This window comes from Acidimicrobiales bacterium, from assembly GCA_040219085.1.
Classification (GTDB): Bacteria; Actinomycetota; Acidimicrobiia; order Acidimicrobiales; family JAVJTC01; genus JAVJTC01.
Genome location: JAVJTC010000009.1, coordinates 171932 through 229602 on the forward strand (window position 1 = coordinate 171932; position 57671 = coordinate 229602).

The following is a 57671-nucleotide window of genomic DNA, read 5'->3' on the forward strand; positions in this document are numbered from 1 at the left end:
GCACGGCCGGGGTTCTCGCAGCGTGTCGGGAGCTGGGCCTGGCCCTCGGACGCGACTACTCGCTCGTGTCATGCGACGAGATCGACTTCATGAGCTTCGTCGATCCGCCCATCAGTGTCGTGCGGCGTGACGCGGCCCTCATCGGCCGGATGGCCGGCGAACTCCTTCTGGAGATGGTCGTCGGTGGAGAAGGAGCACGCCAGGTCGTGCTCCCGACCGACTACGTCCCCCGAGGTTCGTCGGCCAACCCTCCCTCGTCGACCTAGGGCATCAAACCGCGCTTCTCCTGCGCCGTTCTGTTGGCGTTGGTATCGTTACCTGCAACGTTGCCGGAGCATGGGGGTGCTCAGATGGACACGACGGTCACCACACTCGCAACAGGGATCGGACATCCGGAGGGTCCCGACGTGCTGCCCGACGGTCGGATCGTCATGGTCGAGACCTATACCGGGAAGATCCTGGTCTGGGGCGAGGACACCGGTGTCGAGGACTACGTGATCTGCGACGGAGGCCCGAACGCGTGCATGCTCGGGTCCGACGGCGCTGTCTACATCACCCAGAACGGCGGGACCGTCGGCGAGTGGAAGGCGGACGTGATGTCTGTTCCCTCGATTCAACGCGGCTGGCCCGACGGGCGGTGCGAGATCGTCGTCAGCGAGGTCGCCGGTATCCCGCTGCAGGCCCCGAACGATCTCACCTGGGGGCCCGACGGCCGTCTGTACTTCACCGATCCCCCTGACTACACGCCCGAAGACCGCGGGATCGGTCGTGTCTTCGCGGTCGCGCCCGACGGGGAGGGTGAGCTTCTCGAGGAAATCCCGGAGGCGTATCCGAACGGCATCACAGCGGAGCCGGACGGTTCGATCATCTGGGTCGAGTCCTATGAGAGTGGTGTCTACCGGAAGCGACCGGGCGAGCCATCCGAACTGCTGTGCCGTCTGCCCGAAGGGCACGTTCCCGACGGCCTGAAGATCGACGTGAACGGCAACCTCTGGGTGACGACCTTCATGGGAGCCGTCATCGATGTGCTTGCACCCGATGGCACGCTGCTGAAGCAGGTCGCGTGCGGGGGAGTCCCGCTCAACTGCGTTTTCAAGGGAACCGACCTCTACATCACGGACTTCGGTGACATAGACCACATCCCGCCCGGAGCCTTCATGGGCGGCCGCCTCACGCGCATCGACGCCGGCGTCGAAGGCAGGCCACTGTTCCGGGGCGCACTCGCGTGATCGATGTCACCAGCAGGGTTGCGCGGTCGACCACCGGCGCCTCGCGCGGCGAGGGACGGTTTCTGACCGCCGCACGTCTTCCTTGACTACCAGGTCGTGAATGGTAACGTTGCCGGAATCAATCCCGAACACCTGAAGAGGTTGAACTGCCGGTGACCGACTTCGGCGAAAGCGGGGGCTCCACTCGCCGGCCGGTGCCGCTCGCTCGCGTCGAGTCGATGCGCCGTCTGGCAAGTCGGCTCCCTGAGGAGATCGGCGTAGCAGTGGCGCTGGTTGCCCTCACCGCGTTCATCGGCTGGCGGCGGCCGCTCTTCATCAGGTCCGACAACCTCATCAACCTCGCCACCAGTAGCGCGTTCTGGGGCATGCTCGCGTTGGGGATGGTCTTCCTACTTGCGATACGGGAGATCGACCTTTCGGTTGGCTGGGCATTCAACTTCTCCGCTGTCGTCTGCGCTCAACTGATCGTCTCGGGCCTGAATCCCTTCGTTGCCGCGCTTGCGTCGATCCTCTTCGGCGCTGTGCTCGGAGCCGCAAACGGGATGCTGTCGGTTCTGATGGGCGTACCTGTCCTCATCGTGACCCTCGGAACATTCTCGGTGTTCCAGGGCTTGTCGCTCGTCGTCAACGACTCAGCTGCGGTGGTCCCCTCCCCTGAGACGAGGGAGGGTGCGTACTTCGACCTCGTCCGCTACAAGCTCTTCGGGGAGATCCCGTTCGTGCTCATGGCGCTCGTCACCACCGCGGTGGCACTACAGGTGCTCCTCCATCACACTCGGTTCGGCTACCGCGTACTGGCGGTGGGCAGCAACCCCGAGGCCGCCATGCTCGCTGGACTACCGATACGTCGGATAACGGTTCTGGTCACTGCGATGGTGGGTGCTCTTGCAGGGTTCTCCGCTGCGCTGTTCGTCGGCTTCCGCGGCGCAGTCGACCCGAACACGGGAAGTGAGTTTCTCCTCATTGTCGTGGCGGCGACGATCATCGGTGGCACACCACTGTCCGGAGGCTCCGGAACCGTCGTCGGCGCACTGCTCGGCGTCCTGATCATCGCTGTTATCAACAGCGGAATCATCTTTTTGGGCGTCGAAGCGACGTGGAGTGCGTTCGTCACAGGAACGGTAATCCTGGTGGCGGTCGGCATCGACCGGGTCCTTCGAGTACGCCGAGCCCGCTCGGCCGTCCAGTACCGAGACGGATTCTGAGGTCAGGCGCTTCAGGAGGAGAGCCGGGACCAGCGCTCGCCAAGAGAAAGTAGAAGGTGCATGACCAACAGAAACAGTTCCAAGAGGTGGCGGGGCATAGTCGCGCTGTTCCTCGTCTTCGCAATGTTCGCTGCGGCGTGCGGAGATGACGACGACGACAGTGGGGCCGCAGACGGTGCAGACGAACCGTCTGACGGTGCGGGTGACGGGGACGGCGCTGATGAACCGTCTGACGGCGCTGACGACGGAAACGGCGCGGGTGACGGAGACGGCACGGACGAACCGTCTGACGATCTCACCATTGCGTTCGTCACCCACGTGATCGGCAATCCGTTCATCCAGCAGATCATCGACGGCGCTGAAGCCGCCGCGAGCGACCTGGGGGTCAACCTCGAGGTGACCGGGCCTGCGGGCGGCGATGCCGATGCTCAACTGGTCGCGGCGCAGAACCTTGTCGCGGCCGGCGCCGACGGTCTCGCCATGTCGGTCCCGGGGTCGTCGATCGCGTTCGGCGTCAACGAGATCATCGACGGTGGGACCCCCGTGGTCACCTTCAACCTTCTGGACACCTCGGTCGAGGCGCCCTACGTCGGGGAGCGGTCAGTGGAATCGGGCCGCATTCTCGGCGGTCTGGTGCTCGAGGAGCTGGGCGGTGCCGAGGCAACTGGCACCGCGATCATCGGAAACTGTTTCCCGGGCTTTCCAGTCCTCGAGAATCGAGCAGCTGGTGTCGAGGAGGCGCTCCGGGCAGCACCTGGACTCGAGGTGCTCGGACCCTTCGACGTGAAGGTCGAAGTCACGGAGAACTACGCGGCGTGGGAGGCGCTACTGGCAGCGAATCCCGACGCGAAGGCGCTCGTGGGGCTGTGTGCTCCCGATGTCGCGAGTCTCGGCCAGCTCAAGGCCGCCAACCCGGATTCCGAGTTCATCGGCGCGGGCTACGACCTGACTGCAGAGAACCTCGCAGAGATCGAAGCAGGTCGAGCGTTCGCGTCCGTTGGGCAGACGCCCTTCATGCAGGGATACCTGCCTGTATTCATGCTCGTCGACAACCTGCGCAATGGGACTCCCCTCGAGCAGGGGTTCGTCGATGCCGGGACGCAGGTCCTCACGATCGACGGTTCGATCGAGCCTTACGGTCTGCCGTCCCTGTCGTTCAGCGAGGTCCAAGAGCTGGCAGGCTCACCTGAACAGACGCGGGAGTTCTACCAGACTCTCGTTGACAACGTGATCCCGACTTGGAGCGATCTGATCGAACCGATCGAGAACGAAGCCCAGTAGAAGTAGAACTGTCGTGAACTCCCCGGCTGCGGTCCTGGTCGCTACGGACCTGAAGAAGCGCTATGGCGGCGTGCAGGCCTTGCGCGGCTTGTCGCTCGAGGTCGTAGCCGGGGAGATTCACGCCATATTGGGTGAGAACGGTGCAGGCAAGTCGACTCTCATGAAGATCCTCGCCGGCGCCGAACGGCTGACCTCCGGTTCCATCGCGCTCGATGGCGTGGAGGTCGAGATCAGGGACACCAGGATGGCGGAGTCGGCCGGTATTGGAATCGTCCACCAGGAGCTGAGTCTCTTTCCGGACCGGTCCGTCCTGGCGAATCTCATGGTGGGTCAGGAGAAGACACGTTTCGGTCTGATCTCGCCAGCGGCGATGCGCGAGAGCGTCAGGGACGTAGCGGAGGTCTTCGGGCTCACTGATCATCTGCGTGACCGGCTCGCGACTCTTCCACTCGGCAAACAGCAACTGGTCGAGCTCGCTCGTGTTCTCCTGCGGAATCCGAGAGTCTTGATTCTGGATGAGCCGAACTCAGCATTGAGTGAAGAAGAGACAGCCGTCCTGTTCGGGATCCTGCGGGACCTGCGGGAGCGGGGCACAGCGATCCTCTACGTGTCGCATCGCCTCGAAGAGGTGTTCGATCTGTGCGATCGGGTCTCTGTGGTCCGCTCCGGAAAGAACGTACTGACGGCCTCGATTGCGGACCTGAGCCTCGGAGAGGTCGTTCTCGCGATGACCGGCTCGGCCCAGGGCCAGAACTTTCCACCTCTACCGCCAGCTCCTCCGGACGGCGCGCCGCCCGCGCTGACCCTGGCTGGTCTGCGCGTGCGAGAGACGGTGCGCGGAGTCGACCTCGAAGTCCGCCGTTCCGAGATCATCGGCCTCGTCGGACTGGACGGTGCCGGTGTGTCGACCCTGCTCGCCACCCTGTTCGGGGTGGTCCGGACGAAGAGCGGGGCGATCGTGATGCACGACGGTGGAAAGGCGCCTCGATCGCCCGGCGATGCTGTGCGGCGCGGGGTGAGTCTGGTCCCCGCAGACCGCAAGACGCACGGGCTCATGCTCCAGCGATCGATGACCGAGAACATCTTGCATGTGACTCGCGGCGCCACCTCCTCTACCCCGACCTTCATCAGCCGTCGTCGATCGAACATGGCGGCTGATGCTCGAGCCTCGTCTCTCATGGTCAAGTACGAGTCCGTTGTTCAGCCCGTGTCCGGGCTCTCGGGGGGGAATCAACAGAAGGTCGTCCTCGCGAAGTGGCTGGAGGCTGAACCCGAGGTCTTCCTCTTGGATGATCCGACTCGTGGCGTCGACGTCGGTGGAAAGTATGAGATCCATCAGATCATTGCCAGCCTCGCCGAACAGGGAGGCACTGTTCTCTTCCGCTCGAGCGACCTTGCAGAAGTTCTCGGCATGTCGCACCGCGTCGCCGTTTTCCGCCGCGGAGTGGTTGTCGCCACGGTTGCGTCAAAGGACACCTCCAAGCCGGAACTCCTCGCCATCATGAACGGGGGCGGCCAGGAAGGACTGAACGCGGAGCGACCCGCAGATCAGCAGGGATCTCGATGATGTCGTCGACCGGGAAGGCAACTGCGTGGTGACCGACGTGCGGCGAGTCGAATGCGGGCGCGTCGTGGAAGCCGACTCAGCAGCCACCGAGGCCCCGTCACAGCGTTGCTCAGCGGTTGTGACCGCCTGGGCCAGAGAGCCGAACTCAACAATGCAAGGGAGCTGGAAGTGATCGATCTGACAGGCAAGCGAGCGATGGTGAGCGGGGCAGCGTCGGGGATCGGACGAGCCGCTGCCGTTCGTCTGGCGACGTGCGGAGCCGATGTCGTCGGGATCGACGTCGACGCGACGGGTTTGGAGGACCTCGCCGGTGAACTCAGCGCGATGCCCGTGCGCGTTCACACGTCTGTGGTGGACGTTACCGACGAGGAGTCGGTCAGGCTCGCGGTGGACCATGTCCGGTCGGAGTGGGGGGGGCTCGACATCGCTGTCATCAACGCAGCGGTCTTCCTCAACGGACAGGATGCGCCGGCTCATCAACTCGAATCCGAGGTCTGGAACAAGACAATCGCCGTGAATCTGAGCGGCGCCTTCCACCTCGCCAAGCACGCCCTCGCGGTGATGGTGGAGAACGGTTCCGGATCGGTCATCCTCACAGGGTCCCCGACAGGGATGCTCGGGGTCTCGCCGACCTTCGACGCGTACAGCGCCAGCAAGGGCGGCGTCCACGGCCTGATGCGCGTGCTCGCTGCGGACTACGCGCCACTCGGAATACGAGTGAACTGCGTCGTTCCCGGGTTCACCGATACGGCATCGACGGCGTTCATAATGAACGATGACGAAGCTCGCGACGCGCTCGTGGCGACCATACCCCTCGGTCGACCGGGCACTGCCTGGGAGGTGTCCGCAGCTGTGGCGTTCCTTGCATCTGACGAGGCGTCGTATGTGACGGGCTCCTTCTGTCATGTCGACGGAGGAATCACCGCCGTGTGACTCCGCGTCGAGAGATGCCCGCGGAGATTGCACAGCGCCTCGGCGTTCCGGCGACGGCTCGGCGAGTTGGCGACCGCTGGACGGAGTGGCCGCCTCGTTGAAGGGCACTCGACGCACGTTGCGCAATACATGGGTTCCGAGTGCCGGAGCCTTCGAAAGGAGACCCGATGTCCCAAGGTGTTCTTGAAGGAAAGACAGCCCTCATCACCGGAGGCGGTGGTGGCATCGGCCGGGGAATCGCCGAGGGCTTCGCCCGGGCCGGTGCGGAACTCGTCCTCGTCGGTCGCTCCGAGGCTGCGGCCAGCGCAGCGGCTGAGATCAGCGCGAGCGGGGCGTCGGCCAGCGCCATCAGCTGCGACGTGGCCGATCGCGCCGACCTCGACGAGATGTTCACGGAGACGCTGCACCGCCTCGGCCACCTCGACATCCTCGTCAACTGCCACGGCACAGCCGTCGCCAGCCCCACGATCGACCACGACCTCGAGGCGTGGGACCGCACTCTCGAGGTCAATCTCACCTCGGTCTTCACGCTGTGTCGCCTGGCCGGGACCCACATGGTCGAGCGGGGCTCGGGAAAGATCATCAACATCGCGTCGATGTACTTCTTCTTCGGGGGAGTGAACGTTCCCGCCTACACCGCCAGCAAGGGTGGCGTGGCCCAACTCACCAAGGCCCTCTCCAACGAGTGGGCGGGGCGCGGAGTGAACGTCAACGCGATCGCGCCGGGGTACATCCGCACCGAACTGAACCGCCACATCTGGGAGGACGAGGTTCGCAGCGCCGAGATCCTGGGCCGGATCCCGTCAGGTCGATGGGGCGAGCCCGCTGACATGGCTGATCCCGCGGTGTTTCTCGCATCAGATGCCGCCCGCTACGTCCACGGCATCGTCTTGCCCGTGGACGGCGGATTCATGGCCCGCTGAGAGTTCGGCGGCGGGCGGCACGGCCGCCACGTCGAGGAGTCGGTCACCGCACCGAAACCGTCGCGGGAACAGACGCCGGACTGCGGTTGTCACCGCGGGGCTTCCAGCTGATCTCGCCCGGGTCGACGGTCAGCGAGCCGACGCTCGCCACGAGCACCTCGAGCATCACGGTGAGCTCGAGTCGGGCCAGATGAGCACCCAGGCAGAGGTGAGGTCCCGCGCCGAACGTCAGGTGCGGGTTCGGGGAACGGTCGAGGCGACATTCGTCGGGCTGTTCGAAGACCTCGGGGTCCCGATTGGCGGACCCGTACCCCATCGCCACCGCCGCGCCCGCCGGGATCGGGCAGCCCGCCATCTCGACATCACGGGTCGCGTCACGGGCGAGCAGCTGCACCGGAGCAGCGAGCCGCAGGAACTCCTCCACAGCGACGTCGAAACTCTCGGGTTCCAGGCCGCGCAGTTCGTCGAGGAGACCCGGCCGGGAACCGACGAGGGCGAGGGTCTGCGCCATGGCACTCGCGGTGGTCTCGTGGCCGGCGATCAGAAGGATCCGACAGAACGAGCGGACATCGTCGTGACTGAGTGGCACGCCGTCGATCTCGGAATCCAACAGCATCGTGATGAAGTCCTCCCGGGGTGATGCCGCCCGCTCCGCCACGAGGTCGTCGATGTACGCGTAGTACTCCCCGGTGGCCCTCGCGACGACATCACGATCGCCTGTCACGTCGAACATCGCCGTCACCCATGCGACCCAACGGTCACGGTCCTCGTCGGGCAGGTCCATGAACGCTGCGAGGCTGGCCACCGACATCGGCTGCGCGAAGTCGGTCACGAGGTCGACGCTCCCTTTTGCACACATCTCCTCACAGAGTGCGGTGGCGTGGCGCCGGAGAACCGGCCTGAGGTCCTCGATCCGACGACGCCGGAAGACGGGACTGACGAGTGCCCGGTAGGCCGTATGGGCCGGCGGGTCGAGTTCGATCGGCAGATCCGGCTCCGTGCGATCGTGCGTCGAGGGGATCGCCGTGGCGTTCGGGCGGGCCGACGAGAACGTGTGCCAGTCGATCAGCGCTGCGCGAACGTCACCGTGACGGGTCAGGAGCCAGAAGCCCCCGTAGGCCTCGGACCGCACGACCGGGCCCTCACGGCGTGCCCGCTCATAGAACGGGTACGGATCGGCGACGAACGCCGGGTCGTGATGATCGAAGCCCACTACACCTAGCGGTCCGCGCGATGGTGCTCGATGAAGTCCTGATCGAGTTCCCAGCCGAAACCGGGACCGTCAGGAAGGATGAACTGGCCGTCCTCGAGAGCCGGGCGATTGGCGAGCATCTCCCAGAAGATCGGGTCACGCTCACGGTCGAAGGCCTCGACGTAGGTCCCGTGGGGGATCGACGCGAGCAGGTGGGAGGCGACCTGCGCCTCCTCGTGATGGCCCATCTCCACCCCGAAGGAGTACGCCAACGCCGCAACCCGACGCCACTCGGTCGGCCCGCCGCCCCACGAGGCGTCGTAGTTGGAGACGTCGATCGCCGCGGCCTCCATCAGGCGGCGCATCCCGGCGTGGGTGAACTCCATCTGACCGGCGGCCGTCGGCACCCCGGCCTTGGCCCTGACGTCGCGGAGTCCCTCGTGGTCGTTGGGCCACAGGCACGGCTCCTCGAACCACCGGAGTTGGACGAAGTCCTCGGCGCGGCGGACGAACTCGACGGCCTCGGCGACGGTCCATGCCTGGTTTGCGTCCACCACGAACTCGAACCCCTCGGGCGCCGAGTCGACGGCGCGTCGCAGGCGGACGATGTCCTCGGCCGGGGTGAGCTTGCCGATCTTGAACTTCATGCCGACCATTCCCTCGTCGACGAAGAAGGCGACCTCCTTCTCTATCGACGCCGGGTCGGTCGTGTAGTAGCCCCCGATTCCGATCATCGGGAGCCGGTCCCGGTAGCCGCCCCACAGGCGGTAGAGGGGGACGCCGACGGCCTTGCCGACGAGGTCCCACAGCGCCGAGTCGATACACGCGATGGCCTGCACCGCGTGCCACCGGTTCCGCAGCTGGTCCTTGAGGATCACGCTCATCGCGTCCCAGCACTTCTCGGTCGCCATCGCGTCCATGCCCGTGACGATCGGCGTCAACTCCTCCCGGATGATCTGGAGGATCTCGGCCTGGGGGAGATCCTCGTCGGCGTTGTAGATCTCACTGACGAGCCCCCCTCGGGTACGGATCCGGGTCAGGATCGTGCACCGGTTGGGCATCTGGTAGTGGCTTCCCTGGTAGAGGCGGGCCAACTCGACGCGGATCGGGATGACCTCCACCGACTCGACGGTCAGATCGTTCACTCATTCATTCCTTTCGGCAACGATTCCAGCACAGGGCGTTGATGTTTCTCGGGGTTCTCGGAGACGGTCACGGCGACGAGACCGTCCCGCCGGCGACGGCGAGGAACTCCGCGACGGGCGCGTCCACGTGTTCGAGGCCGTCGAAGACCGCGCGGGCACGGGCCTCGTCGGGCCACGCAACCAACTCGACCGAGCGTCTCAGGAGTTCGTCGTCGGTGAGTGGGTCATCGGGATGACCCCGGGGTACCTCGCAGGTCACAATCCGCGTGGTGCCATCGATCATGTCGACCGTGACCCGGGCCCCGATCGAGCCGACCGGCGGAGAGGTCGCCACGATCTGCACCCGCTCCGCGAGGTCACGGACGTCACCGTCGAGAGGCCACGGGAACTCCTCGATCGCGAGGGCGCCGGTCGCGGTCACCGCGGCGACCGTCGCGAAGTGCCACTTGGCATGTCGGACGCCGGTAGGAACGCCCCGATGGTCGGCGCCGAGGAAGGCCTCGGGTACCTCGACCCGCATCGATCGCACTTCGCGGGGGTCCGCGGGAGGCAGTGACAGGAGCGCGTCGACCATCGTGTGGGTGAAGCCGGAAACGGGGTGGCTGCGCACGGTCGTTTCGGCGATGGCGGGCGAGGCGGGCTCTGCGAGACTCCCGGTGTCGAGTTCGATCCCCGTCGCAGTCGCGAATCCGACGTCTCCGTCCAAGGGGCGCCCGACCGGAGTCGAACCACTGAAGCGGGCGGCGACGACACCGGCGACGGCGGCATGGGCCCGATGGGCGACGGCCGTGTCGGACAGCTCGGCGAGCGCCTGACGGGTCCCACCGATGATGGACGACGCGGCACGCATGACTCCTTCGAGGTCCGCCGAAGGCCCGTCCGACAGTGCGGCGGCCACAGCGGCCGCCGCGACCGTTCCACACGTGGTGGTGGCGTGGAAAGACCGCCGATGTCCGGGACCGAGGAGGCGCGACATCCGCACCGCAACCTGGTAGCCCACACAACCTGCATCGAGGACCTCGCCGACGGTCGCTCCCGCAGCTTCACCGACACCGAACGCGACCGGCCAGACGATCCCGCCCGCGTGCACCACCGCAGACCAGTGCAGATCGTCGCGATCCAGCAGATGGCAGGTGGCCGCGTTGTATCCGATGGCGTCGAGCAGGGCGCCTTGACGGCCGGTACCGATGAGTCCGATGGCCCCGGGCTCCACGGCGGCCCAACGATCCGGCGCCCGGGCGGCGCCCGCGACCATGCACGTGAGGGCGTCGAACGCGGCCCGCCGCGCGGGGGCGCGGAGAGACTCACCCGCGAGATCGCGAGCGACAGCGTCGGCGATCTCGACCGTCGCGTCGACCACGACCGTCACAACGACTCAGGCCCAGACATTCGCCAGGATCTCCCCGCGCTCGGGCATCGGTGAGTCGAGTACCTCCACGGCGATCTGGTCGATCGCTTCGGAGTACCCGGCCTCGAGTTCCTCGAGAGCTGAGTCGGCGAGGACACCGTCGGAAACGAGGGCGTCGGCGAGCAGGCGGATCGGGTCACGCTGCTTCCACCTCTCCAACTCACCCTCGGGCCGGTAGAGACCCTGATCGGAGCGGGAATGGCCGGCGTAGCGGTAGGTCTTCATCTCGAGGAGCGTCGGGCCGCCTCCCGACCGTGCCCGCTCGAGGGCACGGTCCATGGAATCGATGACGGCACCGACGTCCTGGCCGTCGACCACCTCGCCCGGGATGGCGTAGGACGCCGCCCGTTCCGCGAGGTCGTCGATCGGGGTGGTCAGGCGCTGGGGCGAGTACTCGCCGTAGAGGTTGTTCTCGATCACGAACACGCAGGGGACCTTCCACACCCCTGCAAGGTTCAGACCCTCGTGGAAGGCGCCGATGTTGGCGGCCCCGTCCCCGAACACGGCGATCCCCACGTCATCGGTGCCCTGGATCTGTGCTGCCAGTCCGACCCCCACCGCGACGGGGATGCCGCCGCCGATGATGGCGAACGTCGGCAGGAGGCCGACGTCGGGCGAACTGAGGTGCATGGAACCGCCCACGCCTCCCGTCGTGCCGACGACCCGTCCGGCGATCTCGCCGAGCACCGAACGCGGTGTGGCGCCGAGCGCGAGCGCGTGCCCGTGGCCGCGATAGGTGCAGGCGACCCCGTCACCGGGACGTGCCGCCACGGCGATGCCGATGGCGACGGCCTCCTGGCCCTGACACGTGTGGGTCGAGCCCGAGACGTGGCCGTCCCGGAACATCTGCAGTGTCCGTTCCTCGACGGCGCGGATCTCGAGCATCCGCCGCAGCCACTGGAGCCGGTCACGACCTCGCAGCAGTTCCCTCCGCTCGGCCGGGGTCGCCTCGGCCGTTCCGGTGATCTCGCTCATGCCGTGACCTCCCACCATGCCGGCACCGGTTCACCGGTGGCGACCAACGAATCGATCTGCGCCCGGACCGCCGCGGCGTCGGGCAGGTACTCCTTCTCGAGGTGGCTCCCGTACGGGACGGGTGCGTCCGGGGCGGTGACCCGCACCGGTGGTGCGACGAGATCACCGTGGCAGTGGGTGGCGACGTCGGCGACGATGTCGGCCCCCCAGCCGCCGGTCCGCGGCGTCTCCTCGACGACCACGAGACGACCGGTCTTTCGCACCGATGCCCGCACGGCCGTGGCGTCCCACGGATACAGCGTCAACAGGTCGATGACCTCAGCGGACCAGTCCGCGCCCTCGACGGCCTCACGGACGGTCGTCACCGTCGTACCCAACCCGACGACCGTGACGTCCTCGCCGGGCTGAACCATCTCGACGGAGCCGAGCGTCACACCCGTGTCGGCCGGATCGAACTGTTCACGCGTGCCGTAGAGAACCCGCGGTTCGAGGACGACGACCGGGTCGTCGTCGCGGATGGCGGCGCGCACCAGGCCGTAGGCCGTGCGCGGTCCCGATGCAACGGCGACCTTCAACCCCGGCGTGGCAGCCATCCAGGTCTCACACGTCTGGGAGTGCTGGCAGCCGAATCCGGCACCGGCCCCTATCGAGGCCCGGACCGTGAGCGGAACGTGGAGTGTCCCTCCGGACATGTAGCGCATCTTGGCGGCCGTCGTCACGAGTTGGTCGAGCGCCACGCCGAGGAACTCGACGAACATGATCTCGACGATCGGGCGGACGCCCCGCATCGCGGCACCGACGCCGGCTCCCATGAATCCCATCTCCGAGATGGGCGTGTCGCGGACGCGGGTCGCTCCGAAACGCTCCAGCATTCCCTCGGAGGTCTTGAAGACGCCTTCGGCGGCGGCGACGTCCTCTCCCATCAGGATGACCGACTCGTCGGCTTCCATCTCGGCGCTCATCGCGGCGGCGATGGCCTGGTTCATTCGTAGACGTTGCACGTCTGAAGTCCTTTCTCGGCTGCGGATGAAGGGGTCGACGCGGGCCTAGTACATGAGCCAGCCGCCGGTCGCGTTGACGGTGGCGCCGGTGACGTAACGCGCCAGACCCGATGCCAGGTAGAGGACCGCGCCGACCATTTCGTCAGGCTCACCCATCCGCCCCATCGGGATGGGCGCGATCTGTGCCGCGAGCTGGTCCTCGGTGAGGCCACCGCGCATCATCGCAGTGTCGATCGCTCCGGGGGCGATGCTGTTGACGGTGATCCGATCCGGGGCGAGCGTGCGCGCGAGGCCGCGGCTCATCGAGACGATCCCGCCCTTCGACGCGCAGTAGACGACCGACCCGCCGAAGCCGCCGGTCCACCAGCCCTGCGAGGTGAAGTTGACGATGCTGCCGCCGTTGCCCTGGCTCCGCATCTGGCGGGCGACGGCCCGATTCAGGAAGAAGGCGGCCTTGAGGTTGGTGTCCAACTGGACGTCCCAGTCCTCTTCGGTGACGTCATCGATCGAGTCCCGGCGACGCAGGACCGCGGCGAGATGGACGAGGGTGTCGAGACGGCCGAAGCGGTCCACGGCGCTCTGGACGAGCCCGTCGTGGCTACCGAGATCGGCGAGGTCGACCCCGGCTGCGAGATGGTGCGACGGGTCCCGCAGACCCGCGACCACCTCGTCGCAGCGACTCTGGTCCAGGTCGGCGACGACCACGTGCGCGCCGAGCGCGGCGAAACCCTCGACGACGGCGCTTCCGATTCCACCCGTCGCGCCCGTGACGAGGACACCGGTGCCATCGATGCTCGACCTCAGGTCCCAACGCGACGGGGCGCGGACCGTGCCCCCTTCGGTCATCCGAGGACCTTCTCGCTGCGGTAGCGGTCCACGACCTCCTCGCGGATCGAGATTCCCAGCCCGGGTGCGTCCACGGGCGGGTACACCCATCCGTCGCGATGGGCGAAGGGGACCTCGACCAACTCGTGCTGCATCGGGTTCTCGAGTGGCTTGAACTCGAAGAGCTTGCACGCGCTGCTGGAGAAGGAAATGGCCAGACTCGCCGCGCTGCAGATCGCCGAGGACCAGGCGTGCGCGTTCGCCTGCCGCCGGTAGACCTCGACCCGCTCGGTGACCTTCTTGAATCCGGTGATGCCCTCGGCCTTGCCGGGGTCCACGCCGACCACGTCGCAGGTACCCGTGGCGAGGACGGCCTCGAATCCGTCGAGCGTCCACTCACGCTCCCCGTAGGCGATCAGCGTCTTCGTCTTCGCCCGGAGGGTGGCGTATCCCTCGGGATCCCAGGCACCGAGCGGTTCCTCGATCCAGTCGATGTCGTACTCGTCGAAGGCCTGGACGCGCTTGACCGCGGTCGCCACGTCCCACTTGACTCGCACACCCAGGTCGATCATCAGCATCTTGTCGGGGCCGATGGTCTCGCGCATCGTCTTGACGTACTCGACATCGCGGTCATGGTCGAAGCCGAGGTTGGCGTCGCCACGCTTACCGAAGCCCACCTTCATCCCCTGAAGGCCGGTCGACAGCCACTCGGTCGCCTCCTCGGCCATGGCCGGGATGGACGCATGGTGGGCGTGCGACGAGGCGATGGCCGGAAGGCGTTCGTGGACGGGGCCGCCGAGCAGTTCACACACGCTCACACCGAGGGCCTGACCCTTGAGATCCCACAACGCCATGTCGATGGCGGCGATCGCATAGGAGGCGATTCCGCCGCGGTACCCGTACCACCACGACCGCTCCTTGAGTGACCGCCAGATCTCGTCGTTGCGGACGGGATCCTTGCCGACGACGTCCTCTGCCATGCCTTCGATGATCGCCTTGGTGGCGAAGTTGGCCTCGGTGAACTGGGTGATGGACTCGCCCCACCCGACGGCCCCGTCATCGGTCGTGATCTTCGCCAGACAGAGGTGTCGTAGAGCGTTGAAGTCGTTCGGCTCCGGATAGGAGACCGGGATGGCCTCGACCTTGGCGATTCTCACTGTCGGATCCTCCGTTGTCGATATGGCTGGTCGTTGTGTCGATGTGGCTACTCGTACTGGTGTTCGCGACCGGCGAGTTCCACCGCCAGGTCCTTCACGTCGGCGAAGTCGCTGACCGCTATGGCCGGCGAGACATGGCCCTTGGATACGACGTGGACGACGTCGGCCGCCTCGAAGACCTCTACGTCCTCCGTGCAGAACATGGCGACGGCGTTGCCCTGCGCGGCGTACTCGTGGAGCTGCGCGTAGATCTCACCCTTGCTGGCGATGTCGACCCCGCGTGTCGGTTCCTCGAGGACGAGGAGGCGAGGCTTGGTCATCATCGCCGAGCCGATGGCGACCTTCTGCTGGTTGCCACCGCTGAGGTCGCCGATGGGTTGACGCACGCTCGCCGCCTTGACCAGCAGTTCTGTCCGGCCGGTCTCCGCGAGGCGGCGCGCCGCCCTGCGGTTCAGGAAGCCGAGTGGGCCGGCTAGCTGGTCGCCGAGACGCACCACCAGGTTCTCACCGACGCTGAGATTGCCGAACAGGGAATCCTGGCGGTTGGCTGCGACGAAGGCGGCGTTGGCGAGGCCGCCCCGCTCATCGGTGTCACCGACGGCCACGTCTCCGCGGGCGGGCGCGATCCCGGCGAGGGACTGCACGAGGGCGCGACCACCCGAACCCTCGACACCCACGAAGGCCGTGACCTGACCGGCCGGCAGAACGACCTCGACACCGTCGACCGGGGAACCCTTCACGGACCAGTCCCGCAGGTGCAGGACGATGTCTTCGCTCGAGACCCGTGACGCCGCATCGGAGCGTCGCTGGTCCGTCGAGGACGTGTCCACCCCCACGACGAGTTCCTCGGCGATGCGCTCCTTCGTCTTGTCAGGCCCCGCCAGGCGGGCCGAGACCTTTCCGTCGACGATCACGATCACCCGGTCGGCGTTGTCAGCGAGCTCCGAGAGACGGTGCGAGACGAGCATGACGACGTGGCCGTTGTCAGCCAGCAGCCGTACCCGCCGGAACAACTCGTCGGACTCCTCCTCGGTCAGCGCCGAGTTGGGTTCGTCGAAGAGGACGACCCTGGCGTCGTGGATGAGCGCGCGGGCGATCTCGGTCTTCTGTTGCACCGCGAGCGGCGTCAGCCCCAGCTGGTCGCGTGCGTGTTCGGCTATCTGCAGATCCGCTAGTAGATCGAGCTCCACCCGGCCGGGTCGGCGCATGAGGACCTGGGAGTCCTCACGGCCGACGAGCAGGTTCTGGGCGACGGTCAGGTTGGGGAACAGCTCGGGTTCCTGGTGGACGACGGCGATCGTGCGCGCACCCAGAGCGGGAGTCCAGGGCGCACCGTCGATGAACACCTCACCCTCGTCGGGAACGACCTCGCCGGCGAGGATCTTGATGAGCGTGCTCTTGCCGGCACCGTTGGGTCCCGCGATGCCGAGGACCTCCCCGGGCGACGCGGCCAGGTCGAGCCCGCCCAGAGCGACCGTCTCGCCATAGGTCTTGCGCAGACCCGAGACGCGGATTCCGGTCCGGGTCGACACGTCGGCTTCGGTGGCCACCGCTCAGGCGAGCCGTCGGGTGAACTGGTCGAGGGCGACCGCGGCGATGGTCACCGAGCCCAGGACCATCTGCTGGAGGAATGCGCCGGCCGCGATGAGCGCGAGTCCGTTGGAGATGACCGCGAGCAACAATGCGCCACTCAGCGTTCCGATCACCGTGCCGCGACCGCCGTTGAGGCTGGCCCCACCGATGATGACGGCCGCGAAGGCCGGGAAGAGCAGCGAACCGCCCGCATCGGGCTGGATGGAGCCGATGAAAGCGAAGTCCAGCATGGAGGCCAACGCCGCGGTCAGCCCGACGATGACGAACGCCAGGATCTTGTACCGCTTCACCGGCAGCTTCGCGTAGCGGGCCGCCTCTTCGTTGCCGCCGATGGCCTTGAGGCGGAAGCCGAAGACCGAGAACGAGATGATGAAGCCGAACAGGAGTGCCGCCCCGACCATCCACAGGACCTGCATGGGGATGTCCCAGGGGAGGTCCTGGTTGGACAGACCTCGGAAGAAGCTGTTCTCCCCGGAGGGAATGTCCTTGCCCGATGGCGGATTGGCCGGTGAGTACCGCTGCGAGTCGCTCACGTACAAGGTGAAACCGAAAACGAGGATGCTCGAGCCGAGTGTGGCGATGAACGACGGGATCCCCGCGTAGGCGACGAGTATCCCGTTGAACAGGCCCACCACGATGGCGATGAGAAAGCCGAAGCCGATGGCGGCATAGACCGGCCAACCCCACTCGATCCACGACACCGCCATCACCATCGCCGACAGGCCGTACAGGTTGGCGAACGAGAGGTCTATCTCTCCGACGACGAGGACGACCGTCAGGCCGACGCCGACGATGGCCAGCGTCGACATGAACCGCAGCATTCCCAGCAGGTTGGCCAGGATGAAAAACCGGCCGTCGGATTCCCAGGCGAACACGCCCATGAGGATCGCGACGGCGATCAGCAGACCGGCGACCCGTGCCACCCCGAGCGCGGCCTCCGCGAGGCGCTGCCGGAAGGTCCGGTCCCGGGCGATCTCCGCCCGGGACCCGACCTCGGAGGGGGACTCCGTTCCGTCCCCGTTCACAGGGGCGGACATGGCTTGGTCGTCACCGGCGGGGCGACTCTGCGCCCCACCGGTCGTTCGACCACCGGTGACATCAGACTCCATCGTCCGCCCGTCGCTCAGGAAACGCCGAGCTGCTCGAGCGAGGCCCGGGCCTCGTCGACGTTGGCCGCGGTGACCGGGCCGAGCTGCTGGGTGTTGGGCGGAACCTGGCCGGTGGCGAGGAAGACCGCGCAGGCGGGGGCACCGAAGCCGGCCTGCTCCGTCCAGCGCTGATCGAACGCTGCGACCTGGTCGCCGGCTTCGATGGCGTCGAGCTGACCGACCGACACGTTCCAACCCATCGTGAAGATCTCACCGGAGTTGTCCGAGTCCTGGATGGCCCGGGCTGCGTGCTCGGCGCCGATGTCGACGTTCAAGATGAAGTCGAGGTCCGGCTGCCCGTTGATCAGTGCCTGGTAGGCATCGAAGGTCTGGGCCGGATCGAACGTGACGTTCAGCGCGTTGTCCGCGGTGTTGAGGAAGGTCGCGTCGGGCATCGCCTCGGTGATGCCGTCCTCGAAGCCCTGCATCCGACCCTGGGCCCAGAAGGCACTCGGGTCGCCACCGGAGACGGTGAAGGTGTCCAACTCGTTGCCGGTCTCGTCCATCCAGTCCAGCAGGACCTGGGCGGCCTGGCGGCCTTCTTCGAGCGGAATCTGGGTGAAGTTGGTCAACTCGTTGCCGTTGGAGGTGACACCCACCGTGAACACCGGGATGCCCTCGGACATCGCCCGGTTGGTGATGTCGGTGAAGGCGTTGGAGTCGGGCGGTTCGATGGTCAGACAGTCGATCTGGTTGGTGTTGAGCAGCGCCTCGATCTGGGAGATCTGCTGCGGGATGTCGAGGTCGACCGCCGGAGCGATCGCCTGCGGGTTCATCGGCAGGATCGACTGCGCGGCTGGGATCGTCGCCTCGTAGCCGATGCGGTACTGCTCCGAGAACAGTGCGATCACGGTCGACTGGTACGAGAACACGTAGTTGATCTCGTCGCCGTTGGCGATCTTCTCGGCGATCCGGTCGTTCAACTCGAAGGTCGAACCGTCGGCCAGCGTCAGCGTGCCCGGTGCACCGTCGACCGGCTCGGCCTGGTCCACGGCATCTGCGACCTGTGAGTACCCGGCATCCCGCAACATGGCAGACGCCGCGGCGAGGTCCGGAGCGGCCCCACCGTCATCGGAGGAGCCGTCATCGGAGGAGCCGTCATCGGACGAACCACCGTCGTCGGACGATGTCGAGCCGTCGTCGCCGGCCGACGTGTCGTCGTCGTCGCCGCACGCGGCTGCGACCATCGCCAGAGCAAGCAGGATCGCCAAAAGGCGCATCACGCGAAGTTTCATGAGTCTCCCCCGTCATCAATAATTCCGACGCCCAGACCATACGGGCCCCGCTCTGCAGTTGTCAACGGTTCCGGCAATGATTCCGGAACCGTTACCAACCGATCTCTCCGCAAGCTCCGCTCGGGACTCAGCCCGCGTCCTGTGCGACCTCGGGTCGCGGCTGGAACAGCTCGATCGTGATCCCGTCGGGCTCGCGCAGATAGCAGGCTTTCGCACCCCGGTTCGGTCCTGCGCTGACCTCGACGGGTCCAGGGCTGACCGCCGTCGCCCCCGCTTCCATCGCCCGGTCCCACACGGCGTCGATGTCGCCCACGCGCAGACACAGGTGGACGTTGCCGGGATTGGCTGTCGACATGTCGTTCGGCTCCTTGTCGGCCACGCGGTAGTCGAGGATCTCGAGCCATGTCCCCCCGGGAAGCTCGATCATCGCGGCGTCGAGGTGCACGCCGGGGTAGCCGGTGACATCGCCGAGGTAGGGGCCGTCGAGCACCTTCTCCCAGGCGGGCTCGACCCCGGCGAAGCGGCGCCAGAACTCGACCGTGCGGCTGACGTCGCGTACCGACATCCCGATGTGTTGCACCACGCCGATGTCGGCGACAACCTGATCGTTCACCATGTGACGAGACCTCCCGTGTAGTTGATCGCCTGTCCGGTCATGTAGCCGGCCTCTTCTGAGAGCAGGAACCGGATGAGTCCGGCGAGCTCAGCCGGCGAAGCCGCGCGCTTGAGCGGGACCGAACCGTCCCGGGCCGCGCTCAGCTCCTCGACGGTGAGGCCCCGCAACTCCGAGACACGTTCGAGCACGGCGTCTTGCATCGGGGTGTCGATGATCCCGGGACACACTGCGTTGACCCTCACCGGGATCGACGCCAGGTCGTAGGCGAACGATCTCGTCAAGGACAGCACTGCCGTCTTGGATGCCGCGTAGAGCCCGGCCTCGGTGGTCGTGGCGAGCTTGGCCGACGAGGAGGAGAGGTTCACGATCGACCCGCCGGGCGGCATCGTCGGCCCGATCCCCTGACAGAGGAAGAAGACGGCCTCGACGTTGACCGTGAAGATGTCCCGGAAGTCGTCGACGTCGATGTCGGCGAGCCGCTTGAGCCGGATTATCCCGGCGCTGTTGACCAGGTACCGCGCGCCCTCGGCGGCCCGGATGACCTCGTCGCGGGACTCCGGGTCCGCGAGGTCACAGACGAGTGCCGTCGCTCCCCTCTCGACGAGATCGGACATGCCGGCCTCGTCACGGTCGACGACGAGAACGTCGAGACCCTCGTCGATCAGCCGCGCAGCGATGCCCGCGCCGATGCCACTGGCCGCGCCGGTGACGACAGCTGTTCCCGGTGTCATGTCTCCCCCTCGATGGTCGGATTCCCCATGGTCACTGCGCGCACTCTCATTGCCCGAACTCGGCGCGGATGGCCGCTCCGTGTTGGTCGAGAGCCGGCACCGGCATCATCGTCTCCCAGTCCGCATTCACAGCGGGTGCCGGTAGTTCGAACGAGCCGAGTTCGTGGGGCACCGTGACCCGCCGCAGCTGGGGATGGGCCGACAACCCGGCCACGTCGTTCACGACGCCGAATGCGATCCGCGACGCCGCGAGCCGACTGCGGATCTCAGCGCTGTCCAGCCGGGCGAATCCCTCTGCGACGACAGCGTCCGTCTCGCCACGGTTGGCGACACGGTCCTCGTTGGTCGCGAACCGCTCATCGTCACCGAGTTCCGGTCGCTCGAGGAGGTCGGTGCACAGGACCCGCCACTCGCGGTCCGACTGCACCGAGATCAAGATGGTGTCGCCGTCGGCGGTGTCGAAGCCCCCGTACGGGGCGATCGAGGGATGTGCCAGACCCACCCGCTCGGGGGCGCGACCCAGGTAGTCGTGGTGCAGCAGGGGAACCGTCATCCATTCGGCCATGGTGGCGAACAGGGAGGTCTCGAGGTGGGCTCCCGTCCCGTCGCGGGCCTGGCGCAGGAGGGCCTGGCTCACGGCCAGCGCGGCAGCCTGACCGGTGGCGATGTCGGCCAGCGATACTCCCACCCGCCCGTAGGGGCCGGGCGCACCCGACACGGCGACCACGCCGCTCTCGGCCTGCACGAGCAGGTCGTACGCCTTCATCGCGGCGTAGGGCCCCTCGGTGCCGTAGCCGGATATCTCACAGACCACCAGACGCGGATCACGCTCACGGAGTCGGTCGGCACCGAAGCCGAGTCGCCCTGCGGCGCCGACGGCGAGGTTCTGGATGAACACGTCGGCGCGGGCGACGATTCCGTCGAGGAGGTCCCGGTCGGCGTCGTCCTTCAGGTCGAGCGCGATGGACTCCTTGCCCCGGTTGAGCCACGCGAAGTAGCTCGACAGTCCGTTCGCAGCCACGTCGTACCCGCGGGCGAAGTCACCCTCGGGTCGTTCGACCTTGATCACGCGGGCCCCGGCGTCGGCCAACAGGCGGGAGGCGAACGGCGCCGCGACGGCCTGTTCGAGAGCGACGGCGAGGAGTCCGTCGAGCGGGGCGAGCATGTCCGGAAACGTTACCGACAGGTTCCGCGAGGGGCAAGGTCGCATGTGCGGAACACGCCCATGGGCGTCTCAGCCCCCGGTCACCTCGTTGTCCCAGCTCGCCTCGATGGCGAGGATCAGGTTCCCGATGGCGTCGTTCACGGGTGTGGGGATGTCGTGGCGGCGGCCCCGGGCTGACACCTCGCCACACAGCGAGTCGATCTCGGTGCGGCGCCGCTCCTTGACGTCGACGGCCATCGACGCCCAGTGGTCACCGACCGCCCGATAGGTGCTCATGGCGTGGTCCGACACCTCTCCGAAGTCGAGGTCCACGCCCTCGGCGGCCGCCACAGCGAGGATCTCCGACAGCATCGCCCGCCAGGTGCTCATCGCCCGGGGGCTGGCGACCATGTCCCCGACAGAGATCTGTGACAGGGCCGTGAGAGCGCCCGCCGTTCCCGCCATGGCGAGCTTGGTCCACAGGACCTTGTCGCCGTCGCGCAGCACCTCGGCCCTCATGCCTGCGTCGGTGAAGACCGCGGCAACCGCCTCGGCCTCCGGGGAGACCTTCGTCGCCCCGTGCGGCGGCCCGAACTGGGTGAGTGAGGTCTGGGCGGTCACGGTCCCCGAGACCGAGACCACACCGGGCTCCAGATACGTAGCCCCGACAGTCGTCGTGCCGGGCATCACACGGTCCGCTCCGACCACCTCGGCCATTCGGGACTCGTTGCCCAGGCCGTTCTGCGCGGACACGACCCACGTCTCGGGGCCGACGGCATGGGCCACCGCGCGCACGGCGTCGGTCGTCGCCCACGTCTTCGTCATGACCAGCACGAGGTCGCAGACACCCAACTCGGTCGGATCCGCGGTCGCCTTCGAGAAGACCGCGGTCTCGGTGGACCCGTCGCCGTGACGGATGGTCAGACCGCCTGCGCTGACAGCATCCATGTGGTCGGCGCGAACGTCGTACAACGCAACGTCGTGGCCGGCGCGGGCGAGCAGCCCGCCCATCGCCGATCCCATCGCACCGGCCCCGGCGACGACGACCCTCACGTCGGTGATCCGGTCCCGGGTGCCTGGCGTCGATCGGTGTCCATGGCAGCTCCTCAGCGACCGAGAAATCGAGTCGGTCGCACGAACACAGCCGTACGCCGTTCCTCGAGCATCACACGGTCGTAGGCCTCCCAGTCGTCGTGGGTTCCCCCGGCCCCCCGGAACACCTCCCGCAGCACGTGCGACAACGAGGCTGCTTCGACATCGGCGAGGGGATCGTCGGGCCCGAACAGCTCGGTGGTTCCCTCGACGCCGATCCACTCCCACCCGGCAGTCCACGTCACCGCCACGAAGCCGTGCTCCCGTAGGCGCCGGCACTTGTAGGAGCCCCCGCGCACGACGAAGCCGACGACCGGTTCGCCCGAACCGGGATGGTCCACCACCCCTGCGTTGACGAGCGACGCCTGCGGGGTCCCGTCCGCTCGGACGAGCGAGACCACGGCGAGGCCGTGGTTGCGCCCGACGAAGGATGTGACGTCGGTCAGGTCCGCCATCGGGTTCTCCGTTGCGTCGGGGTCAGCGTTCCACGACGTACCCGTGGGCCTCGCGGTCCCACGTGTCGTCGGTCACCCCATCTTCGCGGAGACGGAACTTCTGCACCCGCTCGGAGGCGTTCTTCGGCAGGCCGTCCATCCAGCGGATGAACCGCGGCACGGCGAAGTGGGCCATACGGGGCGAGCACCAGTCCAGCAGGTCGACTTCTGAAACGGTGTGGCCCTCTTTCACGACGACGCACACCATCACCTCCTCCTCGGAGAGCTCCGACGAGACGCCGATGACGGCGGACTCGGCGACCGCCTCGTGGGTGTTCACGATCGACTCGACCTCGTAGGACGAGATGTTCTCCCCCCGCCGCCGGACGCAGTCCTTCATCCGGTCGATGAAGGTGAGGTAGCCGTCCTCGTCGAAGCGGCCGCGGTCGCCGGTGTGGAACCACAGGTTCCGCCACGACTCCACGGTCTTGTCGGGCATCTCGTAGTAGCCCGAGAAGGCCACGAACGGCTTCTTGGGACGTACCACGATCTCGCCGGCCTCACCGGCAGGCAGGGGCCGGTCCTTCTCGTCGACGACCCGGACGTGGTACGTCGGCGACTCCCGGCCGGCCCGTCCGACCTTGCGCTCCCACACGGGGTTCTGGATGGTGTTGGCAACCTCGGTGGACCCATAGATCTCGGTGAAGCGCAGGTCGAAACGCTCCTCGAACGGTTCCCACAGCTCCGCGGGGGTCGGAGCCCCGAACCCGTACCGCACCGGGTTGTCGGCGTCGTCGGCGCGCTCGGGCTGCTTCCACAGGATGGTCAACAGCGCGCCCATGTAGTTGAAGGCCGTCACGCCGCGTTCGCGGCACATGTCCCAGAACGTCGACGCCGAGAACCGCTGATCCATCACCGCCGACGCGTCAGCGGCCATCGCCGCGAGAACCGTCGTGTAGCGGGCGTTGATGTGGAACAGCGGGAACGCCGAATAGAGGTGGTCGGCGCTGTCGTAGCCCATCAGCCACGCGGTGTGGCGAGCGAGGCTCAGGTTCGCCTCGTGGGACAGCATCGCGCCCTTCGAGGGGCCGGTGGTCCCCGACGTGTACATGATCACGGCGGTGTCGCTCAGCGCGAGGTCCGGCTCGGGGTACGTGCCCTCGCCGTAGAGCGAGGGCAACTCGTGCAGGGTCACGTGGTCGGGGAGGACCGGCGTGCCCTCGTCGCCCTCACGGTGCACGACCACGTGGCGCAGCTCGGGAAGATCGGGCGCGAGCTGTGCGACCCGATCGAGGAACTCCTCGTCCACGACGACCGCCGCCGAACGCGACTGGCGCAACAGGTACGAGAGAGTGTCACCGCGGTTTGCGTTGTTGATCGGCACCTCGACGACGCCCGCCGTGGTCAGCCCGAACCAGAGGTCGACCGACGGGATCGAGTTCTTCATCATCGACGCCACGTGGTCACCGGCGACCAACCCGAGCTCACCGGTGAACCCCGACGCGACCCGGGCCGCATCAGTCGCCAGCTGTGCGTAGGTGCGTCGCTCTCCCATGATCTCGAGCGCGACCTTGTCGCCGTTGCGGTCCGCCTTCTGCCGGACCCACGGCCCGATGACGCGGGCCTCGTCGTCGGGTACCACCCAGACGTCCCTGCCGCCCGAGGGCGTGTTCACCGGCGCACCTCGTAGCCGACCGACTCCCGGTCCCAGGTGTCGTCGGTGAGGCCCTCCTCACGGAGCTTGTATTTCTCGATGCGCTGGGAGGGCGTGCGTGGCATGGCGTCGACGAACCGGACGTAGCGTGGGACGGCGAAGTGGGCCATCCGATCCTGACAGTGGTCGAGCAGCTCCACGGGGTCCAACTCGGCGTCCTCGTTCAGCTGGATGACGACGAGGACCTCCTCTTCCGTGAGCTCGGAGGGAACGCCGACGACGGCGGCATCGAGAACCGCCGGATGATCCGCGATCACCTTCTCGACCTCCCACGAAGAGATGTTCTCGCCGCGGCGGCGGATGGCGTCCTTCATCCGGTCGACGAAGGTGAAGTAGCCGTCGGTGTCCATCACGCCACGGTCGCCGGTGTGGAACCACAGGTTCCGGAACGCCTTCACCGTCGCCTCGGGGTTGCGGTAGTACTCGGTGAACATGACGTACGGTTCCTTCGGCCGCACGACGATCTCGCCCTCGGTGCCCGGCGGGACCTCGTTGTCCATCTCGTCGAAGATCTTCACGTCGTAGTAGGGGACGGCGAACCCGCACGACCCCAGCTTGAAGTTCTCGACGGTGTTCATGGTGGCCGTACCGGTCTCGGTTGACCCGTAGACCTCGACGATCTTCACGTCGAAGCGCTTCTCGAACGCCTCGTGGATCTCCACTGGTGACGGCGCGCCGTAGGCCCGCCGCACGGGGTTGTCGGCGTCGTCGTCGCGTTCAGGCTGTTTGAACAGCATCATCAACAGGGCGCCCATGTAGTTGATCGCCGTGACGCCCTCCGCCCGGCAGAAGTCCCAGAAGCGACTGGCCGAGAAGCGGTCGTGCATGACGCAGTCGCTGTCGTCGAGGACGAGCCCCGGCAGGATCGTGTTGTACCGGGCGTTGACGTGGAACAGCGGGAAGACGGTGAAGAGTCGCTCGCCGGCGCCGTAGCCCATGAGGTCGATCACGTTCGTGCAGAGTCGGAAGTTGGCCTTGTGGCTGAGCACCGCGCCCTTGGAGGGACCCGTCGTGCCCGACGTGAACAGAATGACCGACGGGTCCTCGGTGGCGACTGCCACGCCGGGGTCGGTGGTCGCGGCGGATGCGACGAATCCGGCGAAGTCGTGGGTCGTCACCCCGGCGACCGACTGGACCGCGCCGTCGCCCACCACGACGACATGATCGAGCGTCTCGAGCCGGGCCGCGACGGCGGCGACGCGGTCCACCCACTGTCGGGCCACGACAATCGCCCGGCACTCGGCCTGATTCAACAGGTATGCGAAGAGGTCGCCCTTGTAGGCGACGTTGATCGGCACCTCGACGACGCCGAGGCGGCACAGCCCGGTCCACGTCACCAGGTACTCGGGCCCGTTCGGCAACATCACGGCGACCTTGTCGCCCTTGCCGATGCCGAGCGACACCAACGCGTTCGCAATCCTGTTCCCGCCGTCACTCAGCTCACCGAAGGTCAGTTCGGTCTCCTCGAACCGGACGAACCGGCGGTCGCCGTCGTTCTCGGCCCGGTGCGCGACGACCGCTCCGAAAGTCTCGATCCCGTCGTACATGTCGTCCGCGGGCCCCGGGCGCTACTTCAGCGCGATCGGGTTGATCGGCGAGCCGACGGCACCGGGAATCACGAGTGGTTGCGAGGCGAGCATGAACTCGTAACGACCATCGGCGGCGCAGTCCTCGGCCAGTTCGTCGAGAACCCAGAACTCGCCGAGGGTCAGGCCGAGGTCGATGAGACAGGAGTGGTGCACCGGCAGGATGCGGCTCTGCTCCTCCTTCGGCTGCAGCACCTCCACGGCGATGGTGTCGGAGGCGGCCGCCGAGATCTCGTTGTCGTGGAGCCAGCCGACGCTGGACTCCGCCAGTCCCGGTGACGCGTAGAAGTACTCCATCTTCGCGGCCTCCCCCTCGATACCCCACCACTTGCCGAGGTACCCGGTGCGCAACAGGACGATGTCACCCGAATGGATCTCACAGCCCTGGGCCTCCACGCACGCCTCGAGCTCGGGGCGGCCGATCTCGGCCATGTCCGGGAGGCAGTCCACCCCCTGGGCCCGGGCGAGGTCCAACAGGACGCAGCGGCCGACGAAGGCCTTGCGCATGTGTTCCATCCCGAGGTTCCGGGCTCCCGCGGCGGCGGTCACGTCGCCCGCCCAGTAGCCGTTGTACATGGAGTCCTCGGCGCAGAAGTGACCGAATCCGTCCCACTGCGTGGACCCCTGCAACGGCATCTGCAACATGTCGTCGTTCCACTGGTAGCCGGACACCTCGGCCTGGGCGGGGGAGCCGACGATCGCGTCGGATCCGGCCATGATGAACCAGTGCAGCGGAGCAGGCCGGGTGGGGAACCTGGGGCCCGACGCGTCGATGTCGAGTGCGAGCGAGAACATCTTGCCCTCGGTCACGAGCCTGGCTGCGGCGACGATCTGTTCGGGTCCGACGAGGTTCTGGGTGCCGATCTGGTCGTCGTCGCCCCAGCGACCCCAGTTGTTCGGCTCGTGCGGCTCATAGCCGCCCCGGACCTTTCCGTTCTCGTCGACGGTGTAGCTCGGCGGCGTCCAGCCTGCTGCGTAGTCCCCCGGTTCGGTCCGTCCCATGTTGACTCCCCTGTGTTCAGCGTTCGGTGGGCGAGAGTAGCGCCCCGACAAGACCCGGGCAGCACCGGGGCCTTACCGGGGATCGGGGGTTCTCCCGGACACGACATCGGCTCCGATCTGAGCCTCGGCGGGTTCGGTTCCGGGCCACCGGACGCGCAGCCGATCCGCGAATCCCGTCGCCATCTCGGACAGTTTCAACACGTACAGCACCCGCATCCGCCGCTCCTGGAAGCGCCAGCGGCCGTCCACGCGGCGGTAGTCGTCGTGGTAGCGCAGCGCCACCCGGACACTGTCGCCGTCGATCGTCAGCTCCGCGTGGGCACACACGAGACCAGTGGCGGTGTCATCACCGGTGATGGTGACCTCGTGGGAATGCGGGTAGTGGTACGTGGCGCCGTATGCGTCGGTCCGTGACCGGACGTGGTCGATGATCGCCTCGGTCCCCTTCGCCCGCCCGGCCGTGAAGTCGATGAACGCGTCGGGCGTGTACTGGTCGGCGAGACACTCCCAGTCACGGTCGTCGATGGCCCGGCCGTAGCGGCCGACGAGGGCCCTGATCTCGTCACGATCCTCCAACCGACGGACCTGCGCTCGCATCTCGGACAGCTCTCGTGACGTCACGGAGGCGACCCTAGCCCCATGACCGGCGCCGCTTCCTCACATGCGCGACACGCCCACCCAACTACAGTCGCCGCGTGAGCGCAGCCAGAGGGGGAGGCCGCGTGACCGACGGCGGTACGCGCTCGGACACGCCACGACGGGAGCTCTCTGTCGTTCTCGTGGTGGCCGTCGCAACCGTGGCGATCGGAGCCGGCTCGATCCTCGGATTCCTAGCCGGGTTCGTGGGTACGGCCATCCGCGACGACCTCGGCCTCGACCGCTGGCACATCGGCCTACTCGTGAGCGTCCACTTCGGCTGCACCGGCCTCGGGTCGATCACCGCCGGGCGCATCACGGATGCCGTCGGCGCGCGGTTGTCCGTGGTGATCGACCTGGCGCTCGTGATGACCGTCGGGGTTCTCGCTGCAGTGATCGGGACCTACTGGATGCTCATCGTCGCAGCTGTCGTCGCCGGGTTCGGCTACGCCCTGGCCAACACGGGCACCAACGTCGCCGTCGCCCGGGTGGTCAGCGTGGAGCGCCGCACGGTGGCACTGTCGATCAAGACCGGTGGGATCCCCGCGATGACCGGGATCAGCGCGGCGGTCGGTCCGTGGGCGGCCGACGCCTTCAGCTGGCAGGCCATCACCGCCGCGCTGTGCATCGGCGCCGGTGCCGTCGGCGTGGCCTGCTTCTTCGTCCTCCCCGACGACCGGCCGATGAAGGGAGTGACCATCCACCGTCGACTCCCCCGCGGCTTCGGCTGGTTCCCGGTGGCCTCGTTCCTTCTCATCGCCGGATCACAGCCGATGTACTCGTGGTCCGTGCCCTACCTCGAGGAGGAGTTCTCGACATCGGCACGCACCGCCGGGCTGATCGTCGCGATGTCGTCGTTCATCGGTGTCGGCGTCATGGTGCTCAACGGGATCCGCTCGGACAGAGTCGGCCCCGGACGTCGCATCGCAGTCGTCATCACGCTCTGCGGGATCGTCGGGGCGGCGAACCTGCTCGCAGTCCTCGGCATCGGCGTCGGCATCGGCCTCGCGATCGTCGCGATCGTCGCCGGCATCGCGTTCCAGTTGGCTGCCATCGGCACGATGCACGCGGCTGTCGTGGACCGGGCCGGGCCCGCCGTCGCGCGCGCGACCGGCGTGACGATGACCGGCTACTACCTGGGAGCCCTCGCGTCCCCGGTTGCGTTCGGGGCGTTCGTGGACTGGACCGGCAGCTACACCTGGCCGTGGTTCCTGCTGATGATCGTGATGGTGTTCGCCGGGACCGCCTTCGTCTTCGCCGGTCGGGTGGAGCCAGTGACGGGCGGAGATCTGAGGACCAGTCGGTGAGCACCCATGACGTCGTCGTCGTCGGCTACGGCGCAGCCGGCGTCGCTGCGGCGATCACCGCCGCCGACGCGGGCGCCGACGTCGTGGTGGTCGAGCGCAACCCGGCGGACCGGCACACCCCGAGCACCCGGATGTCGGGCGGGATGATCATGGTCGGTACGGACGCCGCTGCGCTGACCGACTACCTGGACGCCTGCGCGGACGGGATGATCCCGAGGGAGTGCTCGGCGCGCTGGGCGATGTACGCGTCCGAACTCGACGACTGGCTGCGGACACGTGTCGGCGGTCTCGACCTCACGCCGTCAGGCGGGGCGGAACACCCCCGGATACCCGGCGCCGACGCCGTAGTGACCCTCCAACCGGGGGGCGTGGCGGAACGCCTCGCCGCGGACTCTCCCGCCGGGCCGATGCTGTGGAGTCGACTCGACGCCGCCGTGCGGCGCAGGGACGTGCCGGTCCTCCATGATCGACGGGCGCTGCGGCTCACGACCGACGGGCACCGGGTGACCGGTGTCACGGTCGACGGCCCCGACGGCTCGGAGACATACGAGGCCACCCGCGGTGTGGTGCTCGCCTGTGGGGGCTTCGAGTTCGACGAGGAGATGAAGCGGGACCACCTGCGGGTCCATCCCGCCTATTTCTACGGCAATCCGACGAGCACGGGCGACGGCGTGCGGATGGCACAGTCCGTCGGCGCGGGGCTGTGGCACATGAACCAGATGATCGGTCGGGCGATCGGACACTTCACGCTCGACGACGGCACCGAGCTCAACCTCATCATCGGTATCGGACCTCCGGGCTACGTGATCTGTGACCGCGACGGGAACCGGTTCATCGACGAGAACGCGCAGGCGCTGCTGCGCCACGACGTCTACTTCGACCTTCTCACCTACGACCCGGTCCGCAACCGCCACCCGCGGGTCCCGTGCTGGTGGTTCTTCGACGAGCGGCGCCGCCGGGCCGGACCACTGACCTTTGCGAACTTCGGCGCGGTCGCCGTCGGGCTCTACGACTGGAGCGGCGACAACTCGGTCGAGATCGAGCGGGGCTGGATCGCCGCGGGCTCGACGATCGCCGAGGCGGCGGCCGCCGCCGGCATGGACGCCCCGGCGCAGGCAGCGGCAACCGTCGCCGGATACAACCGTCTGTGTGAGACCGGCGGGCCGGATCCCTTCGGGCGACCCCCCGAGACGATGATCCCGCTCGACGAGCCTCCCTTCTACTGCATGCCATTGTGGCCGGGTGGATCCAACACCACCGGCGGGCCCCGGCGCGACGCCGACTGTCGGATTCTCGACGCCTTCGGCGAACCCATCGCCGGCCTCTACGGCGCGGGCGAACTCGGCCAGCCGACGGGAATGATCTACCCAGCCGACGGGTGCAATCTCTCCGAGGCCTTCTGTTCGGGACGGATGGCGGCGGAACACGCTCTCGGGCTCGGGCCCTGAGGCGTCCCGGGCCGACTCAAGACGGACCCCCCACCGGCCGATTCTGTCGGTGCAGGGAGGTCACACAGATGGGCAGCACGCTTCAGGCACAGGCGGCGGTCGCCGGACCGCCGGACCGACGCGTCCCGTCGGTTCCCGGCGCGTCCGACCGGGCAGCCACCGGAGCCGACCCCGATTTCCTGGTGCGCCCTGCCCTCGCGCGGCTGGCGTTGTTCGTCTACGTCACGGCGACCCTCCTGTTCACCCTCACCCAGGGTCTCGTTCTTCAGCGCCAGGCGGTCGTCCCGTGGATGATGGGACTACTCGTCGTCGGGTCTCTCGCCCGGGGCCGGTCCGAGATGCGGGCGCTGCTGCGTGACTGGGGCCTGCTGCTCGGATTCATGCTGGTCTATGTGTTCTCCCAGGGTGTCGCCGACTCGTTGGGGATGCCGCTGCAGGGGGCCGTGCTCGTCGACATCGACCGCGTCGTGGGCTTCGGCGAGGTACCGACGGCCTGGCTCCAGGCCCGCCTCGACGCAACCGGGGAGCCGGCGTGGTGGGAGGTACCGATCGCGGTCGTGTACGTCAGCCACTTCTTCGTCGTCTTCGTCGTCGCCGCCGTCCTGTGGCTCCGGAACCGGAAGCGCTTCAGGCAGTGGCTCGTGCGCCTCGTCACGCTGTCGATGGCGGGAGTCGTGACATACATCGCGTTCCCTGCGATGCCGCCCTGGTACGCGAATGACGAAGGCCTGGTGACCGGTGTGGACCGGATCACCTCGCAGGGGTGGAGCTACCTGGGCCTCGGCTTCGCCCAGGACGTCTTCCAGTGGGGCCATGCGACGCTCAATCCGGTCGCTGCGGTCCCGTCGATGCACGCGGCCTACGCGTTCCTCGTCTTCGTGTTCTTCGCTCCGGGCCGGCACCGCCTGGTCCAGGCAGCCCTGTTCGTCTACGCGGCGATGATGGGCTTCACACTCGTCTACACCGGCGAGCACTGGGTGTTCGACGTTCTGGTCGGTTGGCTCTACGTCGCTGCCACCGTCGTCTTCTGGGATCGTCGGGAACGACGCCTCGCCCCCGACACCACCGCGGGAGCGGAACCGGATCGGGAGCGCGCCGCCGCGGTTCGGTAGCTTCGGAGACGTGCGTATCGTCTCGCTGCTGCCGTCCACCACCGAGATCCTGTTCGCGCTCGGTCGCGGCGACGACGTCGTCGGGGTCACCTTCGAGTGCAACGAACCCGCCGAGGCCCTCACCCGCCGGATCGTGTCTACGAGCGCCCTTCCCGAGGGGCTCACGCCCGGCGAGATCGACCGGATCGTCACGGAGCGGATGAACGCCGGCGAAGACCTCTACCGCCTGGACGCGGGGGCACTCGCGGATCTCGACCCGGACGTGGTCGTCACCCAGGACCTGTGCGCCGTCTGCGCGGTCGACGTGTCGGAGGTCGATGACGCGCTCGCCCATCTCGGGTGCTCGGCGGAAGTCGTCACGATCGACCCGCACCGTCTCGATGACGTGCTGGAGTCCATCCACACCCTCGGGCGGCTCACCGGGGCCGCGGACCGCGCGATCGAACTCGTGGACGGCCTGCGTGAGCGCCTCGACACACTCCGCTCGCGGGTAGCCGGACTGGAGCGGCCGCCGGTCCTCGTCGTGGAATGGACCGACCCGGCGCTCTCCCCCGGGCACTGGCTTCCGGACCTCGTCGAGGCGGCCGGCGGCGAATGCCTGCTCGGTGATCCCGGGGCGAAGTCCCGTCGGGTCGGCTGGGACGAGATCGCCGGCCTCTCACCCGCCGCGGTCGTCATGGCGCCGTGTGGCTACGACCTCACCGGGGCCACGGCCCTCGCCGAGGCCGCGCTCGCCACCGGCCACTGGCCAGCGGGCGTACCGATGTGGGCCGTCGACGCGGACGCGAGCTTCGTTCGACCCGGGCCGCGTCTCATCGACGGGGCGGAGACGCTCGCCGCAATCCTTCACCCCGACCTGGGCCCACCGGACCCGACCCTCGCACACCTGGTCCGGCCCTGAGGCCACGGCCCGTGTCGGCTGCTTCTCCCCCACCCACCGGCCGGACCCTGCAACGCCGCCTTCCCGGTCTGTACCGGCTCCTCCACTACGACAGGGACTGGCTGCGCTTCGACCTCCTCGGCGGGCTGACGGTCGGCGCCATGCTCATCCCTCAGTCCATGGCGTACGCCGAGCTCGCCGACCTTCCTCCTGAGGTCGGTTTCTACGCCGTCCTGGGCGCACTCGTCGTCTACGCGCTGCTCGGCAGCTCCCGCCATCTCGGCGTCGGCCCGGAGCCCGGCACGGCGATCCTGGCGGCGACGGGAATCGCTCCTCTGGCCGAAGGAGATCCGCAGCGGTACCTCACACTGATGGCGGCGCTCGCGCTGCTCGTCGGTGGCATCTGTCTGGTCGCCGCGCTCCTACGGCTCGGCTTCCTCGCCGACCTGCTGTCTCGTCCCGTCCTCATCGGGTACATCACCGGTGTCGGCATCACTCTGCTCAGCAGTCAGCTCGGCAAGGTCACCGGCGTGGGGATCGAGGGCGACAACGCGTTCACCCGCTTCGCGGACCTGGTGTCAGGACTCGACCAGCTCGACCCGGCGACTTTCGCCATGGGTGCATCCTCGCTCGTGGCCATCCTCACCTTGCGGGCGATCCGACCGACGATTCCCGGTGCCCTCGTCGCCGTGGTCGCGGCCACGGCGGCGGCGATCGTCTTCGGGCTCGACGACCACGGCGTCAGCGTCGTCGGCGAGATCCCTTCGGGCCTCCCACCCCTGGGCCTTCCCGACGTCGCCGGCGCGGACCTGGTCGACCTGATTCCGATAGCCCTCGGCGTCGCCCTGGTCGGCTACTCGGACAACGTCCTCACCGCCCGCTCGATCGGAGCCGAGCTCGGCTACCGGATCGACGCGAACCAGGAACTGGTGGCTCTCGGCATGGGGAATCTCTCGAGCGGCCTGTCAGGCGGATTCCCGATCTCGTCGAGTGCCAGCCGGAGCATCGTCCCGGCCTCTCTCGGGACGAGGTCTCAGCTCGTCTCGATCGTCGCCGCCGGCTTCGTCCTGACGACGCTGCTCGTGCTGCGGCCCGTTCTGGCCGACTTTCCCGAAGCCGCTCTCGGGGCCGTGATCATCTCGGCCGCTATCGCCATCATCGACATCCGCGGCCTGCGCGAGCTGTGGTCTCTGGACCGTGCCGAGTTCGGCCTCGCGCTGCTGACGGTCCTCGGCGTGGTCGGCTTCGACGTCCTGCGCGGCGTACTCGTCGCCGTCGGCCTTTCCGCCGTCGTGGCGCTGGGGCGAATGGCCCGGCCACGCGACGCTGTGCTCGGTGGCGCACCCGAACTCGACGGCTGGGTGGCGATGGAGGAGTTCCCCTCGGCACGTCCCCGACCGGGGCTGCTCGTCTACCGCTTCGACGCTCCCCTCTTCTTCGCCAACGCCGAGTGGTTCCGGGGACGGGTCGAACAGGCGCTACTCACCAACCCGGGCGCCGAACGCTGGGTCATCTTCGACCTCGAAGGCGTCGGGTCGATCGACACGACCGCTCTCGAGATCCTGGACCAGCTCGTGGAGGAACTGCTCGCCGCCGGGGTGGTCGTCGTCGGCATCGCCCGTGCGAACTCACGGGCCCGGGCCGCGCTGGAGAACTCACGCCTACTCCAACCCGGCGGGCCCCTGCGCGAGTTCCCCACGATCAACAGCGCAGTCTCGGCGTTCTCCGACGAAGACGAACCATGAGCGCCCGGATCCGTCAAGGGTCAGCCGCGCCGGGCCCTGTCCTCGTTGGGGCCGACACTGTCGGGACACAGCGTCATTGCGCTGCTGGCGATGGCGATGTGGGAGAAGGCCTGCGGGAAGTTGCCGAGCTGTCGCCCGGCGACCGGGTCGTACTCCTCGGCCAGGAGACCGACGTCGTTGCGTAAGCCCAGCAGTCGTTCGTACAGCACCGTTGCCTCGTCGCGGCGTCCCATGACGGCGAGGCACTCCACCAGCCAGAACGAACACAGCAGAAAAGCACCTTCTTCGCCACCGACACCGTCAGCCCCGTCATCGGGCGAATAGCGCAGCACGAACCCGTCGACGGTGAGCTCGCGCTGCACGGCCTCGACCGTCGCGACGACCCTCGGATCGTCCGGCGGCAGGAACCCCACGAGCGGGATCACCAGTGTCGACGCATCGAGGTAGCCACCCCCGTAGGTACGCGTGAACACCCCCCGGTCGTCGAGCGCGTTGGCACACACGTCGTCGTGCACCTCAGCGCGCAGTCGGCGCCACTTCGCCACGTCCCCGTCCAGGCCATGGACTTCGACGGCCTTCACCGCCCGATCGAAGGCGACCCACACCATCACCTTGGAATGGGTGAACTGTTCCCGTCCGCCCCGGACCTCCCAGATACCGTCGTCGGGCTCGGTCCAGTTCCCCTCGAGCCAGTTCAACATCGCCTCCTGCACCCGCCATGCGTTCTCATCGGCGTCGACCCCGTGGAGGCGGGCCTGGTCCAGAGCGTCCATGAGCTCGCCGAACACGTCGAGTTGGAGCTGACCCGCCGCCGCGTTGCCCACCCTCACCGGCCGGGACCCGCAGAAGCCGTCCAGCCAGTCGAGTTCCGCCTCGGGCAGCCGACGTTCACCGGCGAGTCCGTACATGATCTGCAACCTTCCGGGCTCGCCTGCCACCGCGCGCAGGAGCCAGTCGCGCCACGAACGGGCGTCGTCGATGAAACCACCCTTCACGAGCGCCAACAGCGTGAGCGTCGCGTCCCGCAGCCAGCAGTAGCGGTAGTCCCAGTTGCGGGAACCGCCGATCCATTCGGGCAACGAGGTCGTCGCCGCAGCAACGAATGAACCCGTCGGGGCATGCGAGAGACCTCGCAGAACCGTCAACGACTGATGGACATCGTCGCGATACGCGCCCTCATAGCTCAGCTGTGAAGACCAGCCCCTCCACCACGCCTGCGTGCGCGCGAGGGCTTCATCGACGTCGACGGCGGGTGGGATGGCGAGGTGCGACTCGTACCAGGCCAGATCGAAGGACACGCTGTCCCCCGCGACGACACTGAACTCGCCGATGGTCGCGAATCCCTCCCCGTGCGTCGCGACGGGCGCGCGCATGACGAGTGCCTCGGGCCCGGCCACCGCGAGCAAAGCGCCATCGGAACGCGTGACCCACGGGACGATGCTCCCGTAGTCGAAGCGCACCCTCATCTCACTCCGCATCGGGACCGCCCCGCTCCGGCCCTCGACACGCCGCACCAGGCGGTGAACGTCACCGTCGGGCACAAGTGCGTCGACAACCGCGACCACGCCCTCGGGGGTCGAGTGGACCGTCTCGAGGACGAGCGAACCCGCCAGGTAGGTCCGCTCCACGCGGGACTCACCCGCCGGGCGAAGTGACCAGTGGCCGTTGTCCTCGGTCCCGAGCAGCGCTGCGAAACACGCTGCGGAGTCGAAGCGGGGCCAGCACAGCCAGTCGATCGAACCGGCCGATGAGACGAGCGCCGCCGACCGCGAGTCGCTCAGCAGGGCGTAGTCCTCGATACGTCGCACGGACCCAGTCTGGTCGATACCGCCGCGCCGACGGCGGGCTCAGCCGATCCGCACGGCCGAGAGCGGATTGTTGATGCTGCAGGCGAATCCCTGAGCCGCGACGTACCCGGAGATGGATCCCACAGCGTTTCCCGGCGTGTCGAACACGAGGGTGATGGTCAGCGCGACGACGTCGACGTCGGGCGAGGAGAAGTTCAGGGCACCCGTGTAGGTGGCCTGGCTGACCGACACGGACTGGCGGTTGAAGACGGCGGTCTCGGCCTGGCCGCCACCCGAGACGGTGAGGCTCGCCCCACCCGAAGCGACCGCCACGTTCACCGAGACCGGTTCGCTGACCGGGATGTCGAACGTGGTGATGCCACAGTTCGCGACGGACGTGCCGTTGCGGATCTCCCATGTGCCCGAAGCCGGAACGACCTCGCTCGGTGTCGGCGTCGCCGTCGGGGTCGCAGAGGGAGTCGGTGCGGAGGTCGGCGTCGGTGTGGCCGTCGGCGTCGCGCTGGGAGTCGGGGTCGCAGAGGGTGTCGCCGTTGGTGTCGGCGTCGGGGACCCGGCGACCGGTGTCGTCGGTGTCGGTGTCGGTGTCGCCGAAGGCGTCTCGGTCGGAGACGGCGTCGGCGTCGCGGAAGGCGTCGAGGTCGGAGACGGCGTGGAGCTGGGCGATGGCGTGGCCGCCGGTGTGGGCGAGTCGTCGGAATCCCCGTCAGACGATGCGGAACCGTCGTCCGAGTCGGACCCTGTCGCTGTGTCACCACTGTCCGTGCCGGCTGTGTCGCCCGCGTCCGCCGTGGGGGACGCCGATGCGGTCTCGGGGTCCGACGACCCTCCGCCACCACAGCCGGCGGCCACGAGCAGGAGGACTGTGACGACCGAGACGATCAAGCGGGGACGGATATCCATCCGCGAACCGTAACGCCCGACGGCGCACGGCGGAGGTACCTACAGGTCGTGGACGACGGCGAGACGCTGCGATCCGCTCGGCAGCCCGGGCGTTCCCCCCGCGATGGCGTCGGCATCGACCGCGCCGATGTCGCCGGTGGCGAGCGCCCGCCCCGCGATGCGCCCCGTCGTCAGCGCGGATGTGATCTTGGTCCCGCCGAGGCCGATCACCGGGGACAGTCCCCCGATGCAGTCGCCGACGGCGAAGAGCCCCGGTACCGGTCGACCGAAGACGTCGATGACCTGACAGTCCCCGCTGACGCGGAAACCGCCGGCGGGGAAGTTGATGCCCTGCACCATCCGCGAGGCGTGGAACGGTGCCCGGATGATCGGACGCCGACCGGCGGGAAAGACGACGCGCCCGAAGTCGGCGTCGCCCGCCGAGTCGGAGGCGAGCATCGCGTTCCACCTCTCGACGGTCGTTGTCAGGGCCGTCGCCGGGACACCCAACTCGGCGGCGAGATCACCCAGGCTCGGCGCGGTGAGGACCTCGTCGGGCATCTGGTCGACGAGCGCCCGCTTGGCGACGTAGGTCTCGTCGTCGAACACGTACCAGGCGAGTCTCCCGGGCTGATCGGCGAGCGCCTCGACCCGGTCGTCGTAGGGCCCCGCCTCGTCGTGAAATCGGACGCCGTCGCTGTTGACCGCGATCGAGTCCTCCACCAGGGCGGAGCCGACCATCACGAGTGGGGGGATCATCGTCATGTTGACGAGGTCGCCGCCGACGGCCTGGCCCATCACGTGACCGTCGCCACGGTCGGTACCCACACCGAGGTAGGGCGAGTCCGCGAGGTGCGCCGGTTGGTAACGCGCCCGGATCGCGGCGTTCGCCTGGTAGCCGCCGGCCGCGAGGATCACGCCGGATCGTGCGGCCACGGCGAACGGTTCGCCCAGCTCTTCGTCACCGGCATCGCCGGTCACCCCGTGCCGGGGGCGTACCACGACACCACCCACCCGACCGTCGGCGACGATCAGTTCCTGGGCCCGCACATGCGTGTGGACGGTCACGCCTGCCGCCTCGAGCGCCGGGGTGAAACACGTCGTGAACTGGTTGACGTCCACCGAACCCATCATCCGGTCCACCGAGTGCTGTTTCGGGCGGGGGATGAACCGGTCGAACTCGAATCCCAGCTCGGCGAGGAAGTCGAACGTGGCGGCCGACCCCTGTGCGTAGCGCCGGGCGAGGTCGGCATCGAAGATGATCCCGTAGCGGTGGGACTGGCGCTCGATCTCCGCGGTCATGTCGGCCAGATACGCCTCGGGCGAGTCCTCGATGCCCTCGGCGGCCTGCTTCGCGGACCGGGCGAACGCGAGGTATCCCGTCGAACGGGCGGCGTTGCCCCCCACGCGGTCGGTCGCCTCGAGGACCACCACCTCGGCACCCTCGCGCGCTGCGGTCAGTGCCGCGGCACAACCTCCCGGTCCCCCACCGACGACGACGATGTCGGTGGTCGTGGTGACCTCCACCTCGGCGGTGTCGCCGTGGGTGGTCACTGCAGCGACGTCTCCTCGAGTGCCGACGGGAAGTCGCCGCCTGCGATCCAGTTGTCGAATGCCGGTCGTCGATCCGCCGAGACGAGCTCGATCCGTAGACCGAGGGCGCCGATCACGTGGTACGTGAAGCCGAAGGGCTCGCAGCTCTCGTGGTCGTAGGTTGCGAGCCAGGGGTACCCGGCATCGCTGAGCCGGGCCGAATCGGAGATGAGGTCCTCGCTCCAGAACCCGAGGTGGTGCACCCCGTTCGCCGAGGCAGGGTCCCAGATGGTGCCCGGCGAGGCCGCGATGATCTCCCAGTGGGGTGGACCGTTCACCGAGTAGGTCACCCGCATGTCGGTCTTCACGACGCCGTTGGGTTGGCGGACGTCGAAGTCGCGCACGACCGTCGACGCCCACTCGAGCCCCGCCGTCGCCGAGAGCTCGGCGAGCGTGGCGTCGAAGTCGGTCGTCACGATCCCCCAGTGGTAGAACCCCTCGAGCGGCACGAGGCCCTCGAGGGCGGACATGGTCTGTGAGTCAGGCGCCATTGGCGACCCACCCCCCGTCTACGTAGATGGTCTCGCCGGTCACGTAGGACGCGGCGTCGGATAGTAGGAACTCGGCGACCCGGCCGATCTCGGCCGGCTCACCGACGCGACCGAGCGGGACGCGGCTCTGAAGCCAGGCGACCTGGGCCGGATCCACGAGACGCTCCTCGGTCATCGGCGTGCGGATCGGTCCGGGCCCGATGGCGTTCGCCCGCACACCGAGGGGGGCACCCTCGAGCGCTGCGGCCTTGGTCAGCGCGGCGACGGCCCCCTTGGACGCGACGTAGTGGGCCTGGCCGGCGACCGCGATCGTCGCGTTGACCGAGGCGATCGTGACGATCGCTCCGGGGTCACCGGTCGTGTGGCGTCGCAGGTACTCACGGATCGCGAGCCAGGTCCCGACGACGTTGACATCGAGATGGCGACGGAAGTCAGCGGCCGAGGTGTCGACGATGTCGCCACGCGTCCGGATCCCGGCACAGGTCACGAGACCGCGCAACGGTCCCACATCGTCGAGCGCCCGCTCCCATGCGACGTCGTCGGCGACGTCGAGAGCGATCCCTCCGGGCGGCGGATCGAGATCGACCGGGACGGGCTCCCAGCCTTCGGCGGCGAGGACCTCACAGGTTGCGGCCCCGATGCCGGAACCGCCCCCGGTGACGAGTACACGGGCCCCGGCGAACGGGGCCGTCACTAGTCGAGAACCTCGGGCTCGTCGCGCAGGAGGCGGCGCAGCGCTCCGCCCCAGAAGTAGCGGACCGTCATGTTCTTGTTGTTGATGGCGTCCTTGAGCTTGCCCCGCTGCTCAGGGGGCACAGGGACCGCCTTCTGTCCCGACGCCATGGCGTCATAGTTGAGGCGACACATCCGCTCGAAAGTGACGGCGCGGTAGCACGCGAGCTCGAGTTGGTCGGCGAGGATCAACACGCCGTGGTTGGCGAGAATGACCGCTGTCGCCCCGTCGATGGCGTCGGAGAGGTACTGGCCGTCCTTGGCGTTGTCGACGCCGCCGGTGTATTCGTCGAAGAGGCGCACGTCACCGTCGAACATGCACGCCTGCTGGTCGGTGACGTCGGGCGCCACCTTCATGGTGGCGAGCAGCGTCCCGTAGTACGGGTGGTTGTGGATCACGACCTTCGCGTCCGGCTGGTTGCGGTGGATCTCGGTGTGGATCGCCACCGCCGGCGTGACCTCCCAGCGGCCCTCGATCACCTCACCGTCGGCGTCGATGGTCAAGATGTCCGACGCCTGCACCTCGTACCACCACTTGCCGTACGGCGTGCACCACATGGATCCGTCATCGCGGTCGTCACGGACGACGGTGATGTGGCCGGCGACATCGAGCGCGTAGCCCGTCTTGGCCAACATCCGGGCGGTGGCGGCGATCTTCTGTGGCATCGTCAGCTCGGGCACGTCGGGCATCACCCGCGGGAACCCGCTCCCCGACAACGCCTCGTCGAGCTTCCCCATGACTTTCTCCCTGAATTCGTGAGCGTGGGTACCTAGTGTCCCAGATACGACCGGACGAGGTCGTGGGACTTCTTGAGTTCCGCCGACGGACCGGAGATGTCGTTGCGGCCCACCTTCAGCACATAGGTGCGGTCGGAGATCTCGAGAACGCCGGCGTTCTGCTCGACGAGAAGGAAGGTGTTGCCCTCGTCGCGCATCTCGAGCACGAGCTCGAAGAGCTGGTCCACCAGGTTCGGTGCGAGTCCGAAGGAGAGCTCGTCGATCATCAACAACTTGGGTCGGGTGATGATGGCGCGCGCGAGGGCGAGCATCTGCTGCTGCCCGCCGGAAAGCGACGACGCCGCGTCGCCGATCTTCTCGGCGAGAGCCGGCAACAGGTCCATCAGCCGTTCGCGGTCCTTGCGGATGGCGGCGGAACCGTCATGTCGGAGACCGAGACCGAGGTCGAGGTTCTCTCGGACCGAGAGGTTCTGAAAGATGCCCCGGCCCTCGGGCAGATGCCCGAGTCCCCTCGTCGCACGCTTCTCGATGGACATCCCTCCGAGATCCTGTCCATCGAGGCGCGCTGTGCCGGACCAGGTTGGAAGAACACCCGAGACGGTACGCAGGAACGTCGTCTTGCCGGCACCGTTCGCTCCGAGGACCGAGACGATCTCGCCCTCCTCGACCTTCAGCGAGATGCCGTGGAGCACCTCGAGTTGGCCGTAGCCACTGACCAGTTCGTCCACCTCGAGCAGCGCCATCAGTGGTCCCCTCCGTCGTCAGCGAGTAGGTCGACCATCTCGCTGTTGTCGAAACCGGGGCCGAGATAGGCCTCGATGACCGTCGGGTCCGACGTGACCTCCTCGGGCGTCCCCTGGGAGATGATCCGACCGAAGTGCAGCACAGAGATGATCGGGCACAGCGTGGTGACGAGTTCGAGGTCGTGTTCGATGATCACGAGGCAGAGGTCGTCGTCGGTGACGGACTGCGTGATGCCCTTCAACAGGATCGTGACGTCATCGGCACCGAGGCCGGCAGCCGGCTCATCCAGAAGGACCACGCTCGGCTTGCCCAGAAGCGCCCGGGCGACCTCGATGATCTTCTGGTTCCCGAGCGAGAGGTTCCCGGCGAGTTCGTGCGCGTCGTCGGCCAGTCCGAACCGTTCGAGAAGATCCATGCACTCGCGTCGGGCCTCGGTCTCCTCACGGCGCGCTGCGGGCAGCTTGATCAACTCTGCGAAGTGACCCCAGCGGAACCGATGGTGGTAGCCGAGGAGAGCATTCTCGATCACTGTGGCGTCGAGGATCAGCTTCGGTGCCTGGAAGGTCCGCCCGATGCCGCGGGCGACCCGGGCGGTCTGCGAGAGACCGTTGATCGACTTGCCTTCGAGGCGGACCTCACCCTGGCTCGGGTTCACGAAGCCGGAGATGACATTGAAGATGGTCGTCTTGCCTGCACCGTTCGGGCCGATGAGTCCGTTGAAGCCCGGGCCGAACTCGAGGTTCACGCCTTCGAGGACGCGGTTGCCGCCGAAGGCGACGTGCATGTCGGTGAGGGACAGCGATGAAGTGGTCACAGCAATGCCCTCATTCGCTTGCGCAGATCCTGGATGTAGCGACTCTCACGGAGCCTGCTCGGCAGGGATGCGAAGCCCCCCGGGAGCATCAGAACCGCGAGCATCAGCGCGATGCCGAACATGAGAATGCGCAACTCCTCGACGTCCTGGAGCTTCTCGCGGATGTAGACGAAGAAGAAAGCGCCGATCAATGGTCCCCAAAGCCGGGAGACTCCGCCGATGATCAGGATCACCAGGAGGAACACGAGGAGACGCGTCTTGAACGTGCCCGGGTTGATGAAGGTGGCGTTCTGCGCGAACAACGCGCCGCCCATCGAGGCGGTGAAGGCCGACAGCCCGAACGCGATCAGCTTGTAGCGCGTCGACGAAATGCCGATCGGCCCTGTCGCGATCTCGATGTCACGGACCGACTTGAGCGTCCGACCCAGCCGGCCGCGGCTCAGGATCACGAAGCAGATGTAGGTGAACACCAGAGCCCCGTAGCTCATCCAGAAGACGGTCCGGGTGTTCGTCCCACCGCCGAGCCGGAACAGCTCGAGCGTCTTGCCCGTGCCGCCCCCGGTGTCCAGCCAGCCGGCCACCTCGTCGTCGAGCTCGATGAGCTTCACGATCAGCTCGCCGAACGCCAGGGTGGCGATGGCGAGGAAGAAGCCCTTCAGCCTTGCCGCCGGGAAGGCGAAGATGACACCGATGATCGCCGCGACGGCCGCGATGATGAAGAACGCCGCGAAGAACGGCACACCGTCCTCGAACAGCACCCCCGTGCCGTAGCCCCCGAGGGCGAACAGACCGGCGATGGCGAGGCCGAGTTGGCCCGAGTAGCCGACCAGGAGATTGAAGCCCATGGCCGCGACCGTGTAGGCGAAGACGAAGGCGAGGTTTCCCTTGCCGAAGTCCGTGTCGTGGGGGAAGACCTGGGTCCAGTCGAGCAGCGGGTAGACGGCACTGAGCCCCAGGAAGATGAACAGTGCAAGGGTCGCGCTGGGCTCGGCCCACCGCTTCAACCCGGACGGCCGCGGCTTGTAGAGCGGTCGTCCCCCGGCACCGGACGATGAACTGGATTCGACGGCGGTCACTTCACACCTCCCGAAGCTTGGCCTGGGTGGTGAACCCACCGGGCTTGATCAACAGGACGAGTACCACCGCCAGCAATGCGACCGTCGGCTGCACACTCGTGTCGATCTGAGCGCCGGCGACCGCTTCACCGACCCCGATGACGAGACCACCGATGAAGGTGCCTGGTAGCGACACGAAGCCGCCGAGCACCGCGGCGATGAAGCCCTTCAGGATCAGGCCCTCGGCTGAACCGAGCTGCAGGATCGTCGAGGAGGTGTGCAGGGTCATCGCGATTCCTGCGATGAGACCACCGAGCGCCCACGCCGACACCGACACCCAGCCGGCGTTTATGCCGAGCATCCGCGCCGTGGTGCCGTCCTCGGCGATGGCACGCATGCGCGTACCCCACTTCGTGCGGAAGAACCCGCCGACGCCGAATGCGATCACGAGACCGGCGGCGATGGTGATGATCTGGTCCCAGCCCACCCGGGTGTCGCCGATGAGGACGTTGTCGCCGGACCAGGGTGCCCGGAAACCGCGGGGCGTGGCCCCCCAGATCAACTCGATCGCGGCCTGGAGGACGAAGTTGAGCCCGATGGTCAACAAGAGCAGGGGGAAGTGGTCGACCCGGGCCAGCGGCTTGACCCACTTGCGCAGGGCGAAGAAAACCCCAACCGTCGTTATCAGCCCGAACAGGATGGCTATCGCTATGTGGAAGCCCTCGTCAGCGACGGGGAACCAGTCGAAGAATGAGGGGAGACCCTCGTTCTCCACGAAGGTGATGCTCTGCCACAACATGAACGCCGCACCGGCGATCGCGAGCGGGACGTTGGACAGTCCGGTGAGCGGACGGATGAGCAGATACTGGATGAGGGCGCCGAACAACGCCCCGAAGATGATCCCGACGAGAACGGCCCAACCGAAGGGCCATCCCTCGCCGCCCTTGGACGGCTCCTCCCACAGGTACCAGGTGAGGTAGGCCGCGACGAGCCCCATCTCACCCATGGCGAAGTTGGGTACGTCCGTCGACTTCATGATCACGACGATCGCCAGCCCCAACAGGCTGTATCCACTACCCGCCTCGAGTCCCGCGACGATTTCCTGAAACACCGCTCCCCCTCCTGAGCCAGACGGTCATCGGTGGGGCGGGGGTCCGAGGACCCCCGCCCCACCGCTAGGAACTCAGGTGATCAGCCCTCGTTGGGCGGCGTCGACGGTCGGATCTGAACCCACGACTCGGTCTCGGCGTCGTACTCGGCAATCGCTGCGCCCGAGGCGCACGAGTGACCGCCGGGCAGCGGGCCGCAGGCGACGAGCGGGATGGCCCCGTACTCGAGCGGGTCGTCCTGGAGGGACTCGGCGGTGGCGTGGAAGTTCTCGTAGGTGTAGTTGCCGTCGAGACGATCAACGACCTCGAGGAACGCCCGGGTGTAGTAGTAGGTCTGCAGGCTGAAGTTGTTCTGCGCGGAGGCCGCACCCTCACCGTCGTAGGCCTCGGCGAGTGCACGCCAGGCGTTGACCGGCTCGGAATCGGTGGTGGGCAGCGACTGCTGCAGCGTGCCCAGGAAGCCGTCGGCCGCCTCGGGGGTGGCTGCGCCGACGGTGTTGGGACCGCCGGTGCCGCCGCCGCCGTTGTCGGCGCACATCAGACCCTCGTACCCGGCCTCGTTGAGCTGATCCAGCATCAGGGCGTTCTGGGCGTTGTCGACGCCGGTGATGATGCCGCCGGGCTCTGCGTCGAGCACCGACAGGACTGCCGGGGCGACGTTGGTCGAGAGGACCTCGACGGACTCCTGAGCGACGATCTCCATGCCGTTGATCGGCGCCTGGGTCTCGATCGCAGCAACGGCCTCTTCACCGAGCTCGTTGTCCTGCCCGATGGACGCCACGCGGGTCACGCCCTGCTCGGCGAAGTAGTCGATGCAGACCCGGAGCTGTTCGGTACGGGTCGGACCGAGCAGGTAGACCTCCTGGATGTCGGAGTCAGCCGGAGAAACCGGGCCCCACATGATCACGCCGGAGCTCCGCAGGAACTCGTAGGTGCCGGGGATGGCCTGTGAACCGGCCGGGGAGGTCAGCGCCCAGACCTCTTCCTGGTCGATGAGGCGTCGCACGTTGGATACGAGCGTCTCCACCTCGAAACGGTCATCGAGGAACTCGAACTCGAACATGCAGCCGTCGATGCCGCCGTTGGCGTTCACCTCGGCGAGAGCGATCTCGATGCCGGCCCGGAGGCCCTCACCGGCGACCGCTGCGACACCCGTGAACGGCAGGGTGGTGCCGAGCTGGATCGTGCCGGCTTCCTTGTCGATGCCGCGCATGTCGCCTTCGGTGTTCTCACCGCAGGTCATCGGGGCGGAGCCGTCGTCACCACCGTCATCGGCGGCGGCACCGTCATCACCACCGTCATCGGCGGCGGCACCGTCATCACCACCATCGTCGGCGGCGGCACCGTCGTCGGCGGCGGCACCGTCATCACCGCCGTCATCGGCGGCGGCACCGTCATCACCGCCGTCATCGGCGGCGGCACCGTCATCACCCGACGCGGTGTCGTCGTCGTCCCCGCACGCGGCCGCAATCATTGCGAACGCAAGGAACAGAGCAAGTACGAGGCGCAACTTGCGCATGGATTTCCCCCTCATTGGTCGGTCGCGCGAACCCCCGGTCCGCGCATCGCGATCGCCGACCGTACCCCACCGACCCGGCGACCGCCAAACACCCGTTTGATTCCGCTCTTGACTTCGCCACCGCGATCCGCACCGACCTCGCGCGGCGCCTCGTCCGACGGATCGGGTCAGATGGCGACGGTCGGACCGTAGAGCGCTTCGAGCCCCCGCAGCGCTGCTCGCTGGCGGGCCAGGACCTGCACGATCGCCGCCCTCACCGCGGCCCGATGTTCGGCGAAACTCCCGTCGACCTCGACGGTCCGCACCCGATCGTCGAGGGGCCCGGCCGGCACGCCGGCGCTGTCGAGCAGCCCGACGAGACCCACGTCGTAGTCCTCCCCGAGGCGCTCCGCCGCGGACTCGAGCAACGGCCCGGCTATCCGCACCATCCGGTCGCTGCGGCGGTCCTCGAGGTGCCCGGCGACCTCCGCCCTCAGGAACTCGGCGACACCGCGCATGGTCTCGGCCGGCAGCGGTCGCGGCTCGAGACCCGTGATCTCAGGAGGCGTCACCGCCCCGGACTCGACCTCGACAGCGGAGACGTCGAGACCCCAGGCGGCCCGCACGGCCCGGCACGTGCTCGCCGTGGTGAGCGCCTGGCCGAGTCCGGCGACGTTAGGGTTGGGGCTGCGGCCCTCGACGAACGCGCGGACACCGCCGAGGTTCATGGTGGAACGTGAGACGTGCGCGAGGACCTCGTACCAGGCCAGCAGGTCCCTGTCGACGGGAACGCCGGACTCCGCCTCGTAGGCGGCGACCACGCGCTCCGGGTCGAGAATCCCCAGACACGACCAGACAGCGCCACCGAGGTCGTCGAGGCGGTGACCCCACCGTGTCAGCTCCCAGTCCAGCAGTGCGGTGATCCGCCCGTCGGCGACGAGGAAGTTGTGCGGACCGGGATCACCCCACTGCAGCACGGGCTCGTCGGCGACGACCGGGACGTTGGTCTCCAACCAGCCGAGCAGCGCGGTGATGACGACGTTGGGGCCCGGTGGCTCCGTGGTGTAGCGCTCGATCGCCGCGGCGAGCTCGGCCCGGGTCGCCTCCGCGGTGTCCGCCGGGCGGGGCGGCCCTCCGTCCACATGGCCCGGCGCCGTGGCGTGCAGTCGGGCGAGCAGCCGCCCGAAGTCGTCGGCCACGGCGGCGTTGGTGTCGGGGTCGCCGAGACCGAGCGGCCTGCCGTCGAGACGGTCCATCACGAAGTACGCCCGTTCGAGTTCACCGCCGGCCCCGTCGAACCAGTGCACGGTCGGCACCGGGAGGTCCGTGGCGGCGAGCGCCTTCAGGACCGCGAACTCCGCCGCCCGGTCGGTCCATTCGAGCGTTCCACCGACGGCGGTGCGCCGCAGCACGAACTCACGCCCGTCGGTGAGCGTGACGAACCACGTCTCCTGCCCGTTGCCGACGGGACCCCGCCGGGCACCTTCGACGGTTGCATCGTCACCGAGGTTGGCGCGGAACACCGGCGTGAGGACCTCAGGGGTGAGCCCGCCGTCGCCGGGGGTCTTCGCGGCCGGGGCTGCAGGCCGCGGCTCCGCGGCGAGCAGGTGGTCGAGCGCCGCGGCCCGCCCGGCACGGACCTCGAGGTTGCGCATGCCGTGGGGATCGACGAGACGGTCGAGAACCTCGAGGACCTCATCGGGGGGATCGTCGAGGACCGGTGCGGTGGACGCATCCACGACCGCGAAGCCGGTTGCGGCGACGACCTCGTCGGGGTCCACACCCGCCCGCAGCCCCGCGACGACGACAGTGCCGTCCTCGCGCCATTCCAGCTCGGCGAGTTCGGTGACGAGGGCGACGAGACCTTCGCCCGAGGTCGCCACCGGGGCGCGGTCTCGCCGGGTGCGCCCGGCTGCGGTGACGTAATCGACGGCCTCCACCAGGAAACGCGTCGAGTGACCGATGCGGTAGCCCACGAGCCGCCCGACGAGCGACGCGGTGTCCGCCAGGGCGAGCGGGCCGGGAAGGACGATGTCGGCTGCGTCGGGGCGGACGATGCGCGAGGCGTTGATGTCGCCGCTGCGGTCGACCTGCGCGGGCGAGACGAACTGGAGGGTCACCCCGCCGCGTTGGATCAGGTCCAGGATCTCGGACTGGCCGAGAACGCCGTCGGCGAGGCGTGCCGCCACACCTCCGTCGGCGAGGCTCGTCGCGAGGTCATGGGTGTCGGGCCGCACGATCGTGCCGAACAGGACGGTCATGTCCGGGTGGAGCACCTCGCGGGCGACGAGTGCCGCCGCCGCAGCCACCGGGGTGCCGACCCCGACGACCACCACGTCGTCGGCACGGCAGCGTTGTGCAAGCGACCAGATCACCCTCTCGGCGGGACCGACGGTGCTCATGCATCCACCCCTGCCACGAGTGCGGCGAGGCCCGTCGCACCGCCGCCCGGGTCGGCGAGGTATGCGCTGATCCCGGCCAGGTCGGCGCCGTAGCAGCCCGGCACCTCGGTGGGCCGGGCGCCGCCGGGGGCCAGGACCACCGCGTCGACGTCGTGGGCGAACAGCAGCGGCCGCCCACCGGCGCGCACGCGGGCCTCGGAGCTGTCGACGATCTCCTCGACGGAGACGACGACGGTTCCCGACGCCCGGGCGAGCACGGCATCGGCGTCGTGGAGGAAGTCGTCGTCCGCGCCGACCACCAGACCGTCGGCGGTCGCGGCCCGTGCGTGCAGGAGCGTCACGTCCGGGCGGATCGCGGGGACCGCCCATACGGCCTCACCTGTGTAGGGGCAGGCGACGGTCTCGATCCCGAGGTCGGCGCTCACATCGGAGCCGGCCGCTCCCCGGCTGGGCCAGAACGGGAGGCCCGCTCCGGCGGCGCGCAGGCCGCCGACGATGTGGGTCTCGCTGACGAAGCGCGCCGTCACCGACCCGCCGGACACGGACGCCTGCCACGCGGGGGCGAAGCCGAGTTGTTCGAATCCGACGTAGCCGGTGGTGGCCGAGCGCACGCAGCCCGCCGCGACGAGGTACTCGACGTCGACCGAGCCGAGGAACGCGACGAGGTCGAGGTCGCTGCGTCCTGCCTCCGCCAGCGCCGCGACGAGCGCCATGGGCTTGCGCCGCAGCAGGATCCCCCCGATACCGACGGACGCGCCGTCCGCCACCAGCGCCGCCGCCTCACCGAGTGGCACGACCTTGTCAGCCATCGGCGTCGTCGGCCTTGCGCTTCGCGTACATGCCGGTCCGGAGCAGTTCGAGTTCCCGGTCGAGGTTCCCGCGGAGGAGGTCGTCGAGCATCGCCTTCACCTCGGGGCGGCGGGCGACATCGGTCCCCTGGAGCGCGGCGACGGCCACGAGATGCCCGCGGCGGGCGACCGCTATCTCCTCGCCGGACGCCGAGGGGTTCACCTCGTCCACGGCGGCGCCGGCGGCCGTCAGGACCTCACGGGCCGCGGCGATGTCGGCCAGCATCGGCTCGCGCCGCCACTCGACGCGCGTGGCCAGGTTGTTGACGAGCTCGACCGCGGCCATCACCTGGGACTTCGCGTAAGGGTCCGCCACGTGGGGGGCCACGTCCTCTGAGAGCGAACGGGCGATGCCCTCGAAGATCCGGTCGAGTGAGTTCTGCACGTTGGTCCTCTCAGATCCCGAGTTCTGTGGCCAGGGTGCGCAGCACATAGTTCACCTGGTGCCCCATCGCGGCGAGGCGCAGGTCGTCGAACGTCCCGTCCTCGTAGACCGCGGCCGCCCGCAGGTGCGGTACGGCGGCCTGGATGTGGTTGGCGACGGTCCACCAGTCGAAGACCGCGGGGTCCACGGCGTGACCACTGTGCTTCTCGTAGGTGGCGAGGAAGTCATCCCGCTCGAGCATGTGCGAGAAGAGGGGCGACCGACCACGGAACAGCGGCAGCCCCGCGTAGGCGAGGTCGGCGACCGGGTCCCCGATGCGGCTGAGTTCCCAGTCGAACACGGCGACCACCCGCCCGTCGCGCACCATGAAGTTCCCGATCCGGTAGTCGCCGTGGACGAGGGTGACCCGGCCCGACAGCGTCATCGACTCACGGCACCAGGCGAACGCCTCACGCACCAGCGGGACCTCCACGAGCGCGCTCGCCACGTACATCTCCTCGAGGTCGTCCAAGAAGGCGGCGGTCGCTGCCGCGCAGTCGACACCGAGGTCACCTCCGGGGGCGAGGAACCCGAGGTCGGCCGTGACGGGGTCGATCGCGTGGATGCGTGCGAGGACCGCAACGAAGTCCTCCCCGAGCGCGCGCCGCGCCTCGGGGGTGGGGAACCACTGCGGATCCTTCCCGCTCCACTGGGCGGGCACACCACCCTCGACGCGTTCCATCACGTAGAAGGGCATGCCCAGGATCGACGTGTCCGTCTCGAGGGCGACGAGGCCGGCCATGGGCACGTCGGAATGGTCGACCACCGCCCGGTGCAGGCGGTACTGACCCTCGATGTCGTAGGGCGCGAGCAGACCGTCCTCCGGTTCTCGCCGCACCGCGTAGCCGGCTGTCCCGCCCGGCCAGGTGACCGTCATCGTCCACGTCTGCCACGACCACCCCTCGGCGTGGCGGCGCACGTCGGTGAGTTCCACCGCCTCGGTGGCAGCGCCGTGCAGCGACGCGAACCACTGCGTGAGCGCCGCGACGACCTCGTTGTTGGACGGGACGCTCACTGGCGACCCATGCGGTCGGCGATACCGGGGCCCTCGGCGTACTTGCCCACCTCGAGCAGGCCGTTGCCCGACTCACCGGATGTCTCGTCGGTGAAGCGACAGAAGATCACGCAGTCCTGATACACCATCGTCCGGTCGCCGCTGCGGGCGTTGAGGTAGAGCTTCGCCAGCGCATCGGACAGGTGCGCGGTGATGACGTGGGTGTCCCCGGCGACGGTCGTCACCGTGTAACGCGCGTCACGCTCGAAGGAACCGAAGGGCTCCTCGGGGTCGTCGAGCCAGTAGGGGTCGTCCGCGACCACGTGGGAGACGGGTTCGTTTCCGGCGGCGCTGGAGACAAACCCACCGAACTTCTCGTCGGGGTAGAAGGCCTCGAGCATCGCCGAGCCCTGGACGTAGCGGTCGGCGAAGTTGGCGCACAGCCAGTGGTGCCTACGGAAGCAGAAGTCGTTGCGCCAGCCCCATGAGTGGTCGCGCATCCCCAGTCCGCTGATGGCGATGGTCTCACCCGCCCGTGCCCCCTTGCGAGGCGTGATCGTGCCCTCGAAGGCGAGCGACTGCTCGTAGTGGTTGAAGGGGAAGACCGACAGGCCGATGGGTCCCAGCGGCGAGGTGCCCGGCGGCTTCGGGCCGTCGGCGAAGTCGAACGGCTCGAATCGCCCGGTGAAGACGAGGTCCATGGCACCGTCTTCGCCCTCGTGGCGCAGGCTGAAGCGCTTCTTCGGTTCGAGCACCTCGAAGGTGGTGGAACCGTCGGTGACGGGGCGCATGTCGTCGAGCGTCGCACCGATCGGGTGGCGGTTCACCGAGCGGATCCGCACATCGGGGCCCTGGGCCTTCGCCGTGAAGATGCCCTCGCCGTCGGCGGGTCGCATCGAGAAGTGGAACATCACAGCGACGGACTCGTCGAGGTCCAGACCCTCGATCACCCAGTTCTCCTTCCAGATCAGGTCGGAGACCGCGGGGACGGAATGGGGGTAGTCGGCGTCGGGGGCTACGGGCATCTCGGGGACTCCTGGGTGGTCCGGTGGCCTCGGCGTTTGCTAGTACACAACCACACGTCCGCCGTTCCGGGCGAAAAGGAGATTCGGTGCGACTGAACCGCTGGGACGACCTCCCCTTCCACCAGACCGCCGAGCCTCTCGGCCAGCCTCAGACATCTGACACCCATTTCAACGACGGTTACTACTTCTCGTTCTACAAGCCCGGGATCCACGTCTTCATGGGTCTGCGGCTGTCGCCGAATACGAACGTGATGGACGGATACGCCGGAATGGTGATCCATTCCCGGGGCGAGCAGCGCAACCAGCGGCTCAGCCGGGCCCTGCGTCCCCACTTCGACGTCCTGGAGCTCGGGCCCCTGTCGGTGGAGATCCTCGAGCCGATGCGGCGCCAGCGGATCGCGCTGACCAACTCCGACATCGGGCTGAACTTCGACGTGACGATCGTCGCGACCGGCGACCCTCACGTGGAGCACGGCCACCGTCAGTACCGGTACGGCAAGCTCCTCAACGACCTCATCCGCTACACCCAGACCGGACGTGCGTCGGGGCTGATGCGCATCGACGACGACCAGATCCTCGTCGACGGGTGGCACGCCTGCCGCGATCACAGCTGGGGTCTGCGTTCGACGATGGGCCCGTACATCCCGATCAAGGGGATCCCGGGGACCGACGACGCCGAGCCCGATCGGCGCGCCATCCGCATCTGGATCCCATTCGAGGTGGACGGCATGTCCGGGTTCTTCCACACCCACGAGGACGCGGCCGGCAGGACCCTCGACTTCGAGGGGCGCATCGACCCGGCGAAGGGTGACCCGATCCTGCTCGCTTCCTGCGAGCACGAGTTCGAGTACCACCCGGGCACGCGTCGGCTCAAGGGGGGCACGTTCACCCTGATCGACCACGACGGGAACCGGCGCACGTTCACGTTCACGTCGGTGTGCTATCCCGCTCACCCCCAGGGGTTCGGCTACACCCGGGGTTGGAACGACGGCGGCGGGCTCGGCGTATGGCGGGGCGAGGCGTACACCGAGCACGAACGCTTCAAGGTGGACGACAACCTCCACAAGGCCGCTCCCGAGCGCATCCCTGCCGATCGTCGCCTCGGCGGCACCGAGTTCGTGTGCGACCTGACCGGCCCCGGCGGCGAGAAGGGCATGGCCCACGTCGAGCACATGATCTACGGCGCCTATGAGCCTTCCGGCTTCGAGTGAGGGATGACGACCCCATGAGCGGCGACGCACCGATCATCCGCTACGACCACCTCGGCCTGGCCGTGCGCTCCATCGAAAAGGGCCTGGTGCTGTACCGCGACACCTTCGGCGGCGTGTTCGTCGCCGGCGGCGACGACATGCGTCTCGGGATGCGCACGGTCCAGCTGAAGTTGCCCGGCGACCTCAAGATCGAACTCCTCCAGCCGCTCGACGAGAACTCGCACATGGCGGCGTTCCTCGAACGTCACGGTGAGGGGTTCCACCACGCCACGGTCTTCGTCCCCGACGTCGAAGTCATGATCGAGAAGCTGACCGCCAACGGTTTCGAACTCGTCGACACGGACCTCTCGGCGGCGACGTGGCGGGAGACGTTCGTGCGCCCGAAGTCCGGGTTCGGGTGCCTGCTCCAGATCGTCGATTCCACCCTCGACTGGCTCAGCCCGCACCCGACGTGCACCCTCGAAGGGGTCCTCGCCGGCCAGTGGCGGTGGTGGGGGAACAGGACGTGGCACATCGACGACCTTCCCGACGACTACGACGAAACCCGCTCTGACGTGTACATGCCCAAGACGCCTCGGACGGGGTGAACGATGACCGCGCCTGACAACGCCAGCCTCTACGACGGGGACTGGATCCTCTCGTCGGTTCTCGCCGACCGCGCGAACCGCCTCGGCGACCGGGTCTTCATCCACACCACCGACGCGACCATCACCTACGGGGGACTCGCTGAGCGCGCCGGACGTTTCGCTGCGGGCCTCGCAGCGCTCGGGGTCAGGCGCGGAGACCGCGTCGCGACGATGCTCGAACCCACTCCGGAGTACCTGACCACCTGGTTCGGCATCTCGTGGGCCGGTGCCGTCGACGTCCCCATCAACACCGAGTTCAAGGGGAGCTTCCTCGCCCACGTCCTGCGCGAGTCCGGTGCCGAGGTGCTCGTGATCGACGCCCGTTGGCTGGACCGCCTCGAGGTGTTCGACATCGACACGTTGCGCGACGTCGTCGTCGTGGGCGAACCGCTCGACCCACCGGGACGTCTGAGGGGGCACCCGTTCGCGCAGGTTTCGGCGTCGGATCCGATGTCGTCGCCGGTCTCACGGACCGAACGTGACCTCGTCTACATCATGTACACCTCGGGGACCACCGGCCCGTCCAAGGGCGTGATGCTCCCCAACCGCACCGCGCTGTTCAACGCCCGGTCGTGGATCGACATCCTCGAGCTCACCGACCGCGACGTCGCCTACTCGATGTTCCCCATCTTCCATGTGACGGCCCGATCCGCTGTCATCACGTCGACGATGTGGGCCGGCGGAAGCGTCGCCCTCCGCAACGGCTTCTCGCTGTCGGGTTTCTGGGACGACATCCGTTCCGCCGGCGCCACCTGGTTCGGCTACATGGGCGCCATCATCCACCTGCTCCACGCGGCGGACCCCCGCCCCGACGACGCCGACAATCCGTGCCGCATCGCCTTCGGCGCCGCGGCCCCTCCGGGGATCATCGACTCCTTCGAGCAGAGATTCGCGATGGAGCTGATCGAGACGTACGGGTCGACCGAGCTCGGTCCGGCATCGGCGCCCACTCCGGGGACCTCCAAGCGGGGAACCATGGGCCGTGTCCTGCCGCAGTACGAGATCCAGATCCAGGACCCCGCCACCGGCGAGCCGGTGCCCGCGGGTGTCGACGGCGAGATCTGCGCCCGTCCGCGCGAGCGGGGCGCACTGTTCGCCGGCTACTGGGAACGTCTGGACGCAACGGTGGACGCGTTCCGGGACCTGTGGTTCCACACCGGCGACCGCGGCCACCTCGACCACGAGGGCTACCTCGTGTTCGTGGACCGGCTGAAGGACTCGATGCGCCGCCGGGGCGAGAACATCTCCTCGTTCGAGGTGGAGCGTGCCGTCCAGGAACACCCGTCGGTTCTGGAGGCCGCGGCCTACGCGGTGCCGTCCGAGCTGACCGAGGACGAGGTGATGATCTCGGTCGTCGCCAAGCCGGACGCCGCCATCGACCCGACCGAGCTCTTCGAGTTCTGCGTTGCGCGGATCCCCCGTTTCGCGGTGCCGACGTACCTGCGCCTCACCGACGACCTGCCGAAGACCCCGAGCCAGCGCATCCAGAAGTTCAAGCTCCGGGAGCTCGGCGTGACCGACGACACGTTCGACCGACGCGAGCTGGGCGTCGAGGTACCGCGGTCGTGACAGACTGAGCTTCCGGGCCCAACACGCGGTTCCGGTTTCGAGGTTCCCCGCTGTTCCTGACCCCCGAGGAGCACCCGATGACCGCCACCGGGCCGACCGATGGTTCCTTGCGGCGTGAGCTGACCCTGCGCGACGCGGTCGTGCTCGGTCTCGGGTCGATGATCGGCGCCGGGATCTTCGCCGCCTTCGGTCCGGCGGCGGAGGCCGCGGGGTCCTGGATGCTGCTGAGTCTCGTGATCGCCGGGTTCGTGGCGTTCTGCAACGCCACCTCGTCGGCGTCGTTGGCGGCTCTGTACCCCGAGAGCGGGGGCACCTACGTTTACGGCCGCCAGCGCCTCGGTGACCTGTGGGGGTATCTCGCAGGCTGGGCGTTCGTCGTCGGCAAGACGGCGAGCTGCGCGGCGATGGCGCTGACGTTCGGCACCTACGTTGCGCCCGATCACGCCCGCTGGCCCGCCGTCGCCGTCGCGGTCCTACTGACCGTCGTCAACCTGGCCGGAGTCCGCAAGACCGCCCAGTTGACGATGGCGATCGTTGCGGTGGTCGGTTCCGTGCTCGCGCTCGTCGTGGTCGCCGGCCTCGGTGGGGGCACCGCCGATGCGGACCGCATCACCGACACGGGGCTGGACTGGGGCGTGGTCGAGGGTGCGGGGATCCTGTTCTTCGCGTTCGCCGGCTACGCCCGGATCGCCACCCTCGGCGAGGAGGTCCATGACCCGGCCAGGACGATCCCCAGGGCGATCATCGGCGCTCTTCTGGCAGCGCTCGCGATCTACGCGGTCGTCGCCGTGACGGCGCTGCTCGCGGTGGGGTGGGAGGTCCTCGCGCGTTCGGATGCCCCCCTCGCCGCAGTGGCCGACGCGGGCGACCTCGACGCTCTCACACCGATCGTGCGCATCGGCGGCGGTGTCGCCGCGGCCGGTGTGCTCCTGTCGCTGCTGGCCGGTGTCACCCGGACGTCGTTCGCCATGGCACGCAACCGGCACCTCCCCACCCGGCTCGCGTCGGTCAGCGACCGCACCGGCATCCCGGACCTGGCACAGGCGCTCGTCGGGGTCGCGGTCGCCGTCGTGGTCGCCCTAGTGGACCTGCGTGAGGCCATCGGCTTCAGTTCATTCGGGGTGCTGCTCTACTACGCGCTCGCCAACGCGTCGGCGGTGACGCTCGGGCCTGGTGAACGGCGTTTCCCGTGGTGGTTGTCGGTGGCGGGCGTCGGCGGGTGCCTGCTGCTCGCGTTCTCCCTTCCGACGGCGTCGGTTGTCATCGGCTCATCCGTCGTCGGCGCGGGTGCGGTCGTGTGGTTCGTGACGACGCGCATCGTCGAACCGGTCCCTGTGCGAAGAGACTGACGTGGACACGGTCTGGGTCTTCGGCGACCAACTCAGCGTCGACATCAAGAGCCTCGCCGGCAGGGATCCGGCGACCACCACGGTCCTGCTCGTCGAGTCCGGGGCGACCATCGGAGATCGCCCCTGGCACCGCCAGCGCCTGCACGTCGTCCTTGCCGGGATGCGTCGGTTCGCTGGGGAACTCGAGACGGCGGGATTCACCGTGGACCTGCGCCCGGCCCCCACGTTCGCCACCGGTCTCCGCGCGCATCGCGAGCGGTTTTCGCCCGACCGGGTGGTCGCGATGGAGCCGATGTCGTGGAGCGGGCAGACGATGCTGGAGCGGCTCGACGTGGACATCGTCGGCTCGAACCAGTTCCTGTGCCACCGGGACGACTTCGCCGCGTGGGCCGCCGAACGCGACGGACGCCTGCGGATGGAGGACTTCTACCGGTGGCAGCGTCAGCGCCTCGACGTCCTCATGGACGGCGACGCCCCCGAGGGCGGGCGGTGGAACTACGACGACCAGAACCGCGAGCCGCCGCCCGACGGGGATCCCGGATGGCCCGAACCGGTCGTCGACGATCTCGACGATCTCGACGCCGCCGTGCTGGCGGGTCTGCCGCCGTCAGCCGTCGGCGCCGATCCGACGGGGATCTGGCCGACGGACCGGGCCGGCGCGCTGCGGCGTCTCGAGCGCTTCATCGCCCACGGGCTTCCGCGATTCGGCCCGCACCAGGACGCGATGACGGAGTCGTCGTGGCACCTCGCCCACTCCCTGATCTCGCCGGCGCTGAATCTCGGCGTGCTGCATCCCCGGGAGGTCGTCGATGCCGCCGTCGACGCGTACGACCGTGGCGAGGCGCCGCTCGCCTCCGTGGAGGGGTTCGTCCGCCAGATCATCGGCTGGCGGGAGTACGTGTGGGGCCTGTACTGGCTGTGGATGCCCGGCTACCGGGATGTGAACGAACTCGACGCCGATCGGCCCCTACCGCCGATGTTCGTCACCGGCGATACCGAAATGCGGTGCATGAGCGAGACGCTCGCCGGTGTCGAGGTTCACGGGTACGCGCACCACATCCAGCGCCTGATGATCCTCTCGAACTTCGCGCTCATCGCCGGCCTGGACCCGCAGGCGTTCAACGCATGGATGCGGGAACGCTTCGTGGACGCCGCCGAATGGGTGATGTTGCCGAACGTGTTGGGCATGGGCCTGCACGCCGACGGCGGGCGGATGGCGACGAAGCCGTACGCCGCGAGCGGCGCGTACATCGACCGCATGAGTGACCACTGTGCGGGGTGCGTGTACGACCGCAGGGCCCGGGTCGGTGACAATGCGTGCCCGTTCACGACCCTCTACTGGGATTTCCTCGCCCGCAACGAGGCGAGCCTTCAGGGCAACGGCCGCATGGGCCGGCAGCTCGCCAACCTGCGCCGACTCTCCGATATCGACGACGTCCGCGCCCGTGCGGTCGAGATCCTCGGTCTCGCCGGGGACGGGAGCCTCTAGGCGGATTCG

General features: G+C 68.1%; 53 protein-coding genes (1 of these 53 cut by a window edge). 18 read left to right on the forward strand and 35 right to left on the reverse strand.

Features of this window, described 5'->3' with window-relative positions:
* The 7 genes from RIE08_04525 to RIE08_04555 all read left to right on the forward strand — a co-directional run.
* On the forward strand, positions 1-266 hold the final stretch of the coding sequence (locus tag RIE08_04525; protein MEQ8716855.1) for a LacI family DNA-binding transcriptional regulator. It extends 742 nt beyond the left edge of the window; only the last 266 of its 1008 coding nucleotides appear in the window; its start codon lies beyond the left edge, outside the window; it ends in the stop codon at positions 264-266.
* 84 nt (positions 267-350) lie between these two features.
* Entirely contained in the window at positions 351-1229 is an 879-nt protein-coding gene (locus RIE08_04530; GenBank protein ID MEQ8716856.1) for an SMP-30/gluconolactonase/LRE family protein, read from the forward strand.
* Between the two features lie 152 nt (positions 1230-1381).
* A complete protein-coding gene (locus tag RIE08_04535; protein ID MEQ8716857.1) occupies positions 1382-2434 on the forward strand; it encodes an ABC transporter permease in 1053 nt (350 codons plus the stop codon).
* Between the two features lie 60 nt (positions 2435-2494).
* Positions 2495-3715: a substrate-binding domain-containing protein gene (locus RIE08_04540; GenBank protein ID MEQ8716858.1), complete on the forward strand. Its 1221-nt coding sequence runs from the start codon at positions 2495-2497 to the stop codon at positions 3713-3715.
* Positions 3716-3728: 13 nt separating this feature from the next.
* A complete protein-coding gene (locus RIE08_04545; protein ID MEQ8716859.1) occupies positions 3729-5282 on the forward strand; it encodes a sugar ABC transporter ATP-binding protein in 1554 nt (517 codons plus the stop codon).
* 168 nt (positions 5283-5450) lie between these two features.
* Positions 5451-6215, forward strand: coding sequence for an SDR family NAD(P)-dependent oxidoreductase (locus RIE08_04550; protein MEQ8716860.1), 765 nt, complete (start codon positions 5451-5453; stop codon positions 6213-6215).
* A 167-nt stretch (positions 6216-6382) separates the two neighbouring features.
* Positions 6383-7138, forward strand: a complete 756-nt coding sequence (locus tag RIE08_04555) for a glucose 1-dehydrogenase (protein MEQ8716861.1) — start codon at positions 6383-6385, stop codon at positions 7136-7138.
* Positions 7139-7181: 43 nt separating this feature from the next.
* Here RIE08_04555 and RIE08_04560 read toward each other — a convergent pair whose 3' ends face one another.
* The 19 genes from RIE08_04560 to RIE08_04650 form a co-directional block, all read right to left on the reverse strand.
* Positions 7182-8351, reverse strand: a complete 1170-nt coding sequence (locus RIE08_04560; GenBank protein MEQ8716862.1) for a cytochrome P450 — start codon at positions 8349-8351, stop codon at positions 7182-7184.
* 5 nt (positions 8352-8356) lie between these two features.
* The gene (locus RIE08_04565) at positions 8357-9475 is read right to left on the reverse strand and encodes a mandelate racemase/muconate lactonizing enzyme family protein (GenBank protein MEQ8716863.1); all 1119 of its coding nucleotides are present in this window, start codon (positions 9473-9475) and stop codon (positions 8357-8359) included.
* A 67-nt stretch (positions 9476-9542) separates the two neighbouring features.
* Positions 9543-10844, reverse strand: coding sequence for an MmgE/PrpD family protein (locus RIE08_04570; protein ID MEQ8716864.1), 1302 nt, complete (start codon positions 10842-10844; stop codon positions 9543-9545).
* Between the two features lie 6 nt (positions 10845-10850).
* Complete coding sequence (locus RIE08_04575; protein MEQ8716865.1) at positions 10851-11858, reverse strand: thiamine pyrophosphate-dependent dehydrogenase E1 component subunit alpha; 1008 nt, start codon at positions 11856-11858, stop codon at positions 10851-10853.
* Entirely contained in the window at positions 11855-12859 is a 1005-nt protein-coding gene (locus RIE08_04580; protein MEQ8716866.1) for a transketolase C-terminal domain-containing protein, read from the reverse strand. Before RIE08_04580 ends, RIE08_04575 begins: the two co-directional genes overlap by 4 nt.
* 45 nt (positions 12860-12904) lie before the next feature.
* Positions 12905-13705, reverse strand: a complete 801-nt coding sequence (locus RIE08_04585) for an SDR family NAD(P)-dependent oxidoreductase (protein MEQ8716867.1) — start codon at positions 13703-13705, stop codon at positions 12905-12907.
* On the reverse strand, positions 13702-14841 hold the full coding sequence (locus RIE08_04590) for a mandelate racemase/muconate lactonizing enzyme family protein (protein ID MEQ8716868.1): 1140 nt from the start codon (positions 14839-14841) through the stop codon (positions 13702-13704). The genes RIE08_04585 and RIE08_04590 overlap by 4 nt, the downstream gene beginning before the upstream one ends.
* Positions 14842-14888: 47 nt before the next feature.
* Positions 14889-16391: an ATP-binding cassette domain-containing protein gene (locus RIE08_04595; protein MEQ8716869.1), complete on the reverse strand. Its 1503-nt coding sequence runs from the start codon at positions 16389-16391 to the stop codon at positions 14889-14891.
* A gap of 3 nt (positions 16392-16394) precedes the next feature.
* Positions 16395-17471 carry an ABC transporter permease gene (locus RIE08_04600; GenBank protein ID MEQ8716870.1) on the reverse strand — a complete coding sequence of 359 codons (1077 nt, stop codon included), beginning with the start codon at positions 17469-17471 and terminating at the stop codon, positions 16395-16397.
* Positions 17472-17557: 86 nt separating this feature from the next.
* A complete protein-coding gene (locus tag RIE08_04605) occupies positions 17558-18817 on the reverse strand; it encodes a substrate-binding domain-containing protein (protein MEQ8716871.1) in 1260 nt (419 codons plus the stop codon).
* 127 nt (positions 18818-18944) lie between these two features.
* On the reverse strand, positions 18945-19433 hold the full coding sequence (locus RIE08_04610) for a VOC family protein (protein MEQ8716872.1): 489 nt from the start codon (positions 19431-19433) through the stop codon (positions 18945-18947).
* Entirely contained in the window at positions 19427-20164 is a 738-nt protein-coding gene (locus RIE08_04615; GenBank protein MEQ8716873.1) for an SDR family NAD(P)-dependent oxidoreductase, read from the reverse strand. Before RIE08_04615 ends, RIE08_04610 begins: the two co-directional genes overlap by 7 nt.
* A gap of 46 nt (positions 20165-20210) precedes the next feature.
* On the reverse strand, positions 20211-21329 hold the full coding sequence (locus RIE08_04620) for a CaiB/BaiF CoA-transferase family protein (GenBank protein ID MEQ8716874.1): 1119 nt from the start codon (positions 21327-21329) through the stop codon (positions 20211-20213).
* 69 nt (positions 21330-21398) lie between these two features.
* On the reverse strand, positions 21399-22361 hold the full coding sequence (locus tag RIE08_04625; GenBank protein MEQ8716875.1) for a 2-dehydropantoate 2-reductase: 963 nt from the start codon (positions 22359-22361) through the stop codon (positions 21399-21401).
* A gap of 53 nt (positions 22362-22414) precedes the next feature.
* Positions 22415-22855, reverse strand: a complete 441-nt coding sequence (locus RIE08_04630; GenBank protein MEQ8716876.1) for a hypothetical protein — start codon at positions 22853-22855, stop codon at positions 22415-22417.
* A gap of 22 nt (positions 22856-22877) precedes the next feature.
* Positions 22878-24509, reverse strand: coding sequence for an AMP-binding protein (locus tag RIE08_04635; protein ID MEQ8716877.1), 1632 nt, complete (start codon positions 24507-24509; stop codon positions 22878-22880).
* The gene (locus RIE08_04640; GenBank protein MEQ8716878.1) at positions 24506-26095 is read right to left on the reverse strand and encodes an AMP-binding protein; all 1590 of its coding nucleotides are present in this window, start codon (positions 26093-26095) and stop codon (positions 24506-24508) included. The genes RIE08_04635 and RIE08_04640 overlap by 4 nt, the downstream gene beginning before the upstream one ends.
* A 21-nt stretch (positions 26096-26116) precedes the next feature.
* Positions 26117-27136: a cyclase family protein gene (locus tag RIE08_04645; GenBank protein ID MEQ8716879.1), complete on the reverse strand. Its 1020-nt coding sequence runs from the start codon at positions 27134-27136 to the stop codon at positions 26117-26119.
* A gap of 72 nt (positions 27137-27208) precedes the next feature.
* Positions 27209-27757: a nuclear transport factor 2 family protein gene (locus RIE08_04650; protein ID MEQ8716880.1), complete on the reverse strand. Its 549-nt coding sequence runs from the start codon at positions 27755-27757 to the stop codon at positions 27209-27211.
* A gap of 74 nt (positions 27758-27831) precedes the next feature.
* Here RIE08_04650 and RIE08_04655 point away from each other — a divergent pair, with 74 nt between their 5' ends.
* From RIE08_04655 to sulP, 5 genes are all read left to right on the forward strand, one after another.
* Positions 27832-29079: an MFS transporter gene (locus RIE08_04655; GenBank protein ID MEQ8716881.1), complete on the forward strand. Its 1248-nt coding sequence runs from the start codon at positions 27832-27834 to the stop codon at positions 29077-29079.
* Positions 29076-30527, forward strand: a complete 1452-nt coding sequence (locus tag RIE08_04660) for an FAD-dependent oxidoreductase (protein MEQ8716882.1) — start codon at positions 29076-29078, stop codon at positions 30525-30527. The genes RIE08_04655 and RIE08_04660 overlap by 4 nt, the downstream gene beginning before the upstream one ends.
* Before the next feature lie 68 nt (positions 30528-30595).
* Entirely contained in the window at positions 30596-31639 is a 1044-nt protein-coding gene (locus RIE08_04665) for a phosphatase PAP2 family protein (protein MEQ8716883.1), read from the forward strand.
* 10 nt (positions 31640-31649) lie between these two features.
* Positions 31650-32540 carry an ABC transporter substrate-binding protein gene (locus tag RIE08_04670; GenBank protein MEQ8716884.1) on the forward strand — a complete coding sequence of 297 codons (891 nt, stop codon included), beginning with the start codon at positions 31650-31652 and terminating at the stop codon, positions 32538-32540.
* 11 nt (positions 32541-32551) lie between these two features.
* A complete protein-coding gene (gene sulP / locus RIE08_04675; GenBank protein ID MEQ8716885.1) occupies positions 32552-34264 on the forward strand; it encodes a sulfate permease in 1713 nt (570 codons plus the stop codon).
* A 20-nt stretch (positions 34265-34284) separates the two neighbouring features.
* Here the strand turns inward: sulP and RIE08_04680 are convergent, their stop codons facing one another.
* Positions 34285-36072 carry a glycoside hydrolase family 15 protein gene (locus RIE08_04680; protein MEQ8716886.1) on the reverse strand — a complete coding sequence of 596 codons (1788 nt, stop codon included), beginning with the start codon at positions 36070-36072 and terminating at the stop codon, positions 34285-34287.
* Positions 36073-36111: 39 nt separating this feature from the next.
* Positions 36112-36384, reverse strand: coding sequence for a hypothetical protein (locus tag RIE08_04685; GenBank protein MEQ8716887.1), 273 nt, complete (start codon positions 36382-36384; stop codon positions 36112-36114).
* 28 nt (positions 36385-36412) lie between these two features.
* Here RIE08_04685 and RIE08_04690 point away from each other — a divergent pair, with 28 nt between their 5' ends.
* Positions 36413-36985: a hypothetical protein gene (locus RIE08_04690; GenBank protein MEQ8716888.1), complete on the forward strand. Its 573-nt coding sequence runs from the start codon at positions 36413-36415 to the stop codon at positions 36983-36985.
* A gap of 26 nt (positions 36986-37011) precedes the next feature.
* On the opposite strand, the gene RIE08_04695 is transcribed toward RIE08_04690, so the two are convergent.
* The 14 genes from RIE08_04695 to RIE08_04760 all read right to left on the reverse strand — a co-directional run bounded on the left by RIE08_04695 (position 37012) and on the right by RIE08_04760 (position 51418).
* A complete protein-coding gene (locus tag RIE08_04695) occupies positions 37012-38505 on the reverse strand; it encodes an FAD-dependent oxidoreductase (GenBank protein ID MEQ8716889.1) in 1494 nt (497 codons plus the stop codon).
* On the reverse strand, positions 38502-39035 hold the full coding sequence (locus tag RIE08_04700) for a VOC family protein (protein ID MEQ8716890.1): 534 nt from the start codon (positions 39033-39035) through the stop codon (positions 38502-38504). Before RIE08_04700 ends, RIE08_04695 begins: the two co-directional genes overlap by 4 nt.
* A complete protein-coding gene (locus RIE08_04705; protein ID MEQ8716891.1) occupies positions 39025-39729 on the reverse strand; it encodes an SDR family oxidoreductase in 705 nt (234 codons plus the stop codon). Before RIE08_04705 ends, RIE08_04700 begins: the two co-directional genes overlap by 11 nt.
* The gene (locus RIE08_04710) at positions 39729-40505 is read right to left on the reverse strand and encodes a class II aldolase/adducin family protein (GenBank protein MEQ8716892.1); all 777 of its coding nucleotides are present in this window, start codon (positions 40503-40505) and stop codon (positions 39729-39731) included. The genes RIE08_04705 and RIE08_04710 overlap by 1 nt, the downstream gene beginning before the upstream one ends.
* A 32-nt stretch (positions 40506-40537) precedes the next feature.
* A complete protein-coding gene (locus RIE08_04715) occupies positions 40538-41248 on the reverse strand; it encodes an ABC transporter ATP-binding protein (GenBank protein ID MEQ8716893.1) in 711 nt (236 codons plus the stop codon).
* A complete protein-coding gene (locus tag RIE08_04720) occupies positions 41248-42063 on the reverse strand; it encodes an ABC transporter ATP-binding protein (GenBank protein ID MEQ8716894.1) in 816 nt (271 codons plus the stop codon). Before RIE08_04720 ends, RIE08_04715 begins: the two co-directional genes overlap by 1 nt.
* Positions 42060-43139: a branched-chain amino acid ABC transporter permease gene (locus RIE08_04725; GenBank protein ID MEQ8716895.1), complete on the reverse strand. Its 1080-nt coding sequence runs from the start codon at positions 43137-43139 to the stop codon at positions 42060-42062. Before RIE08_04725 ends, RIE08_04720 begins: the two co-directional genes overlap by 4 nt.
* A gap of 1 nt (position 43140) precedes the next feature.
* Positions 43141-44229 carry a branched-chain amino acid ABC transporter permease gene (locus RIE08_04730; protein MEQ8716896.1) on the reverse strand — a complete coding sequence of 363 codons (1089 nt, stop codon included), beginning with the start codon at positions 44227-44229 and terminating at the stop codon, positions 43141-43143.
* An 80-nt stretch (positions 44230-44309) separates the two neighbouring features.
* A complete protein-coding gene (locus RIE08_04735) occupies positions 44310-45746 on the reverse strand; it encodes an ABC transporter substrate-binding protein (protein ID MEQ8716897.1) in 1437 nt (478 codons plus the stop codon).
* A gap of 167 nt (positions 45747-45913) precedes the next feature.
* Positions 45914-48127: a phosphotransferase gene (locus RIE08_04740; protein MEQ8716898.1), complete on the reverse strand. Its 2214-nt coding sequence runs from the start codon at positions 48125-48127 to the stop codon at positions 45914-45916.
* Entirely contained in the window at positions 48124-48936 is an 813-nt protein-coding gene (locus tag RIE08_04745; protein ID MEQ8716899.1) for a CoA-transferase, read from the reverse strand. The genes RIE08_04740 and RIE08_04745 overlap by 4 nt, the downstream gene beginning before the upstream one ends.
* Complete coding sequence (locus tag RIE08_04750; protein MEQ8716900.1) at positions 48929-49360, reverse strand: hypothetical protein; 432 nt, start codon at positions 49358-49360, stop codon at positions 48929-48931. Before RIE08_04750 ends, RIE08_04745 begins: the two co-directional genes overlap by 8 nt.
* Before the next feature lie 10 nt (positions 49361-49370).
* A complete protein-coding gene (locus RIE08_04755; GenBank protein MEQ8716901.1) occupies positions 49371-50414 on the reverse strand; it encodes a phosphotransferase family protein in 1044 nt (347 codons plus the stop codon).
* Entirely contained in the window at positions 50411-51418 is a 1008-nt protein-coding gene (locus RIE08_04760) for a hypothetical protein (GenBank protein MEQ8716902.1), read from the reverse strand. The genes RIE08_04755 and RIE08_04760 overlap by 4 nt, the downstream gene beginning before the upstream one ends.
* Positions 51419-51504: 86 nt before the next feature.
* Between RIE08_04760 and RIE08_04765 the strand changes: the two genes are divergently transcribed.
* From RIE08_04765 to RIE08_04785, 5 genes are all read left to right on the forward strand, one after another.
* The gene (locus RIE08_04765) at positions 51505-52629 is read left to right on the forward strand and encodes a hypothetical protein (GenBank protein MEQ8716903.1); all 1125 of its coding nucleotides are present in this window, start codon (positions 51505-51507) and stop codon (positions 52627-52629) included.
* Between the two features lie 14 nt (positions 52630-52643).
* A complete protein-coding gene (locus RIE08_04770) occupies positions 52644-53216 on the forward strand; it encodes a VOC family protein (protein ID MEQ8716904.1) in 573 nt (190 codons plus the stop codon).
* A gap of 3 nt (positions 53217-53219) precedes the next feature.
* Positions 53220-54824, forward strand: a complete 1605-nt coding sequence (locus RIE08_04775; protein ID MEQ8716905.1) for an AMP-binding protein — start codon at positions 53220-53222, stop codon at positions 54822-54824.
* Positions 54825-54901: 77 nt separating this feature from the next.
* A complete protein-coding gene (locus RIE08_04780) occupies positions 54902-56173 on the forward strand; it encodes an APC family permease (GenBank protein MEQ8716906.1) in 1272 nt (423 codons plus the stop codon).
* Position 56174: 1 nt separating this feature from the next.
* Positions 56175-57662, forward strand: coding sequence for a cryptochrome/photolyase family protein (locus RIE08_04785; GenBank protein MEQ8716907.1), 1488 nt, complete (start codon positions 56175-56177; stop codon positions 57660-57662).
* Positions 57663-57671 lie beyond the last annotated feature (9 nt).

Excerpts from the sequence above, each read along its gene's own strand:
- RIE08_04600 (MEQ8716870.1), bottom strand. The coding sequence starts at position 17,471 with ATGTCCGCCCCTGTGAACGGGGACGGAACGGAGTCCCCCTCCGAGGTC.
- RIE08_04780 (MEQ8716906.1), top strand. The coding sequence starts at position 54,902 with ATGACCGCCACCGGGCCGACCGATGGTTCCTTGCGGCGTGAGCTGACC.
- RIE08_04770 (MEQ8716904.1), top strand. The coding sequence starts at position 52,644 with ATGAGCGGCGACGCACCGATCATCCGCTACGACCACCTCGGCCTGGCC.
- RIE08_04610 (MEQ8716872.1), bottom strand. The coding sequence starts at position 19,433 with ATGGTGAACGATCAGGTTGTCGCCGACATCGGCGTGGTGCAACACATC.
- RIE08_04645 (MEQ8716879.1), bottom strand. The coding sequence starts at position 27,136 with ATGGGACGGACCGAACCGGGGGACTACGCAGCAGGCTGGACGCCGCCG.
- RIE08_04620 (MEQ8716874.1), bottom strand. The coding sequence starts at position 21,329 with ATGCTCGCCCCGCTCGACGGACTCCTCGCCGTCGCTCTCGAACAGGCC.
- RIE08_04700 (MEQ8716890.1), bottom strand. The coding sequence starts at position 39,035 with ATGGCGCCTGACTCACAGACCATGTCCGCCCTCGAGGGCCTCGTGCCG.
- RIE08_04735 (MEQ8716897.1), bottom strand. The coding sequence starts at position 45,746 with ATGCGCAAGTTGCGCCTCGTACTTGCTCTGTTCCTTGCGTTCGCAATG.
- RIE08_04640 (MEQ8716878.1), bottom strand. The coding sequence starts at position 26,095 with ATGTACGACGGGATCGAGACTTTCGGAGCGGTCGTCGCGCACCGGGCC.
- RIE08_04630 (MEQ8716876.1), bottom strand. The coding sequence starts at position 22,855 with ATGGCGGACCTGACCGACGTCACATCCTTCGTCGGGCGCAACCACGGC.
- RIE08_04715 (MEQ8716893.1), bottom strand. The coding sequence starts at position 41,248 with ATGGCGCTGCTCGAGGTGGACGAACTGGTCAGTGGCTACGGCCAACTC.
- RIE08_04760 (MEQ8716902.1), bottom strand. The coding sequence starts at position 51,418 with ATGCCCGTAGCCCCCGACGCCGACTACCCCCATTCCGTCCCCGCGGTC.
- RIE08_04740 (MEQ8716898.1), bottom strand. The coding sequence starts at position 48,127 with ATGAGCACCGTCGGTCCCGCCGAGAGGGTGATCTGGTCGCTTGCACAA.
- RIE08_04710 (MEQ8716892.1), bottom strand. The coding sequence starts at position 40,505 with ATGGGGAAGCTCGACGAGGCGTTGTCGGGGAGCGGGTTCCCGCGGGTG.
- RIE08_04775 (MEQ8716905.1), top strand. The coding sequence starts at position 53,220 with ATGACCGCGCCTGACAACGCCAGCCTCTACGACGGGGACTGGATCCTC.
- RIE08_04615 (MEQ8716873.1), bottom strand. The coding sequence starts at position 20,164 with ATGACACCGGGAACAGCTGTCGTCACCGGCGCGGCCAGTGGCATCGGC.
- RIE08_04555 (MEQ8716861.1), top strand. The coding sequence starts at position 6,383 with ATGTCCCAAGGTGTTCTTGAAGGAAAGACAGCCCTCATCACCGGAGGC.
- RIE08_04665 (MEQ8716883.1), top strand. The coding sequence starts at position 30,596 with ATGGGCAGCACGCTTCAGGCACAGGCGGCGGTCGCCGGACCGCCGGAC.
- RIE08_04605 (MEQ8716871.1), bottom strand. The coding sequence starts at position 18,817 with ATGAAACTTCGCGTGATGCGCCTTTTGGCGATCCTGCTTGCTCTGGCG.
- RIE08_04575 (MEQ8716865.1), bottom strand. The coding sequence starts at position 11,858 with ATGAGCGAGATCACCGGAACGGCCGAGGCGACCCCGGCCGAGCGGAGG.
- RIE08_04690 (MEQ8716888.1), top strand. The coding sequence starts at position 36,413 with ATGTCGAACGTGGTGATGCCACAGTTCGCGACGGACGTGCCGTTGCGG.
- RIE08_04585 (MEQ8716867.1), bottom strand. The coding sequence starts at position 13,705 with ATGACCGAAGGGGGCACGGTCCGCGCCCCGTCGCGTTGGGACCTGAGG.
- RIE08_04530 (MEQ8716856.1), top strand. The coding sequence starts at position 351 with ATGGACACGACGGTCACCACACTCGCAACAGGGATCGGACATCCGGAG.
- RIE08_04745 (MEQ8716899.1), bottom strand. The coding sequence starts at position 48,936 with ATGGCTGACAAGGTCGTGCCACTCGGTGAGGCGGCGGCGCTGGTGGCG.
- RIE08_04540 (MEQ8716858.1), top strand. The coding sequence starts at position 2,495 with ATGACCAACAGAAACAGTTCCAAGAGGTGGCGGGGCATAGTCGCGCTG.